The sequence below is a fragment of the Janibacter indicus genome, assembly GCF_900176385.1.
Taxonomy (GTDB): domain Bacteria; phylum Actinomycetota; class Actinomycetes; order Actinomycetales; family Dermatophilaceae; genus Janibacter; species Janibacter indicus.
This window is the reverse complement of sequence record NZ_FWXN01000004.1, coordinates 55580-111143: the sequence shown is the minus strand read 5'-3', so window position 1 is coordinate 111143 and position 55564 is coordinate 55580. Positions and strand designations below refer to the sequence as shown.

General features: G+C 71.5%; 56 protein-coding genes (2 of these 56 cut by a window edge). 21 read left to right on the top strand and 35 right to left on the bottom strand.

Translation table 11 applies throughout. From position 1 onward, the window contains the following. On the bottom strand, window positions 1-1442 hold the 5' portion of the coding sequence (pcrA, locus tag B9B60_RS05775; RefSeq protein ID WP_084450245.1) for a DNA helicase PcrA. The gene continues 991 nt to the left of window position 1, outside the view; only the first 1442 of its 2433 coding nucleotides appear in the window; it begins with the start codon at window positions 1440-1442; its stop codon lies beyond the left edge, outside the window. Between the two features lie 36 nt (window positions 1443-1478). Next, a complete protein-coding gene (locus B9B60_RS05770; protein WP_084450244.1) occupies window positions 1479-2711 on the bottom strand; it encodes a glycosyltransferase in 1233 nt (410 codons plus the stop codon). A gap of 130 nt (window positions 2712-2841) precedes the next feature. On the opposite strand from B9B60_RS05770, the gene B9B60_RS05765 reads away from it, so the two are divergent. Further along, entirely contained in the window at window positions 2842-4110 is a 1269-nt protein-coding gene (locus B9B60_RS05765) for an MFS transporter (protein WP_084450409.1), read from the top strand. A 9-nt stretch (window positions 4111-4119) separates the two neighbouring features. Here B9B60_RS05765 and B9B60_RS05760 read toward each other — a convergent pair whose 3' ends face one another. Continuing rightward, window positions 4120-4530: a rhodanese-like domain-containing protein gene (locus B9B60_RS05760; RefSeq protein ID WP_084450408.1), complete on the bottom strand. Its 411-nt coding sequence runs from the start codon at window positions 4528-4530 to the stop codon at window positions 4120-4122. 5 nt (window positions 4531-4535) lie between these two features. Then, entirely contained in the window at window positions 4536-4709 is a 174-nt protein-coding gene (locus B9B60_RS17465) for a cupin domain-containing protein (RefSeq protein WP_226283319.1), read from the bottom strand. A 413-nt stretch (window positions 4710-5122) separates the two neighbouring features. On the opposite strand from B9B60_RS17465, the gene B9B60_RS05750 reads away from it, so the two are divergent. Further along, window positions 5123-5713, top strand: coding sequence for a GNAT family N-acetyltransferase (locus B9B60_RS05750; protein ID WP_084450243.1), 591 nt, complete (start codon window positions 5123-5125; stop codon window positions 5711-5713). Window positions 5714-5723: 10 nt separating this feature from the next. Next, entirely contained in the window at window positions 5724-6692 is a 969-nt protein-coding gene (ligD, locus tag B9B60_RS05745; RefSeq protein WP_084450242.1) for a non-homologous end-joining DNA ligase, read from the top strand. Window positions 6693-6702: 10 nt separating this feature from the next. On the opposite strand, the gene B9B60_RS05740 is transcribed toward ligD, so the two are convergent. Continuing rightward, a complete protein-coding gene (locus B9B60_RS05740) occupies window positions 6703-7035 on the bottom strand; it encodes a TfoX/Sxy family protein (RefSeq protein WP_143445453.1) in 333 nt (110 codons plus the stop codon). A 232-nt stretch (window positions 7036-7267) separates the two neighbouring features. On the opposite strand from B9B60_RS05740, the gene B9B60_RS05735 reads away from it, so the two are divergent. From B9B60_RS05735 to B9B60_RS05725, 3 genes are all read left to right on the top strand, one after another. Then, complete coding sequence (locus tag B9B60_RS05735) at window positions 7268-8101, top strand: uracil-DNA glycosylase (RefSeq protein WP_084450241.1); 834 nt, start codon at window positions 7268-7270, stop codon at window positions 8099-8101. A gap of 4 nt (window positions 8102-8105) precedes the next feature. After that, window positions 8106-9095, top strand: a complete 990-nt coding sequence (locus tag B9B60_RS05730; RefSeq protein WP_084450240.1) for a quinone oxidoreductase family protein — start codon at window positions 8106-8108, stop codon at window positions 9093-9095. Between the two features lie 162 nt (window positions 9096-9257). Next, window positions 9258-10136: a hypothetical protein gene (locus tag B9B60_RS05725; RefSeq protein WP_084450239.1), complete on the top strand. Its 879-nt coding sequence runs from the start codon at window positions 9258-9260 to the stop codon at window positions 10134-10136. A 62-nt stretch (window positions 10137-10198) separates the two neighbouring features. Here the strand turns inward: B9B60_RS05725 and B9B60_RS05720 are convergent, their stop codons facing one another. The 3 genes from B9B60_RS05720 to B9B60_RS05710 are packed head-to-tail and all read right to left on the bottom strand — an operon-like array spanning window position 10199 to window position 12402. Beyond that, the gene (locus tag B9B60_RS05720) at window positions 10199-10537 is read right to left on the bottom strand and encodes a hypothetical protein (protein ID WP_084450238.1); all 339 of its coding nucleotides are present in this window, start codon (window positions 10535-10537) and stop codon (window positions 10199-10201) included. 33 nt (window positions 10538-10570) lie between these two features. Then, window positions 10571-11242, bottom strand: a complete 672-nt coding sequence (locus B9B60_RS05715; protein ID WP_084450237.1) for an NUDIX hydrolase — start codon at window positions 11240-11242, stop codon at window positions 10571-10573. Next, a complete protein-coding gene (locus B9B60_RS05710; protein WP_084450236.1) occupies window positions 11239-12402 on the bottom strand; it encodes a glycosyltransferase family 4 protein in 1164 nt (387 codons plus the stop codon). Before B9B60_RS05710 ends, B9B60_RS05715 begins: the two co-directional genes overlap by 4 nt. A 42-nt stretch (window positions 12403-12444) precedes the next feature. Between B9B60_RS05710 and B9B60_RS05705 the strand changes: the two genes are divergently transcribed. Then, on the top strand, window positions 12445-13290 hold the full coding sequence (locus B9B60_RS05705; protein WP_084450235.1) for a PIG-L deacetylase family protein: 846 nt from the start codon (window positions 12445-12447) through the stop codon (window positions 13288-13290). Then, window positions 13287-14366, top strand: a complete 1080-nt coding sequence (locus B9B60_RS05700) for a lysylphosphatidylglycerol synthase transmembrane domain-containing protein (protein ID WP_234993763.1) — start codon at window positions 13287-13289, stop codon at window positions 14364-14366. The genes B9B60_RS05705 and B9B60_RS05700 overlap by 4 nt, the downstream gene beginning before the upstream one ends. Before the next feature lie 18 nt (window positions 14367-14384). On the opposite strand, the gene B9B60_RS05695 is transcribed toward B9B60_RS05700, so the two are convergent. The 3 genes from B9B60_RS05695 to B9B60_RS05685 are packed head-to-tail and all read right to left on the bottom strand — an operon-like array spanning window position 14385 to window position 17231. Then, window positions 14385-15185, bottom strand: a complete 801-nt coding sequence (locus tag B9B60_RS05695; protein ID WP_084450234.1) for a type 1 glutamine amidotransferase — start codon at window positions 15183-15185, stop codon at window positions 14385-14387. Beyond that, window positions 15185-16516: a Mur ligase family protein gene (locus tag B9B60_RS05690; RefSeq protein WP_084450233.1), complete on the bottom strand. Its 1332-nt coding sequence runs from the start codon at window positions 16514-16516 to the stop codon at window positions 15185-15187. The genes B9B60_RS05695 and B9B60_RS05690 overlap by 1 nt, the downstream gene beginning before the upstream one ends. 4 nt (window positions 16517-16520) lie before the next feature. Then, window positions 16521-17231, bottom strand: coding sequence for a lysophospholipid acyltransferase family protein (locus B9B60_RS05685; protein WP_143445452.1), 711 nt, complete (start codon window positions 17229-17231; stop codon window positions 16521-16523). 68 nt (window positions 17232-17299) lie between these two features. On the opposite strand from B9B60_RS05685, the gene B9B60_RS05680 reads away from it, so the two are divergent. Beyond that, a complete protein-coding gene (locus tag B9B60_RS05680) occupies window positions 17300-17803 on the top strand; it encodes a hypothetical protein (RefSeq protein ID WP_084450232.1) in 504 nt (167 codons plus the stop codon). Window positions 17804-17812: 9 nt separating this feature from the next. Here the strand turns inward: B9B60_RS05680 and B9B60_RS05675 are convergent, their stop codons facing one another. Continuing rightward, window positions 17813-18667: a hypothetical protein gene (locus B9B60_RS05675; RefSeq protein ID WP_084450231.1), complete on the bottom strand. Its 855-nt coding sequence runs from the start codon at window positions 18665-18667 to the stop codon at window positions 17813-17815. A 55-nt stretch (window positions 18668-18722) separates the two neighbouring features. Beyond that, a complete protein-coding gene (locus tag B9B60_RS05670) occupies window positions 18723-19772 on the bottom strand; it encodes a WXG100 family type VII secretion target (protein WP_223277918.1) in 1050 nt (349 codons plus the stop codon). A 122-nt stretch (window positions 19773-19894) separates the two neighbouring features. Here B9B60_RS05670 and B9B60_RS05665 point away from each other — a divergent pair, with 122 nt between their 5' ends. After that, window positions 19895-20305, top strand: coding sequence for a hypothetical protein (locus B9B60_RS05665; RefSeq protein WP_143445451.1), 411 nt, complete (start codon window positions 19895-19897; stop codon window positions 20303-20305). 21 nt (window positions 20306-20326) lie between these two features. Here the strand turns inward: B9B60_RS05665 and guaA are convergent, their stop codons facing one another. The 6 genes from guaA to B9B60_RS05635 all read right to left on the bottom strand — a co-directional run bounded on the left by guaA (window position 20327) and on the right by B9B60_RS05635 (window position 27955). Continuing rightward, complete coding sequence (gene guaA, locus B9B60_RS05660) at window positions 20327-21904, bottom strand: glutamine-hydrolyzing GMP synthase (RefSeq protein WP_084450228.1); 1578 nt, start codon at window positions 21902-21904, stop codon at window positions 20327-20329. Window positions 21905-21946: 42 nt separating this feature from the next. Next, window positions 21947-22291: a DUF3817 domain-containing protein gene (locus B9B60_RS05655; RefSeq protein WP_084450227.1), complete on the bottom strand. Its 345-nt coding sequence runs from the start codon at window positions 22289-22291 to the stop codon at window positions 21947-21949. Continuing rightward, a complete protein-coding gene (locus B9B60_RS05650) occupies window positions 22288-23040 on the bottom strand; it encodes an SURF1 family protein (RefSeq protein WP_084450226.1) in 753 nt (250 codons plus the stop codon). The genes B9B60_RS05655 and B9B60_RS05650 overlap by 4 nt, the downstream gene beginning before the upstream one ends. A gap of 33 nt (window positions 23041-23073) precedes the next feature. Next, a complete protein-coding gene (locus tag B9B60_RS05645; RefSeq protein ID WP_143445450.1) occupies window positions 23074-24843 on the bottom strand; it encodes an FAD-dependent oxidoreductase in 1770 nt (589 codons plus the stop codon). Between the two features lie 8 nt (window positions 24844-24851). Beyond that, window positions 24852-26444, bottom strand: coding sequence for a succinic semialdehyde dehydrogenase (locus B9B60_RS05640; RefSeq protein ID WP_084450224.1), 1593 nt, complete (start codon window positions 26442-26444; stop codon window positions 24852-24854). A gap of 389 nt (window positions 26445-26833) precedes the next feature. Continuing rightward, a complete protein-coding gene (locus B9B60_RS05635) occupies window positions 26834-27955 on the bottom strand; it encodes a GuaB3 family IMP dehydrogenase-related protein (protein WP_084450223.1) in 1122 nt (373 codons plus the stop codon). 137 nt (window positions 27956-28092) lie between these two features. On the opposite strand from B9B60_RS05635, the gene B9B60_RS05630 reads away from it, so the two are divergent. From B9B60_RS05630 to B9B60_RS17295, 3 genes are all read left to right on the top strand, one after another. Next, entirely contained in the window at window positions 28093-29757 is a 1665-nt protein-coding gene (locus B9B60_RS05630) for a DHA2 family efflux MFS transporter permease subunit (RefSeq protein ID WP_084450222.1), read from the top strand. Between the two features lie 174 nt (window positions 29758-29931). Beyond that, window positions 29932-30633, top strand: a complete 702-nt coding sequence (locus B9B60_RS05625) for a hypothetical protein (RefSeq protein WP_143445449.1) — start codon at window positions 29932-29934, stop codon at window positions 30631-30633. A gap of 119 nt (window positions 30634-30752) precedes the next feature. Further along, a complete protein-coding gene (locus B9B60_RS17295; protein WP_084450220.1) occupies window positions 30753-31034 on the top strand; it encodes an antitoxin in 282 nt (93 codons plus the stop codon). A gap of 1 nt (window position 31035) precedes the next feature. Here the strand turns inward: B9B60_RS17295 and B9B60_RS05615 are convergent, their stop codons facing one another. Next, window positions 31036-32055: a dipeptidase gene (locus tag B9B60_RS05615; RefSeq protein ID WP_084450219.1), complete on the bottom strand. Its 1020-nt coding sequence runs from the start codon at window positions 32053-32055 to the stop codon at window positions 31036-31038. A gap of 38 nt (window positions 32056-32093) precedes the next feature. On the opposite strand from B9B60_RS05615, the gene B9B60_RS05610 reads away from it, so the two are divergent. Further along, a complete protein-coding gene (locus B9B60_RS05610) occupies window positions 32094-33125 on the top strand; it encodes a P1 family peptidase (RefSeq protein ID WP_084450218.1) in 1032 nt (343 codons plus the stop codon). Here the strand turns inward: B9B60_RS05610 and B9B60_RS05605 are convergent. Together B9B60_RS05605 and guaB are read right to left on the bottom strand one after the other, a co-directional pair. Beyond that, window positions 33112-34071: a hypothetical protein gene (locus tag B9B60_RS05605; RefSeq protein WP_084450217.1), complete on the bottom strand. Its 960-nt coding sequence runs from the start codon at window positions 34069-34071 to the stop codon at window positions 33112-33114. The two genes, B9B60_RS05610 and B9B60_RS05605, sit on opposite strands and share 14 nt — an antisense overlap. A gap of 2 nt (window positions 34072-34073) precedes the next feature. Further along, on the bottom strand, window positions 34074-35615 hold the full coding sequence (gene guaB, locus B9B60_RS05600) for an IMP dehydrogenase (RefSeq protein ID WP_084450216.1): 1542 nt from the start codon (window positions 35613-35615) through the stop codon (window positions 34074-34076). 182 nt (window positions 35616-35797) lie between these two features. On the opposite strand from guaB, the gene B9B60_RS05595 reads away from it, so the two are divergent. Together B9B60_RS05595 and B9B60_RS05590 are read left to right on the top strand one after the other, a co-directional pair. After that, window positions 35798-36100, top strand: coding sequence for a WhiB family transcriptional regulator (locus B9B60_RS05595; RefSeq protein ID WP_084450215.1), 303 nt, complete (start codon window positions 35798-35800; stop codon window positions 36098-36100). 57 nt (window positions 36101-36157) lie between these two features. Next, entirely contained in the window at window positions 36158-36403 is a 246-nt protein-coding gene (locus B9B60_RS05590) for an RNA-binding S4 domain-containing protein (RefSeq protein ID WP_084450214.1), read from the top strand. A gap of 42 nt (window positions 36404-36445) precedes the next feature. On the opposite strand, the gene B9B60_RS05585 is transcribed toward B9B60_RS05590, so the two are convergent. Continuing rightward, a complete protein-coding gene (locus B9B60_RS05585) occupies window positions 36446-37141 on the bottom strand; it encodes an aspartate/glutamate racemase family protein (protein ID WP_084450404.1) in 696 nt (231 codons plus the stop codon). Window positions 37142-37250: 109 nt separating this feature from the next. On the opposite strand from B9B60_RS05585, the gene serA reads away from it, so the two are divergent. After that, a complete protein-coding gene (gene serA, locus B9B60_RS05580; protein WP_084450213.1) occupies window positions 37251-38453 on the top strand; it encodes a phosphoglycerate dehydrogenase in 1203 nt (400 codons plus the stop codon). 191 nt (window positions 38454-38644) lie between these two features. On the opposite strand, the gene B9B60_RS05575 is transcribed toward serA, so the two are convergent. The 5 genes from B9B60_RS05575 to B9B60_RS05555 form a co-directional block, all read right to left on the bottom strand. Further along, entirely contained in the window at window positions 38645-40243 is a 1599-nt protein-coding gene (locus B9B60_RS05575) for a class I adenylate-forming enzyme family protein (RefSeq protein WP_084450212.1), read from the bottom strand. Window position 40244: 1 nt separating this feature from the next. Next, window positions 40245-41498, bottom strand: a complete 1254-nt coding sequence (locus B9B60_RS05570) for a xanthine dehydrogenase family Fe-S subunit (protein ID WP_084450211.1) — start codon at window positions 41496-41498, stop codon at window positions 40245-40247. After that, window positions 41498-42388 carry an FAD binding domain-containing protein gene (locus B9B60_RS05565; RefSeq protein ID WP_084450210.1) on the bottom strand — a complete coding sequence of 297 codons (891 nt, stop codon included), beginning with the start codon at window positions 42386-42388 and terminating at the stop codon, window positions 41498-41500. Before B9B60_RS05565 ends, B9B60_RS05570 begins: the two co-directional genes overlap by 1 nt. A gap of 1 nt (window position 42389) precedes the next feature. After that, complete coding sequence (locus B9B60_RS05560) at window positions 42390-43169, bottom strand: enoyl-CoA hydratase/isomerase family protein (protein WP_084450209.1); 780 nt, start codon at window positions 43167-43169, stop codon at window positions 42390-42392. Between the two features lie 64 nt (window positions 43170-43233). Further along, entirely contained in the window at window positions 43234-45618 is a 2385-nt protein-coding gene (locus B9B60_RS05555) for a xanthine dehydrogenase family protein molybdopterin-binding subunit (RefSeq protein ID WP_200811163.1), read from the bottom strand. A gap of 39 nt (window positions 45619-45657) precedes the next feature. Between B9B60_RS05555 and B9B60_RS05550 the strand changes: the two genes are divergently transcribed. Beyond that, complete coding sequence (locus B9B60_RS05550) at window positions 45658-46254, top strand: PadR family transcriptional regulator (RefSeq protein ID WP_327078572.1); 597 nt, start codon at window positions 45658-45660, stop codon at window positions 46252-46254. Window positions 46255-46416: 162 nt separating this feature from the next. On the opposite strand, the gene groL is transcribed toward B9B60_RS05550, so the two are convergent. Both groL and groES read right to left on the bottom strand, forming a co-directional pair. After that, window positions 46417-48018 (bottom strand): chaperonin GroEL, encoded by a 1602-nt coding sequence (gene groL / locus B9B60_RS05545; RefSeq protein ID WP_084450206.1) that lies wholly within the window; start codon window positions 48016-48018, stop codon window positions 46417-46419. A 98-nt stretch (window positions 48019-48116) separates the two neighbouring features. Beyond that, window positions 48117-48413 carry a co-chaperone GroES gene (gene groES / locus B9B60_RS05540; protein WP_072625319.1) on the bottom strand — a complete coding sequence of 99 codons (297 nt, stop codon included), beginning with the start codon at window positions 48411-48413 and terminating at the stop codon, window positions 48117-48119. A gap of 212 nt (window positions 48414-48625) precedes the next feature. Between groES and B9B60_RS05535 the strand changes: the two genes are divergently transcribed. The 3 genes from B9B60_RS05535 to B9B60_RS05525 all read left to right on the top strand — a co-directional run bounded on the left by B9B60_RS05535 (window position 48626) and on the right by B9B60_RS05525 (window position 52325). After that, on the top strand, window positions 48626-49864 hold the full coding sequence (locus B9B60_RS05535) for a class I SAM-dependent methyltransferase (protein WP_084450403.1): 1239 nt from the start codon (window positions 48626-48628) through the stop codon (window positions 49862-49864). Between the two features lie 60 nt (window positions 49865-49924). Beyond that, the gene (locus tag B9B60_RS05530) at window positions 49925-51208 is read left to right on the top strand and encodes a glycoside hydrolase family 3 N-terminal domain-containing protein (protein ID WP_234993761.1); all 1284 of its coding nucleotides are present in this window, start codon (window positions 49925-49927) and stop codon (window positions 51206-51208) included. A gap of 127 nt (window positions 51209-51335) precedes the next feature. Continuing rightward, on the top strand, window positions 51336-52325 hold the full coding sequence (locus B9B60_RS05525; protein WP_159451155.1) for a CPBP family intramembrane glutamic endopeptidase: 990 nt from the start codon (window positions 51336-51338) through the stop codon (window positions 52323-52325). A gap of 201 nt (window positions 52326-52526) precedes the next feature. Here B9B60_RS05525 and tsaD read toward each other — a convergent pair whose 3' ends face one another. The 5 genes in view from tsaD to B9B60_RS05500 are tightly spaced (at most 5 nt apart) and all read right to left on the bottom strand, a layout consistent with a single transcriptional unit that may run on beyond the window. Further along, window positions 52527-53606 carry a tRNA (adenosine(37)-N6)-threonylcarbamoyltransferase complex transferase subunit TsaD gene (gene tsaD, locus B9B60_RS05520; protein ID WP_072625322.1) on the bottom strand — a complete coding sequence of 360 codons (1080 nt, stop codon included), beginning with the start codon at window positions 53604-53606 and terminating at the stop codon, window positions 52527-52529. Beyond that, window positions 53603-54073, bottom strand: a complete 471-nt coding sequence (gene rimI, locus B9B60_RS05515) for a ribosomal protein S18-alanine N-acetyltransferase (RefSeq protein ID WP_223277637.1) — start codon at window positions 54071-54073, stop codon at window positions 53603-53605. Before rimI ends, tsaD begins: the two co-directional genes overlap by 4 nt. Before the next feature lie 5 nt (window positions 54074-54078). Next, complete coding sequence (tsaB, locus tag B9B60_RS05510; RefSeq protein WP_084450204.1) at window positions 54079-54849, bottom strand: tRNA (adenosine(37)-N6)-threonylcarbamoyltransferase complex dimerization subunit type 1 TsaB; 771 nt, start codon at window positions 54847-54849, stop codon at window positions 54079-54081. Beyond that, entirely contained in the window at window positions 54846-55361 is a 516-nt protein-coding gene (tsaE, locus tag B9B60_RS05505) for a tRNA (adenosine(37)-N6)-threonylcarbamoyltransferase complex ATPase subunit type 1 TsaE (protein WP_084450203.1), read from the bottom strand. The genes tsaB and tsaE overlap by 4 nt, the downstream gene beginning before the upstream one ends. Next, window positions 55358-55564: the 3' portion of an alpha/beta fold hydrolase gene (locus B9B60_RS05500; RefSeq protein ID WP_084450202.1), read on the bottom strand. Its footprint extends 960 nt past the window's final position; 207 of the gene's 1167 nt are visible here — the last part of the coding sequence; the start codon falls outside the window, past its right edge; it ends in the stop codon at window positions 55358-55360. Before B9B60_RS05500 ends, tsaE begins: the two co-directional genes overlap by 4 nt.

Genomic DNA, 55564 nt, shown 5'->3' with positions numbered 1-55564 from the left:
CGGCGCAGGTTGACGGTGTCGGCGGGGTTGGCGACGACGCGCAGGTAGGCCAGTGCGTCCTTGACCTCGCGCCGCTCGTAGAAGCGGGTGCCACCGACGACCTTGTAGGGCAGGCCGACGCGGACGAAGACCTCCTCGATGGCGCGCGACTGGGCATTGGTCCGGTAGAAGACCGCGACGTCGCCGGGCCGCACGCCGTGCTCGTCGTGGAGCTCGTCGATGGTCTTGGCGATGAAGGAGGCCTCGTCGTGCTCGTTGTCGCCGACGTAGCCGACGATCGGCTCGCCCTCGCCGGACTGCGTCCAGAGGTTCTTCTTGCGACGGGACTCGTTGCGCTCGATGACGGCATTGGCCGCGGTGAGGATCGTCTGGGTCGAGCGGTAGTTTTGCTCCAGCAGGATCGAGCGCGCGTCCGGGTAGTCCTCCTCGAACTCGATGATGTTGCGGATCGAGGCCCCGCGGAAGGCGTAGATCGACTGGTCGGCGTCACCGACGACGACGAGCTCGCTCGGCTCGACGGCGTGCTCGCCCCGGGTCGCGTCCTTGTCGCCGCCCACGAGCTCCTTGACGAGCATGTACTGCGCGTGGTTGGTGTCCTGGTACTCGTCGACGAGCACGTGGCGGAAGCGGCGACGGTAGTGCTCGGCCACGTCGGGGAAGGCCTGCAGGATGTGCACCGTCGTCATGATGATGTCGTCGAAGTCGAGCGCATTGGCCTGGCGCCGCCGACGCTGGTACTCGGTGTAGACCTGCGACAGCGTCTGGTCCTGCTGCGTGCCTCCCGGCTGCTGCGCGTCCTCGTCGGCCGCGACCCGGCGGGCGTACTCCTCCTCGTCGACGAGCTCGTTCTTGAGGTTGCTGATCCGGTGCCCCATGGCCCTCGGCGGGAAGCGCTTGGGGTCGAGGTCGAGGTCGCGCATGACGAGGGCGATGAGCCGCTGGCTGTCGGCGGCGTCGTAGATCGAGAAGCTGCTCTTCATGCCGACCTTGGTGGCCTCGCGGCGCAGGATGCGCACGCACGCCGAGTGGAAGGTCATCACCCACATCGCCTTGGCCCGGGGACCGACGAGGTCTTCGACCCGCTCGCGCATCTCCGCGGCGGCCTTGTTGGTGAAGGTGATCGCGAGGATCTGCCCCGGCTGGGCACCGCGGGCGGCGAGCAGGTGGGCGATGCGGTGGGTGAGCACCCGGGTCTTGCCCGAGCCGGCGCCCGCGACGATGAGCAGCGGACCGCCCGCGTGCAGGACCGCCTCGCGCTGGGCGGGGTTGAGACCCGCGACGAGCTCCTCGGGATCGCGCTCCGGCGGGCGCTGGTGCGGGCTGTGCGCGGCCCGCGTCGGCCCCTCGGCGGACATGGCCCACGTGGGCACCCCCGCATCGGAGACGTCGGTGGTCCACTCACCGGGGAGGGCATCGGGAAGGTCGTCGAAGAGGCTGCTCATCTCGCCCTCCAGCCTACGTCGGAGCCCCGACACCGATCACCCGGCGAGGGCGGCGATGGCCCGCGAGGCGGCGGCCGGGCCGTCGATCGCAGCGGCCCGGTCCCGGACCTTCCGCGCCGCCTCGCGCAGCCGTGGATCGCGGAGCAGGCGATCGACGATCCCCGGCAGCTCGCCAAGGCGCAGCTGTCGGGCGGTGAAGGGGAGGGCATGACCGGCGAGCTCGCACTGCCGGATGTTCCAGCGCTGCTCCGCCTGCAGCCCGATCCCGGCGAAGGGGGCACCGGAGACGCACGCCGTCTGCACCGTGCCCTCGCCACCGTGGGTCACGGACGCGTCGACGAGCCCGGCCAGTCGGTGTGCCGGGATGAAGTCGGTCATGACCACCGAGCGGGGAAGCCGGCGACGGTCGGCTTCCGTGAGGTACCGGCCGGCCCCGGAGACGATCTCCACGTCGAGGGCCCCGACCGCCTCGAGGACCGCGAGCACGAGGTCGCGGCGTGCCGAGGACCCCATGCCCACGTAGACGACGGGCCGGCCGGTGGCGGTCAGGGCGTGGACCTCCTGCGGCAACTCCCCCGCCGTCCGGGAGTAGACCGGACCGATGACCTCGTCCCTCGGCCCGAGCGGCAGCGGCTCGAGCGCGGGCGGGAGCGAGGCGATGAGGTTGAGATCGCCGTCCAGCGCCTCGAGCGTGGTTGGGGGCAGGCACACACCGTGCTCCGCCGCGACGGCGCGGAAGGCCCCCGGCAGGTAGGTCAGCCTCTGGCCCACCGTCCGGATCGTCCGACCCGCCACCGCGTTGGCCGCCGTCGCGAGGCGCCCCCGCCCGGCAACCACCGGGAAGTCGCTCATGGACGACAGGTGCCCGCGACTCATGGCGTAGGGCTTGACGTAGACGAGGGGGATCCCGGCCGCACGGGCCGAGACGAAGGTGCTCATCGTCGACCCGATGACGACGACGTCGGGTCGCCACTCGTCCATGAGGTCGAGCTCGCTGCGCACTCGCCGGCGCAACATGTCGACGGTGAAGGGGTGCCGCACCGCACGCCCCTGGTCGACGGCGAGGAGACGGTCGGCGTCCGCCTCGCTCAGGCGGGGCTCGAGCAACTCGAGGGGCAGCCCGGCGTCCGTCACGTGACCGCTGAAGCGCGTCGAGTACCCGCAGACGATGACCTCGTGCCCGTCCGCTCGCATGCGGCGCGCGACCTCGACCCCGCGGGAGGTCTCCCCCAGGTTGAAGGTCTCGGGAGCGAAGAGGACGCGCACCATGTCCTCTGCCTACCACGCGCCCCGGGTCTCGAGGGCCTCGCTGGCGCTCGGCCACCTCGACCAACGGGGGTCGAGGTGCGAGCTGGCGAGCCTCGAGACCACTCAGGAGTATCTTGCGCCGGTGAGCCCGATGCGCGAGGACCTGAGTCTGCTGCGCGAGCGACGCTTCGCCTCGCTCTTCGCCGCGCGCACCCTGTCGATGCTCGGGCTCGCCTTCGCACCGGTGGCACTGGCCTTCGGGGTGCTCGACCTGCCCGGGGCCGACGCCGGCACCCTCTCGCTCGTCGTCGCCGCCGAGGCGGTCCCGCACGTGCTCGGCCTGCTCCTCGGTGGCGTGGTCGCCGACCGCTACCCGCGCCGGCTGGTGATGTTCACCGGGGAGTGCCTCTCGCTCGTCGCGTGGCTGGGCATCGGCACCATGCTCCTCGTCGGCTGGGCGCCGATCCCGCTCGTGTGCGCCTTCGCCGTCCTCACCGGCCTGGCGGGCGCGGTCGTCTGGCCGGTCCTGTCGGGGATCATCCCCGAGGTCGCGCCGCGCGACCGGCTCCAGCCGGCCAACGCCCTGCTCGCCGTGGGCGCCAACGCCGCTCGCGTCGGCGGCCTCATCGCCGCGGGCGCGGTGGTCGTCGCCATCGGTCCCGGCTGGGCACTCATCACGGCCGCCGCGATCTACGCCTGCGCGGCCGGCTTCGCGTGGCGCATCGGCACCACCCGCCCCGGACGCGAAGGGGGGACCTCCGTCCTCGCCGAGCTGCGGGAGGGGTGGGTCGAGTTCTCCTCCCGGGAGTGGCTGTGGGTGGTGGTCGCGCAGTTCGCCCTGCTCGTCCTCGCCTGGCAGGGCGCGCACACCGTGCTGGGCCCGGTCGTCGCCAAGGCCGAGCTGGGCGGGGCCGGCGCGTGGTCGGCAATCCTCACCGGTGAGGCCGTCGGCATGCTCGTCGGGGTCCTCGTCGCGATGCGCATCCGCCCCCGCCGGCCGATCCTCGTCGGTGTCCTGCTCACCTCCGCCACGGCCCTGCCCTACCTGCTCCTCGGGCTCGGCGCTCCCCTGCCGGTCATCGTGCTCGGCGGCTTCGTCATGGGGCTGGGCATGGACGCCTTCACCGTGCTCTGGCAGACGACCATGCAGCGGGAGGTACCGCCGGAGGCCCTCTCCCGGGTGGCCTCCTACGACGCCTTCGGCTCGATGGTCTTCGGTCCGGTCGGGGTGCTGCTCGCCGGTCCCGCCGCGGTGCACCTCGGCGCGCACACCGCGCTGCTCGTGTGCGCCGGCGTGATCATCGCCTCGGCCCTGCTCGCGCTGCTCTCCCGTGAGGTGCGCACCCTGCAGGCACCGGAGGTGGCCACCCCGGTGCCCGAGGGCAGCTTCGCGGCGCCGGTCGACCCGGCTGCGCCCTGACCCCCTTCGTCAGGCCGCGCGGAGACGGGCCACCGGCAGCCCGAGGTCACGCCACGCGGCGAAGCCCCCGACGACGTCGGTCGCCCGCCCGATCCCGATGGAGCGCAGGGAGTCCGCCGCCAGCGACGAGGTGTAGCCCTCCTGGCAGATGACGATGACCCGGTCGCCGAGGGCGACGCCGGGCAGCGAGGCCTCCTGCCGCGGGTCGAGCCGCCACTCGAGGACATTGCGCTCGATGACCCAGGGGTCGAGGACGCCGGCGACCTCCCCTTCGGCAGCCCGCTGCGCCGCGGGGCGGATGTCGACCAGGCGCGCGGTGCCCTCGCGCACCTCCCGCCAGGCCTGCGTCGGCGTGATGCGGCTCAGGCGGGAGCGGGCGTCGGCGAGCAGCGCGTCGATGCCGGCGTGGTGGCCGGCCATGCCGCTCACCACGCCGGTCGCTGCTCGACGCCGGAGGGCCGCAGCGCTCCGTCGACGAGGTCGTAGTGGGTCATCTGCGCGAGCGTCGGGCTGTAGGCGTGGACCGAGACGGCGACCTCGCGCCCGAGGTTGGCGACGTCGTGGAGGTGGCTGCCCCCGAAGGCTTGCGGATGAGCCAGACCTGCAGCTGCGGGCTGTCGGCGAGCAGCCGCCAGCTGCGCTCACCGGGGCGTTCGGGGTCGGGACCGAGGGTGTCGGCCAGGGCAGGGTCGCTCGAGAAGAGCTGCGTCAGCCGCAGCAGCTGGACGGGGGTGAAGGCCTCGACGCCGGGGGTCGGCCCGGCGAGGGCAGGGGTGGACGAGGTCGTGTACATGGGCGGGCTCCTGTGCGGTGGTCTGCGGGCTGCGGTCAGGCGCAGCGGCGACAGAGGGCACCGAGGTGGAGCGCGAGGTCCAGGTGCAGACGACGCACCCCGGCGAAGGGGGTCCCGGCGCGCGTCGTGTGGTCCATGCCGAGAGCCCACCACGTGCGCACCCCTCCCGTCAAACTCCTATTCACATGGTGGGAGATTGCTCGGCCTAGGGTGTCCGGCATGACCCAGATCGTGCGACCCGACGCCCGCTACCAGCGCTCCTACCTCGAGGCGCTGGACGAGTTCGACGGGGCGCACCGCGACGGCGACGGCGAGCTGCAGCTGGCGGCCGACCCGACGACGGGCTTCGCCGGCCTGGACTTCACCCGCGAGGGGCTCGAGAACCCCGACGCCTTCCGTCGGCTGGTGCAGGCGCGCCGCGCCGACGAGCTGCCGGAGACCCCGAGGCCGGCCCACTTCGTCCCGTGCACCTACCTGTGGATCGTCGAGGGCGACACCTATCTCGGCTCGATCGCCTTCCGGCACGAGCTGACCGACTTCCTCCTCGAGCAGGGCGGGCACATCGGCTACTCGATCCGGCCCTCGGCGAGGCGGCAGGGGCACGCGAGCGCCGCCCTGCGCCAGGTGCTCGAGCTCGCCGCCGAGATGGGGCACGACCGGGTGCTCGTCACGTGCGACGAGGACAACGCCGCCTCCCGCGCGACGATCGAGGGCGCCGGTGGGGCCTACGAGGACTCGCGGGTCGGCAAGCGGCGCTACTGGGTGCCCACCCTGGTCACGGACCGCCCCGCGGGCGCCCGGCTGGCCTAGTCTCAAGGACATGGCCCGCGGCAAGCACGGCGAGGACGTCCATCTCGACGTCGGGGGGCGCGATGTGCGCATCTCCTCCCCCGACCGGGTCTACTTCCCCGAGCGCGGGGAGACCAAGCTCGACCTCGCGCACTACTACCTGGCCGTCGGCGACGGGATCCTGCGCGCGCTGCGCGAGCGGCCGACGATGCTGCACCGCTTCCCCAAGGGGGTGAGCGGCGCCAAGGTCCACCAGAAGCGCCTGCCCAAGGGGGCGCCCGACTGGGTCGAGACGGTGCGGCTGCACTTCCCCCGCTTCGACCTGCACGCCGACGAGCTGTGCCCGACCGAGCTCGCGCAGATCATCTGGGCGGTGCAGATGAGCACGGTCGAGCTGCACCCGTGGAATGTCCGCCGCGCCGACGTCGACCGACCCGACGAGTGGCGGATCGACCTCGACCCCATGCCGGATGCTCCCTTCGACCGGGTGCGGCGGGTGGCCGGCGTCGTCCACGAGGTGCTCGACGAGCTCGGGGTCGTCGGCTACCCCAAGACGAGCGGCGGGTCCGGCCTGCACGTCTACGTCCGGGTCGAGCCGCGGTGGGAGTTCGGCGAGGTACGAAGGGCGGCGCTCGCCTTCGCCCGTGAGGTCGAGAGACGCGCCCCGCAGGACGTGACGACGACGTGGTGGCGCAAGGACCGCGACCCGGCGGCGGTCTTCGTCGACTACAACCAGAATGCCCGCGACCACACCATCGCGGCCGCCTACTCGGTGCGAGGCAATGCGCGCGGGACGGTGTCGACGCCGGTCACCTGGGACGAGATCGCCGACGTCGAGCCGCAGGACTGCACGATCGCGACCGTACCGGAGCGCTTCGCTGAGGTCGGCGACCTGCACGCGAGCATCGACGACGTCGCGCACGACCTCACGCTGCTCCTCGAGTGGGCCCAGCGTGACGAGGCCGCCGGGCACGAGGGGCCGGCGGACCCGGGCGACTGACCGCGGCCGGCTACTCCCCGCGCCGCAGGCAGGCGTCGAGCCAGTGGGTCAGGCCCGCCTCGTCGTCGACGGCATCGGGGTGGACGTCGAGCCAGCTCGGGCCCATGTCCTTGCCGCCCATGTCGGCGATCTGGGCGTAGAGCGGGCCGGCGTCGGCGAGCAGGTCCGCGCTCTCGACGGGGTCGACGCGCGCGAGCAGCCCTCCCCCGCCGCGGACGCCGACGAGGATCGACCCGCCGACCATGAAGATCAGCGCGCCGAACATCCTCTTCTCCTGCCACTCGATGCCGCGGTCGGCGAGGTCGGTGCGGATGCGAGCGGCGAGGGCTATGTCGATGGCCACCGGACGAGTCTGCCCCACCCGCCGGTCGAGGTGGCCGAGCGCCAGCGAGGCCCTCGAGACCGCGCACCAGGTCTCGAGGCTCGTCGCAAAGCTCCTCACACCTCGACCAACGGGTGTGATGGTCGTGGTGGCCGAGCGCCAGCGAGGCCCTCGAGACCCCGCACCAGGTCTCGAGGCTCGTCGCAAAGCTCCTCACACCTCGACCACCGGGATTGGCCCCTATGTTGGATGGATGAGCGAGCTGCTGCCGCACCCGGTGACGGGCGCTCCCTTCGCCTCACCGGTGGCGCCGGGGACCGGCTGGCCGGACGACCTCGCGAGCGCGGAGACGCCCGTGGCCCGCACGGCTGCTCAGGTGAGACGACTGGCGAAGGGAGCGACGGGCGAGGAGCTCGACGCCCGGATCTCCGTGTGCCGGGCCTGCCCGCGACTCGTCGCCTGGCGCGAGGAGGTCGCGGCCACCAAGCGCGCGGCCTTCGCCGACCAGCCCTACTGGGGGCGGCCGGTGCCGGCGCTCGGACCGCCCGACGCCCCCGTGGTGATCGTCGGGCTGGCGCCGGCGGCGCACGGGGCCAACCGGACCGGGCGCAACTTCACCGGCGACCGGTCGGGCGACTGGCTCTTCGCCGCACTGCACCGGGCGGGGTACGCGGGCCAACCCGAGTCCTGGGCGGCCGGGGACGGACTGACCCTCGACCGCGTACGGATCATGGCCCCGGTGCGGTGCGCGCCCCCGCAGAACAAGCCCACGACCGACGAGAAGCAGACGTGCGCACCGTGGCTCGACGCGGACCTGGCGAGGAGCGCTCCCTTCGTCCGCTCGATCATGTGCCTGGGTGCCATCGCGTGGGACGCGACGATCGCCGGGGTGCGGCACGCCGGGTGGGAGGTGCCCCGACCGAAGCCGAAGTTCGGCCACGGCGCCCGCGCGGGCCTGCGCACACCCGAGGGACGCGAGGTGGAGCTCGTCGGCTGCTACCACGTGAGCCAGCACAACACCCAGACCGGTCGGCTCACCGAGGCCATGCTCGACGAGGTCATCGGCTCGCTGCAGTCCCTAGGGTGAGGGCATGGCCACCACGCGCGCACTCGTCGTCACCCGCCACGGAGGACCCGAGGTCCTCGCCGTCGAGGAGAGGGAGGTGGCGGAGCCGGGCCCCGGGGAGGCGCTCGTCGAGGTGGCGGCCGGAGGCGTCAACTTCATCGACGTCTACCAGCGGGAGGGGATCTACCCGACCGAGCCGCCCTACGTCGCGGGCTTCGAGGCGGCCGGCACCGTCCGCGCCGTGGGTGAGGGCGCGGCCGTCGCCGTGGGAGACCGGGTCGCCTGGTCGATGACCTCGGGCCTGCACGCCGAGCTCGTCCTCGCCGACTCGACGCGGCTGCTGCCCGTCCCCGACGACGTCGACCTCGAGACCGCGTGCGCCGCGACGCTGCAGGGCATGACCGCCCACGCGCTCGTCACCGACTGCGTGCGCGTCGAGGAGGGCACCGTCGCCGTCGTGCACGCCGCGGCCGGTGGCGTCGGGCAGCTGCTGACGCAGATGATCACGAACCGCGGCGGCACCGTCATCGCGACGGCGGGGTCGGACACCAAGCTCGAGATCGCTCGCTCCCGAGGTGCCTCCGAGGTCATCGACTACGGCCAGAGCGAGGACCTCGCCGCCGACATCGCCGCCGCCGCACGCCGGCTGGGGGCCGACGCGGGTGTCGACGTCGTCTACGACGGGGTGGGCAAGGCGACCTTCGACGCGTCGCTCGCGTCGCTGCGCCGGCGCGGGACCCTCGTGCTCTTCGGCGCGGCGTCCGGGCAGGTACCCCCCTTCGACCTGCAGCGGCTGAACTCCGGCGGCTCGCTCTTCGTCACCCGGCCGACGCTGGCCCACTACATCGAGGACCGCGAGGAGCTGCTCATGCGCGGGCGCGAGGTCTTCGAGGACATCGCGGCCGGACGGCTCGACATCGCCATCGGTGGGCGGCACTCCTTCGCCGAGGCGGCTGAGGCCTATCGCGCGCTCGAGGGGCGGCAGACGACGGGCAAGGTCATCCTCGTGCCCTGACCCGGCGCTGCGCCCGCGTGTCGCGCGGCAGTTCGGGCTGCGTCCGACGAGGATCCGGGCCTGTCACCCGGCGCGCCGTGCGAACTGCCGCGTGACATGCCGCCGGGTTGCCGCTGTGGAAACCCCCGCGGCGACTGGAGCGATCCGGGCCACTCTTGGGTGATGTCCGTCCTCCCGCTCCTCATCGCTCAGCACGGCGGCACCGCATCGCGCGCCCAGATCCTTGAGATCACCACGCCCATGGGTCTGCGCGACGCCCTCGCGGCGGGAGAGGTCATGCGGCACCGGCGCGGTGTCTACGGGCTCCCACTCGACGAGCAGGGGGCCATCGCCGTCCGCACCGGAGCGGTGCTCAGCCATCGCAGCGCCGCTCTCCACCACGGACTGCCCGTCCTGCACGCGCCCGAGCCGCCGGAGGCCGTCGTCTCCCGCGCTCGCAGCATCACCGTCCCCGACGAGCTGCGGCTGCGCTTCCGCACCCTCGGGCCCGGAGATGTCGAGGGCCCGGCGACCACACCCCTGCGGACCGTCGTCGACTGCGCTCGTGACCTCCCCCTGCCCGAGGCACTTGCAGTCGCCGACTCGGCGCTGCGGTCAGGTCTGGTCACCCCACGGGAGCTGACGCGTGCGACCCTGCCGCGCACCGGTCGCGCGGCGGCTCGCCGGGTGCTGGACCTCGCGTCTGCCGAGGCCGTCAATCCCTTCGAGTCGGGCCTACGCGCTCTGGCGGTCGAGGCGGACGACCGCGGCTGGGTCGCCCAGGTGCCGATCACCCTGCGGGACGGGAGGACACTGCACGCCGACGTGGGTGACCCGGTGACCCGGATCGCGCTCGAGGCAGACAGCCACGAGTTCCACAAGAAGCGCGAGGCCGTGCGCACGGACTGCTGGCGTGGCAACGAGATGACCCTCGCCTGCTGGGTCGTGCTCCGCTTTGCCTGGGAGCACGTGATGTTCAACCCCGACTGGGTGCGCGAGGTCATCGCGTGGGTCGTGCAGCAACGAGGGGGCGTGTCGCGCGGCAGTTCGCGCTCGGCCTGACGTGGATCCGGGCCCGGTGCCGGGCGTGCCGCGTCAACAGCCGCGGGACACGCCGCAGCTGACTACCAGAGGAAGGCGATGGCGGCGTTGACGACCGCCAGGCCGGCGGCGGCCCAGGCGAGCTTGGGCGCGGCGGCCTCACCGCGCTTGGCCTTGGCGTTGCCGATCTCGGCGCAGGCGAGGACGGCGATCATGATGACGAGCTTGGTGCCGATCTTGGCGTGGTTGACCGGGTCGTCGCCCGCCCCGGCGAGGCCGGTGAGGCCCAGACCGAGCAGGAGCTGGATGCGCGCGCCCCACACCTGGATCAGGTGACCGCGCCCGGCGACGGCGGGGCCGACGACGATCGCGAGCATGGCGATCATGTGGAGGATGTAGAGGATGAGGTGCAGGGCGTCCATGCGCCCAAGCCTAGGCGACCTGCGCCCCGTCTCCTACAGCGGGTAGGAGTCGCTGCCCGGCACCCACGGCCAGGCCAGGCGCACCATCTCGGCGAGCGGCAGGTCCCCGACCTCGGCGAGCGGGACCCACGCGGCAGCACCGGTCGAGCCGTCGACCTCCACGACGTGCGCCGGCGTCGGTCGTGGGCAGGTCGCCCGGTGGATCAGCCGCACCGCGTGGAAGTCCTCGTGCCGCTCCCCGGCTGCCACGTCGCCGACCCAGTGACGTGACTGCACCTGCACGAGCTCGTCGACGACGACCTCCTGCCCGGTCTCCTCGTGCACCTCGCGGACGACGCCGTCGGCCGGGGACTCGCCCGGGTCGACGCCACCGCCGGGCAGGGTCCACAGGCCACCCGCGCCGCCCACCCAGTCGGAGAGCTGCGACATGAGCAGCCGCCCCTCGTCGACGACGAGCGCATAGGCGGCGAGCCGCTGCAGGACCGTCGCGCCGGGCGGGGCAGTCTGCGGCGTCACGGGTGGCACCGGCCCGGGCAGCGGGCTGACCTGCCAGCGGACCTCGACGTCACCACCCGCGAGATCGCTGCCCGTCGGTGCACCCGACCAGCCGTGCGCGGCGAGCAGGTCGGCCGGGTCCTGCCCGTGCGCGAGCGGCCAGCGCCCGACCTCGCCGTCTGGGCCGTCGGCCACGACGACGACGCTCATGCGCCGGCCCGTCGGTACTCGTCGACGGCGAGCGCGACGACGCGGTCCCAGGTCTGGGCCGGCGGCACGCGTCGGTTGTGCGCGGCGATCCGGGTGCGCAGGGTGTCGTCGGCGACGAGCCGCACGAGCGCGTCGGCGAGCCCCGAGTCGTCCGGGGCGAGCAGCCCCGAGACCCCGTCGGTGACGACCTCGCGTACCCCGGAGTCGGCGCGGGCGATCACCGGCAGGCCGGCGGTGCGAGCTTCGAGCGCGGCGATGCCGAAGGCCTCCAGGCGGGTCGGAGAGAGATAGGCGTCGGCCCGGGACCAGGCCGCCGCGAGCTCGGGCCTGCTCACCCGCCCGCGCAGCCGGACGACGTCATGCAGCCCGAGCGCGGCGACCCGGGCCTCGAGCCAGGGCCGCAGCGGTCCTTCGCCGTAGACGTCGAGGACCATGGCACCCGGGCCCAGCCGGCGACGGGCGGCGGCGACCACGGAGAGCAGCGCGCCGACCCGCTTGCGGGGGGCCAGGCGGGTGGCCGTGACGAGGCGGACGGGGGTGGTCTCGAGGCGCGCTGGCGCTCTCCCCGGGTCCTGAGGAGGCGCGCCAGCGCCGTCTCGAACGGCGACCAGCGGCGGTTCCCACAGGCTGGGGTCGATGCCATTGGGCAGCACGGCGACGGGCTCCCCCTTCGCCGCCTGTCGCACACCCTCGGCAGCGAAACCGGAGACGGCCGACAGCACCGCCCCCCGCTCCACCCACCGGCGCACCGCCGGTCCGAGGGGGCGTGCGGCGCGGTCGAGGACGCAGTGCCACGTGAGGGCCGTCGGCAGGCCCAGATGGGTCGCCAGCTCGGCCATGTCCCACGCGAAGGGAGAGACGACGCCCAAGTGCACGTGCGCCACGTCGAAGCCCCCTTCGGCCAGCAGACGTCGCGCCTCCGGCACCGCGAGCGGGTTGACCGGCAGGCCCAGCGCGAGCGGGGTGTCGAGTCGGTGCACGAGGATGCTGGGTCTCGAGGCTCCCTTGCTGCGCAAACTCGCACCTCGACCAGCGGAGGTCGCGGTGAGCACCTCGACCTCGTGGCCGGCCTGCACCAGCTGCACCGCGAGGTCCCCCACCTGCGACTCGATCCCGCCCGTGCGCGGCGGGTAGCAGTCGGAGAGCAGGGCCACCTTCACGCGTCCAAGGGTGCCACGGCGCGGTGTGGGAGGGTTTCACCGATGGACCAGCCAGCCCGCACCCTCGTCGTCTTCCACGCGCACCCCGACGACGAGGCGCTGCTCACCGCCGGCACGATGGCGCGGGCCGCCGCCGCGGGACACCGGGTCGTCCTCGTCGTCGCCACCGACGGCGCGCTCGGCCAGGCCGACGAGTCCACCTTCGGGACGAAGGGGGACGCCCTCGCCGCCACCCGCAGCCGGGAGCTGGCCGCGAGCGCACGCGCGCTGGGCGTCGCCCGCACCGTCGAGCTGGGCCACGCCGACAGCGGCAGCGGCCCCGACGTGTGGCCCGACCCGCCGGGCGGGCGCCGCTTCGTCCGCGTGCCGGTGGACGAGGCAGCCGAGGCGGTGAGCCAGATCCTCGTCGAGGAGCAGGCCGACGTGCTGACCACCTACGACCCCCACGGCGGCTACGGTCACCGTGACCACGTGCACGTCCACGAGGTCGGGGCCCGGGCCGCCGAGCTGGCCCGCGAGCGCGGTGTCGACGTGCGGGTGCTGTGGGCGACGGTCCCCCGCGATCTCATCTGCCGGGCCCTCGACCTCGTGGCCAGGGTCTACCGCTTCCCGCCGGAGTTCGACCGCAGCAGCTTCGACCGGGCCTTCAGCGCCTCGGCCGAGATCACCCACCGCGTCCCGGTGCGGCGCTTCGCCGCGGCCAAGCGCGCGTCGATGCGCGCGCACGCCAGCCAGGCGTCGGCCGCGGGGGGCGACGACCGCACGCTCGGGATGCTCGTGCGCATCCCCCGCCCGCTCTACGACCTCGTCTTCGGCCGGGAGTGGTTCGTCGACCCCGACGCCCCGCCCGGCACGACCGCCACCGACGTCTTCGAGGGGCTGGCATGACGGACGCGCTCACCGAGCCGGACACCTCCGGCTCCACCCCACCGACGCGACGGACCTCCCCCTTCGTCCGGGTGCTGCAGGTGACACTCGGGCTGGGGCTTGCCGTCGCCATGCTGTGGTGGGGCCTGCCGCACTTCGCCAAGACGTCGTGGGCCGAGGTGTGGCACGTCCTGCGCACGGTGCCGGCGTGGAAGGCCGCGCTCTTCATGGGCCTCGTCGTCGCCGGGCTGTACTGCTACACCTTCGTGATGACGGGCGCGATGCAGGGGCTGAGCCATCTGCGCGCCCTCATCCTCAACGTCTGCGGGTCGTCCGTGTCCAACCTGCTGCCCGGTGGCGGCGCCGTGGGGCTCGCGGCGACCTACTCGATCGCCAAGTCCTGGGGCTTCTCCGCCGCCTCCGTCACGACGATGGCCGTGGTGACCGGCGTGTGGAATGTCCTCGCCCGGGTCGCCCTCCCCATCATCGCCGTGCTCGGGCTCGCCTGGGGTGCCACGGACTTGCCGACGGCCATGCGCGAGGCCGCCTGGGCCGCGGTCCTGTCCGGCACGGCGATCGTCGTGGTCTTCGCGCTGGCCGTCGGGACCGATGCGGGAGCCCGCCAGCTCGGCCGGGCCATCGACCGGCTGGTCCGGCTCGTCCGACGCGGCCACGGCGACACCGTCGAGGCGGGCCTGACCGGGCTGCGGTCCCGCACCGCCGAGACCGTGCGCACCGGCTGGCTGTCGATGACCCTGGGGATGGTCGGCTTCTTCGGTCTCTACTACGTGCTCTTCCTGCTGTGCACGCAGACCACCGGCATCGAGCTGCCCTTCGGCCAGCTCTTCGCGGCCTATGCGATCGGCCGGCTGCTCACCGCCGTCGGCGTCACCCCCGGCGGACTGGGCGTCACCGAGACGGGCACGGCCGCGGCGCTCGTCGCCTGGGGTGCCGACCCGGCGTCGGCGATGGCTGGGGTGGTGCTCTTCTCGATCTTCACGCACTTCATGGAGATCCCGCTGGGCGCGCTCGGCTGGATCGCCTGGAGCCTCATGCCCCGGGCCAGCGCCCGGGAGCGGGCCGCGACGGAGGCCTGATCGCCCCGCTCGCCGGGCTCAGCCGACGAGTCGCCGCACCTGCCGGCTCTGGGCCTGCCGCGCCACCTCGTCGTCGAGCTGCTCCGGCGCGAAGTCGCGTCCGGTCGCCAGCTCGGCCGCCCACCCGATGAGGGTGTCGGCGAGGCGCGGGTTGGCCGGGAGGATCGGGCCGTGCAGGTAGGAGCCGATGACGTGGCCGGTGACGGCGCCCTCGGTGCCGTCGGCGCCGTTGTTGCCCATGCCGTGCCGCACCCGACCGAAGGGGGCCTGGCCCGCCCCGAGCGTCGTCGAGCCCGAGTGGTTTTCGTAGCCCACGACGTCACCGTGGTCGGTGGTGAGGACGACCGGTCCGATCATCCTCTTTTCGTTGCCCTGGGTGGTCACGTCGAGGATCCCCAGGCCCGGCAGGCGCTGCCCCTCGACGGTGACGAAGGCATTGCCGAAGAGCTGGTACATGCCGCAGATCATGAGCATCGGCGTGCCGTCGGCGGCCAGCGAGCGCAGCCGGTCGCCGATCCGATCGAGGTCCTCCTCAACCTTGGACTGGCCCGAGTCCTGGCCGCCGCCGCCCACGACGAGGTGGGCCTGCTCGGGGAACTCCTGCCCGGGGTGGTGCTGGTGGACCACGGGCACGTAGCCGTGGCGGCGGATCCGCGCGGCGAGGCAGCGGGTGTTGCCCAGGTCGCCGTAGATGCTCATCTCGCGCGGGTAGAGGTGCACGAGGTGGATCTCGCCCTTGCCCTCGTGGCCGGGGTCGGCCGGCAGTGCGGACCCGGTCGGCTCGCCGAGGATCGGGATGTCGAGGCTGGCGTCACTCATCACTGGGCTCCCTCGGGCGCGTCGACGCCCATCTCCGGCAGGTCGTAGCGCTCACCGAGCATGCGGCGCAGCGCGAGCATCGCCGTGTAGGTGCAGAAGATCCGCTTGGGCTCGTCGCGGTGGTCGGCGAGGAAGCGGTCGAGGGCGGCCGCGAGGTCGACCTCGGTGTCGCCGACGGGCACGTCGTCGTACTGCAGCCGCAGGGCCATGTCCCAGCCACGCACGCCGCTGGTGATGGCAACTCCCTTGTCGCGCAAGGACTCGAAGCTCACGTCGTAGAGCCACGAGACGTCGCGACCGTCGGCGTAGTCGTCGTTGATCGCGACCATCGTGGCGACCGGCGTCGAGCCGTAGGTGCCGAGCGCGACGGTGAAGCCGGCGGGGTTCTTGACCAGGACCAGCTCGAGCGGGGTCCCGTCGGCGTCGACGACCTCACCCCGGCCGAAGGGGGGCGCGACCGTCCGCAACGCCTGCTCGGCGGCGTCGGTGCGGAAGCCGTCGCCGAGGAGGGCGCGGGCGGTGGCCGTCGCGGCCGTGGCGTTGATCATCGCGGCGAGGCCGCGCTGGCGCAGGGAGACGGGGCCGACGCGGCCCCCTTCGCCCTGCTCGCCGAAGAGCACGCTCAGCTCGTGCTCGTCGACCGGCTGCAGGAGCGCGTCTCGCGGGCCGACCGGCGGCGGGGTGTAGGTCTCGTGGCCGCGGGCGTCGTGCTCCTGCAGCTCGCCGAGCCGGTCGGCGATCGAGGCGTCGAGGCCGAACCACGCGATGTCGAGGCCGCTCACCGTCGTCGCGATGCGGTTGACGAAGGGGTCGTCGCGGTTGAGCACGACGCCCTGCGTCGTCATGCCGGCCAGCTGCGTGAGCAGGCCTGCGGTGTGGTCGATCTCGGCGAAGCGGTCGAGCTGGTCACGCGCGACGTTGAGCAGCAGGGCGTGGGTCGGTGCGACGGCCCGGGCAAAGTGCAGTGCGTGCGCCTCATCGAGCTCGAGGACGGCGATGTCGGCCTGGAGTCGGCCGCGGTGGAGTCGCTCGGCGAGCAGGGCGGAGATGACGCCACGCGTGAAGTTGCTGCCGGTGGGGTTGGTGAAGACGGTGCGGCCGTGGGCCCGCAGCAGCGCGACGAGCATCTTGGTCGTCGTCGTCTTGCCGTTGGTGCCGGAGACGACGACGATCCCGCCCGGGACGTCGCCGAGGGCGTGGGCGAGGAAGCCGGGGTCGATCTTCTCGGCCACGAGGCCCGGTAGCGCCGAGCCGCCAGAACCTCCACCGCGGAGGCGGGCGGCACGACGGGCGGTCTTGCCGGCGAAGGCGGCGACTGCGGTCTTGAGCACCGACTCACCCTAACGGCGCGGAGGCCCCCGGCCGTGCAGCGAAGTCGGCGCTGCGCGTCTGACCGGAGCGCTCGGCGATGGCGTCCATCACCTCGTCGGTGATCGCGCGCAGCAGCTTGCCCTTGACGTGCTGGGCCTCGAGGGCCGCGACGTCGACCGGCGGGGCGAAGCGCACGGTCACGCGGTGCGGGCGGATGCCCCGCGCGTCGACGGGCTGGGCCCGGTCGGTGCCGATGAGGGCGCAGGGGACGACCGGTGCGCCGGAGGCCAGCGCCAGCCGGCCGACACCGGTGCGGCCCTTGTGCAGCAGACCGTCGCGGCTGCGGGTGCCCTCCGGGTAGATGCCGAAGGCCCCGCCGGTCGCGAGGTGCTCCTCGGCGAGCTCGAGCGAGCGCGCCGCGGCGCGGGCGTCGGAGCGGTCGACAGGGATCATCCCGCCGAACTCGCCGAACCACAGCCGGCCCAGCCAGCCCTTGATCCCCGTGCCGGTGACGTACTCGGCCTTGCCGAGGAACCCGACCTTGCGGCCGGCGGCGAGCGGGATGACCATCGAGTCGATGAAGCTCAGGTGGTTGCTCGCGATGATCACCGGGCCGGTCGCCGGGACGTGCTCGGCGCCCTCGACCCGCAGTCGCACCCACGCCCGCAGCGGTGGCCCCACGACGACCCGCCGCAGGAGCCACTCCAGGACGCGCATCGCCGGGTTGCTGCTCACCCGGCCAGCGTAGGCCAGCGTCACTTCCCCGATTGGCGCGCGTCCGGCCGATGGGCGAGCATGCGCCCATGACGACGCCGCCTCCCCCGCACCCGCCGCAGCAGCCGCACGGCCACCAGCCCCAGGGCCAGTCGCCGCACGGTCAGCAGGTGATGCCGGTGTCCGGTCCGCAGGCGAGCACGATGCAGCCCCCGCCGGGGCACGGAGCGCTGCTGCTCACCCTGCAGGGCAATGCCTTCACCACCGGCCTGACGCCGACGGTGCACATCGACGGCTACCCGGTGCCGGCCGCCTTCGGGCCGAACTTCTACCCCCTTCGTCCCGGGAGGCACCACGTCCACGTGCACGCGCAGTGGATGCGGCAGTACGGCCAGGCCGACCTGCCCCTTGAGGTCCACGCCGGGCAGACGGTGCCGGGCTTCTACGCGGTGCCGTGGCACCAGTTCACGACCGGCTCGATCGGCCACGACAAGCAGTCGCGCAAGGGTCTGGGCGTGATGATCGCGATCATCGTCGCGACCGTGGCGATCATCTGCCTCTGCGGCCTCGGCAGCGTGCTGGCCTCCGCCTGACGAAGGGGGTCAGCTCCCGTCGTCGTCCGTCTGGGCGACGGTGGCCACCCACTCGTCCCAGTCGGACTCGAGGTCTGCCACGGTGGTCCCCCGGTAGGTCACCCGGCCGCCACCGACGTCACCGGCCACGAGGGACCCGTCGTGCAGGACGTTGATCATTCGCGCCCGGGGCTCACCCGACTCGCGGGAGAGCGTGGTGAGGTTGCCGATGACGTAGGTGTCCTGGAGGAAGTTCAACCCTCCGGTGCCCGCAGCGTCGCTGAGCTCCTGCTCCGTGAAGGATGCGGACACCGCGGGTGCCGTGCGCTCGCGAGCCCCGTCCGGCAGCTGGAGGCGGCTCATGTAGACCGCTCGCTCCTCGGCTCCCAGACGCACGAGGGCGAGGAGGTGGAAGCCCTGCGTGGTGACGGTCTCCCGCAGCCAGATGTCGTCCTCGACGTGACGCAGCAGATACCACGTCTCACCGATCGCCCCCATCACGCGCAGGGACAGCTGGATCGCGTTGCGCCGCAGCGTGATCCCGGCGACGACCGGCGTCTCGAGCGAGACCGTGCCGGTCCCGTCCTCGGCGATCTCGACCGGGACCTCGGCCAGGCCGAGGTCGGCGCCGATCTCACCTCGCACCGCTCGCGCCCGGACCGCCCCGAGCGCCGCCGCCTGCTGCTCGACCTCCTCCAGGCGCCCGAACCAGAGCCCGAAGGGGGCGGCCTCCTCGAGGTCCCGCGTGTAGGCGAAGAGCTCCTCGTCGGTGAGCATGCCCAGGTTGAGCACGTCGTCCCCCGAGGTGCGGTAGTCGTCGACGACGAGACGGACGGCCTCCGCGCCGTCGGCCAGGTCGATCGTGGTGTCGGCAGGTTGGGTCATGAGGACATCCTCGCGTCAGACGGTCGGCAGTGGCGAGCGGGGGTGCGCGCGTCTGTTAGGGCCAGGGCAGTGGGTTGAGGTCGGCCAGCGTGTCGCCGGCGTCCTTGACGGCGTCGACACCGCCCTCGAACAGCTCCTTGGGAGAGGGCCCGGGCAGGTCGAAGTCCTTGTTGGGCAGGAGGTCGGCGAGCCCGAGCGGGTAGATCGGCGCCATGGCCAGGGCCCGCACCGTCGTGATCGAGTTCTCCGGCAGGCCCAGCTTGTTGGCGAGCGCGCGCTCCATCTTCGGCATGTACTCGTGGCGCAGCTGCTCCAGACCGATGCCGGCGGCGATCAGGGTGCCGTAGGGCGGGAAGAAGCCGGCAACCATCGCCGTGGTTCCGAGGATTCCCTTGTTCCAGAAGTCGGCCGGGTTGATCTCGCCGCTCCACCAGTCATGGACGAGATCCTTCATGTCCCAGGCCCAGAAGCCCACACCGAGGCCCGGGATGGCCTTGCCGAAGATCTTGCCGAGCTTGCCGACGAACTTGCCGACGGGGGCGAGCTTCTCGCCCCACTTCAGCAGCTTGGGGAAGGTCTCGTCGAACCACTTGCCGGCCTGACGCAGCAGGTCGTCGGTCACCTGCTTGAACTTGGCCGAGATGTCTCGGACGCTGTCCCAGATGTCCTTGAGGATGAGCGGGATGCCGAGGGGCGTCCAGATGTTGTCCTTGATCCAGTCGACGACGCCCTTGACGCCCTCCCAGACCTTGGAGAGCCCGTCGCCGATCCCCTTGATGATCCGATCGAGCAGGGACTGCCCCTCACCGCTCTTGCCCGGGGGCACGACCGGGCCGCCGGTCCGGCCACCGACGCCGTCGGATGCCTTGTCCTGGTCGTTGGCCTGGCGGACGAGCTCGCGGCCGAAGTCGCGCAGCGCCTGACCCGCGTGGTCGAGCTGCGGCATGGCCCGGTCCCACCCGTCCTCGAACTTCTCGAGGTCGGGTCCGGACCACGCCCCCTCGAGCACACTGATCTGCCCCTCGCCGCTCGCACGCACGTCGTCGATCTTCGTGCTCTGGCTCAGCAGCTGCTGAGCGATTGAACGCACGCGTTCGACGTCCATCCCATCGGTGACGGTCACTGCTCGTCCCCTCGTCTCTCTCGGTCTGCGGCAAGGTGCTGATGACGAACCTACGGGCAATGCCTCACCGAGACGATGGGGAGCACTCCCCTAGGGTGGCCGCCATGACACCGAACGCGAACGCGCCCCAGGGGTGGATCAGGCTGACGATCACGGGCAGCACCACGGGTGCGATCGTCCGTGCCCGGGTCGACGGGCACGGCGTCGACGTCGTCGCACCCACGACCGTCGTCCCGGTCGCCCCGGGACGTCACCGGCTCGAGGTGGAGTCGTCGGTCGGCTTCACGACCTACGGGGAGACCCGCACAGACGTCGACGTGGCGCCGGGTCAGGCGGCCGACCTCTTCTACGCCGTCCCGAAGTCGATGGTGTCCAAGGGTGAGCTCGGGACGACGCCGCAGCCTCGGCGCGCGGGCCTCGACATGCGGCAGGTCGCCGTCTCGATCGGTGGCGGTGTCGGGCTGATCTGCCTCTGCGGTCTCATCGGGGGTGTGTGGAAGCTCGTCTTCGGCTGACGGGTCGAAGGGAGGTCCCGCTCACTCCCACTCGATGGTGCCCGGCGGCTTGCTCGTCACGTCGAGCACGACCCGGTTGACCTCTTCGACCTCGTTGGTGATGCGCGTGGAGATCTGCGCCAGCACGTCACCCGGCACGCGGGTCCAGTCGGCGGTCATCGCGTCCTCGGACGAGACGGGGCGCAGGACGATCGGGTGGCCGTAGGTGCGGCCGTCGCCCTGGACACCCACCGAGCGGACGTCGGCAAGCAGGACGACCGGGCACTGCCAGATCTCCTTGTCGAGGCCGGCGGCGGTCAGCTCCTCGCGGGCGATGGCGTCGGCGCGGCGCAGGATGTCGAGGTTGTGCTCGGTGACCTCACCGATGATGCGGATACCCAGGCCCGGCCCGGGGAAGGGCTGGCGGTCGACGATCGCGTCGGGCACCCCGAGCTCGCGGCCGACCTGACGGACCTCGTCCTTGAAGAGGGCGCGCAGCGGCTCGATGAGCTTGAACTGCAGGTCGTCGGGCAGGCCGCCGACGTTGTGGTGCGACTTGATGTTGGCCGCACCCGTGCCGCCGCCGGACTCGACGACGTCGGGGTAGAGCGTGCCCTGGACGAGCCACTTGACCGGGTGGCCGGACTCGTCGCCCTCGCCGACGACGTCGCGCGCCGCCTGCTCGAAGACGCGGATGAACTCGCGGCCGATGATCTTGCGCTTGTCCTCGGGGTCGGTGACCCCGGCGAGCGCACCGAGGAAGCGCTCCTTGGCATCGACGACGACGAGCTTGACCCCGGTCGCGGCGACGAACTCCTCCTCGACCTGCTCGGCCTCGCCCTGCCGCAGCAGGCCGTGGTCGACGAAGACGCAGGTCAGCTGCTCGCCGACGGCGCGCTGCACGAGCGCCGCAGCGACCGAGGAGTCGACCCCGCCGGAGAGGGCGCAGAGCACGCGGTCCTCACCGACGGTCTCGCGGATGAGCTCGACCTGCTCGTCGATGACATTGTCGGCGGTCCAGTCGGGGCTCAGCCCGGCGCCACGGACGAGGAAGTTCTCGAGGACGGGCTGGCCGAAGGTCGAGTGCAGCACCTCGGGGTGCCACTGCACCCCGTAGAGGCGCCGCTCATCGTCCTCGAAGGCCGCGACCGGAGCGCCGGAGGTGCTCGCGGTGACCCGCATGCCCTCGGGCGCCTCGGTGACCGAGTCGCCGTGGCTCATCCACACCGACTGCTCGGCGGGCTGGCCGTTGAAGAGCGTGGACTCGCGGTCGCTCACCTGCGCGCGGGTCGAGCCGTACTCGCGCAGACCGGTCCGCTCGACGGTGCCGCCGAGCGCCTGGACCATGGCCTGGAAGCCGTAGCACATGCCGAAGACCGGGACCCCGGCCTCGAGCAGCGTCACGTCGAGCGAGGGGGCGTCCTCGGCGTAGACCGACGAGGGGCCGCCGGAGAGGATCACCGCGGCCGGCCCCTTGGCGAGGATCTCGGCCACGGGCATCGTGTGCGGCACGACCTCGCTGTAGATCTTCGCCTCACGCACGCGACGTGCGATGAGCTGGGCGTACTGGGCGCCGTAGTCGACGACGAGGACCGGAGAGGTCTTGAGCGATTCCGTCACCCGCACAGGCTACCGGGGCGAGGGCGCTCCCCCTTCGTCGCCTCAGGTGGTGAGCGGCGTGACCTCGCGGACGACGCGGCGCTCCTCGACGAAGGCGAGGAAGGGGATGCACGCGAGCAGCAGGATGACGATCATCCGGCCCACGGACCAGCCGACCTTGAAGCCGAGGTTGGCCGTCGCGACGGCGAAGACCATGAAGATCAGTCCGTGCACCGGCGACCACCACGAGAGCACGTCGTTGTCCATGCCGTACTTGAGGACCATCTCGACGATGAGGACGAACATCGCCAGACCGGCGACGATCGCCGTCCCGCGGAAGAAGGTCAGGGCCGTCGCGATCGCTCTCGGGTCCGCGGTGGGACCTGCCTTGGTCTCGTGGCTGCTCACGTCGACTCCTCCAACTCCCGGGCGGGTACGTCCGCCTCGTCCTGGCGCGCCGCCTGGCGCACGATCTTCAACCACATCCACACCGCGAAGGCCGCGAAAAGCCACCACTGGAAGGCGTACATCACGTTGCGGAACTGCAGCGAGGTGTCCGGCAGCGGTGGTGGCACCCGCTCCAGACCGTCGGCCCGCGCGACGCCGTCCTCGCTGACGGCGAAGGCGAAGCCGTTGTACATCTCGCCCGACCACTCGTTGACCAGCTGGGCGATGTCGACCGAGGCCAGCTGACCGTCCTCGACGCCACCGGTCTCGTCCGGCGCCTCCGGAGGAGCCAACGACCCGACGAGCTCGGTGGTTCCCTGCGGGGCCGAAGGGGGGTCCTCCCCTTCGGGGACGAAGCCGCGGACGACGGCGAGGTTGGCGCCGGTGCCGTCCACGACGAAGCGGTCGAGGACCCACTCGACGTGCTGCCCCTCGTAGCGCCGGTCCACGACGACGAGGGGGGTACCGACGTAGCGACCGGTCGCGGTCACCCGCTGGCCCGACCCGTCGTCGGGGAAGGACTCGTGCGGGGCCATGACCTCGGCCAGCGGCCGCACCGGCTGCTCCTGCACCTCACGGACCGCGTCGGCCCGGGCCACGTCGTGCGCCACGGACCACTGCCAGCGGCCCGCGATGATGCCGAGGACCACGAGCACCAGGGCCACCACGAGCAGCCCCAGATAGCGGGGGCGAAGGGCGGTCCGGAGCACCCGCTCAGGCTACGTGAGCGCTCTGGGCGCCCCTCACGCCCTCCGCACGGATGGCATGGGCAGCGACACCTTGGAGCTGGTGTGCGTGTACTCGCGGACCGCCGGCGTGCGGGCGGGCACCGGGTCGAGGCGCCGGTAGGCGTCGCCCTGAGCGGGGCGCCCATCGGCGTCACCGGCGTTGGGCCACAGCGAGAAGGCGCGCTCGGCCTGCGCGGTGATCGTCAGTGAGGGGTTGACCCCGAGGTTGGCAGAGACGGCCGAGCCGTCGACGACGCTGATGCCCGGGTGGCCCCACAGACGGTGGTAGGGGTCGATGACGCCGGTGGCCGGGGAGTCGGCGATCGGGGCGCCGCCGAGGAAGTGCGCGGTGAGCGGGATGTCGAAGGCCTCGCTCCACGTGCCGCCGGGGTAGAAGGGGCGCCCGATCCGCTCGGCCAGCTTGGTGGCCAGGACCCGGATGCCCTCGTGCCCGGCCGCGATGTAGGTCGGGTTCTCCTCACCGTGGCCCTGCGTCGAGGTCAACCGCCGGCGCCGACCCGGTCCCGTCGTCAGAGAGGTCGTCAGCGAGTTGTCGAGCGACTGCATGACCAGGCCGATGACCGTGCTGTCGGCGAAGTGCGTGCCCGGCGGGAACCACGCCTTGAGCGCCGGCAGCTGGCGCGGCAGCTCGGCGAGCAGCTTGGCCCAGCGCGGGGCGTGACCGGTGCGCGGGGGCGCGAGCAGAGTCGTGAGCAGACCCATCGCGTCGGAGCCGTGGCCGTAGCGCACGTTTTCGATGTGCGTGTCTGCGTCGGGGTGGAAGGAGGAGGTGATGGCCACGCCCTTCGTCAGGTCGTGCTCTCCCTCCGGCGGGCTGTCGGCGAGCGCCCCGACGAGCGCCTCGGAGTTGGTCCGGGTCAGCTGCCCGAGGAAGTCGCTGATCGCCGGCAGCTCGCCGTCGGCCTTCATCTCGTGGAGGAGGGTCTGCGTGCCCCAGGTGCCGGCCGCGACGACGACCTTGCTGGCCGTCGTGACGCGGGCGCTCTTGTCCCCCAACGCATCGGTCGCCTCGTGGCGCACCCGGTAGACCTCGTCGGGGCCCTCGGTGCCGGGGACCACGCCGACGCGGGTGACGGTCCGCATCGGGACGATCTGCACACCGAGCCCCTCGGCGAGCGCCAGGTAGTTCTTCATCAGGGTGTTCTTGGCGCCGACGCGGCAACCGACCATGCAGTTGCCGCACTCGGTGCACGTCGTGCGCGCGGGGCCGGCCCCACCGAAGTAGGGGTCGCCGACGTCCTTGCCCTGCTGCTCGCGCGAGTCGTCGTCACCGAAGAGCACGCCGACCGGCGTCTTGCGGAAGGTCTCGGCCACGCCCATCTGGGCGGCCGCGTCGCGCATGGCGTCCTCGACGACCCCCTCGCAGGGGTTGGTGACGACGCCGAGCATCGTGCTCGCCATGTCGTAGTGCGGCAGGAGCTCGGCCTGCCAGTCGGTGATGTGCCCCCACTGCCGGTCGCGGAAGAAGACCTCCGGCGGGACGTAGAGGGTGTTGGCGTAGTTGAGCGACCCGCCACCCACACCCGCTCCGGCGAGGATCATCACGTCCTTGAGCATGTGGATGCGCTGGATGCCGTAACAGCCGGCCTTGGGCGCCCACAGGAAGTTCTTCAGGTCCCAGCTGGTCTCGGCGAAGTCCTCGTCGGCGAAGCGGCGCCCGGCCTCGAGGATGGTCACCCGGTAGCCCTTCTCCGCCAGGCGAAGGGCGGCGACCGAGCCTCCGAAGCCGGAGCCGATGACCAGGACGTCGGTGTCGGTGGTCACGTCCGGGGTCACTTCATCCCTGCCATCTTCATCAGCTTCAGGCCAGCGGTGAGGGCCTTGGAGTAGGTCTTGTCGCTCAGCCCGAAGGCGGGTGCGATCGGCACGAGGTACTGGGCGGCGACGGTCTGCGCCTCGGTGTACTTGAGGATGCCCTCGGCCCCGTGGCGGCGGCCCATGCCGGAGTCTTTCATGCCGCCCATCGGGGCCCCCATGGACCCCCAGGCGGCGGCGTAGCACTCGTTGATGTTGACCGTGCCGGACTTGATGCGCGCGGCGATGCGTCGCCCGCGGGCGACGTCGGTGGTCCAGACCGAGGAGTTGAGCCCGTAGCTGGTGTCGTTGGCCAGCCGGACCGCGTCGTCGTCGTCGGCGACCCGGTAGATGGCCACGAGCGGCCCGAAGGTCTCGTCGTCGCGGCACTCCATCCCGGCGCTGACGCCCTCGATGACGGTCGGCTCGTAGACATAGGGCCCGATGTCGGGGCGGTGCTTGCCGCCGGTGAGGACCGTGGCCCCCTTGGCGACGGCGTCCTCGACGTGGCGGGTGACGGTGTCGAGCTGGGCCTGGTTGACCAGCGAGCCCATGTCGTAGCCGTACTCGAGCTCGGTGCCGAGGGTCATCGCGTCGACGGCGGCCACGAAGCGCGGGATGAACTCGTCGGCGATCGCCTCGTGGACGAGGACCCGCTCGGTCGAGATGCACAGCTGGCCCGCGCTGGAGAAGCAGGCGCGCACCGCACCCTCGACCGCGCGACCCAGGTCGGCGTCGTCGGCGATGTAGACGGAGTTCTTGCCGCCGAGCTCGAGGCTGAAGGAGACGAGACGCTCGGCAGCGGACACCGCGACCCGGCGGCCGGTCGGGGTCGAGCCGGTGTAGCAGACGTAGTCGGTGGTGTCGACGACGGCCTGACCTGCCTCGGCCCCCGAGCCGAGGACGACCTGCAGGACACCCTCGGGCAGCCCGGCGTCGCCGAGCAGCTCGACCCCGGCGAGCGCGGTCACCGAGCCCTGCTGGTCGGGGCGCAGCACGACGGCGTTGCCGGCCATGAGTGCGGGCAGCGCGTCGGTGATCGCCAGGCTCAGCGGGTAGTTCCACGGCGAGACGATGCCGACGACGCCCTTGGGGTGGTGCTGCACGCGGGTCTGGGTCAGCACCGGGAAGGCGCCGGCGACCTTGCGCGGGCGCAGGTGGGCCTCGGCGGTCCGGCCGTAGTAGCGCGCGGCAAGAGCCGTGTCGAGGACCTCCTCGAAGGCCTGCTTGCGCACCTTGCCGGACTCGATCTGGACGAGGTCGAGCAGCTCGACCTGCTTGGCCAGGACGAGGTCGTGGAAGCGCAGCAGGACCCGGCGACGCTCCTCGAAGGACGTGGCCGCCCACCGTGGCTGGGCCGCGCGAGCCGCGATCACCGCGCGGTCGACGTCCTGCGCGCTCGACGTCGGGAGCGCCGCGATCGGCCCGCCGGTCAGCGGGGAGGTGCGGGTGAAGGTCGCTGCCGTGGGAGAGGCGACCACCCGGCTGGCCAGACGTCGGGCACGCCCCGGGTCGACCGCATAGGTGGCGGTGGGGTCGAGGTCAGGGTCAGCGATGATCTCCGAGGTCATTACCCCAAGATAACCGTGCAGCCGGGGGCCCGCCAGAGTGCGCGACGTGATGCGCGCGACGCGGCCGACTCTGGCCCCTGAGGAGAGGCTCCGGCCCCTGAGAAGACGGGGAACCCGGCCTTGGCGCTGCGGGTGAGCCGCGGCCGAGCCCGGCCGCATCTGTGTCACACAGGCGGCACCTGTGTGACCGCATGGAGTGACACGGGCGGGCGGACCGTCACACGGAAGGGGGCGTCACCGCGGCGCCGCCCGGCGCGGATGGCCCTGCCTCCCGACCATCAGTGCCTCGAAGGGCGCACGACCTCAAGGACATGTGAACCGAGGCCGCACGCGACTCCCTTCGAGACGCTCGCTGCGCAAGCTCCTCAGGGAGCGTCAGACCACCCCGGTCAGCTCGGCTGGTGGGGCGCGACGACGACCTCGATGCGCTGCAGCTCCTTGACCTCGGTGTAGCCGGTGGTGGCCATGGCCCGGCGCAGGGCGCCGATGAGGTTGGTCGTGCCGTCGGCGACCCGGCTGGGGCCGAAGAGGACCTCCTGGAGCGGGGCGACCGAGCCGACCTCGACCCGCGCGCCACGAGGCAGCTCGGGGTGGTGCGCCTCGGCCCCCCAGTGGAATCCGCGCCCGGGTGCATCGGTGGCTCGGGCGAGGGCGGCACCGAGCATGACCGCGTCGGCACCGCAGGCGATCGCCTTGACGATGTCGCCGCTCGTGCCCAGCCCGCCGTCGGCGATGACGTGGACGTAGCGACCGCCGGACTCGTCGAGGTAGTCACGGCGGGCCGCCGCGACGTCGGCGACCGCACTGGCCATCGGGGCGTGGATGCCGAGCGCCTGCCGGGTCGTGTGCGCCGCTCCCCCGCCGAAGCCGACGAGGACGCCCGCGGCACCGGTGCGCATCAGGTGCAGGGCTGCGGTGTAGCTCGCGGCGCCACCGACGATCACCGGCACGTCGAGCTCGTAGATGAACCGCTTGAGGTTGAGCGGCTCGCTGCGGCTGCTCACGTGCTCTGCGGAGACGGTCGTGCCGCGGATGACGAAGAGGTCGACCCCGGCGTCGACGACGGTCTTCCAGTGCTGCTGGGTGTTCTGCGGGCTGAGGGCACCGGCGACGGCGACCCCCGCGGCGCGCAGCTGGCGCAGCCGCTCGGTGATCAGCTCCGGCTGGATCGGGGCGGCGTAGATCTCCTGCATGCGCGCGGTCGCCAGGGCGGGGTCGAGCGAGGCGATCTCCGCCAGGAGCGGCTCGGGGTCGCTGTAGCGCGTCCACAGCCCCTCGAGGTCGAGCACCGGCAGCCCCCCGGCCTCGCCGAAGGCGATCGCCGTCGTCGGCGACATCACCGAGTCCATCGGCGCGGCGATGACCGGCATCTCGAAGTGGTAGGCATCGATCTGCCAGTCCAGGGAGACCTCCTCGGGGTCGCGCGTACGCCGACTCGGCAGCACCGCGATGTCGTCGAAGGAGTAGGCCCTGCGGCCCCGCTTGCCTCGGCCGATCTCGTTCTCGTTCACCCGCACACCCTAATTGGCTTGGCCCCTCACCCACGAGGGCGCATACTTACTTGGCCGACGCATACATCTATCCGCGTGTGGCCAGGGTGGCGGCGAGGCCGCCGCCTCCCCCCTTCGCACTCTCCCAGGAGACTCCTGTGTCCGTCACCACGCACGACCCCTCACTGCCACCGGAGTACCCGGACAAGATCGACGCCGCCGTGCTCAAGATCGCCGGCGTCGTCGTCCTCGGCTCGATCATGTCGATCCTCGACATCACGGTCGTCAACGTCGCCCTGCCCCACTTCCAGACCGACCTGGCGACCGGCCCCGAGCCGCTGCACTACTCCACCGTCGCGTGGACCGTCACCGCCTACACGCTCGCCCTGGCCACGGTCATCCCGCTCACCGGGTGGGCCGCCGACCGCTTCGGCACCAAGCGCCTGTACCTCATGGCCATCGCCTTCTTCGTCGCCGGCTCGGTCCTGTGCGCCTTCGCCCCGTCGATCGGCATGCTCATCGGCGCCCGCGTCGTCCAGGGCCTGGGTGGCGGCATGCTCATGCCGCTCGGTATGACGATCATGACCCGCGCGGCGGGCCCCGACCGCATCGGTCGCCTCATGGCGATCCTCGGCATCCCGATGCTCCTCGGCCCGATCGGTGGCCCGATCCTCGGCGGCTGGCTCATCGACAACGCGCACTGGCTCGGCCGCCCGAGCTGGACGTGGATCTTCCTGATCAACCTGCCGCTCGGCATCGTCGCGCTCGTCTACGCCGCCATCGCCCTGCCCAAGGACCACACCGAGCCCACTGAGTCGCTCGACGTCGTCGGCCTGCTCCTGATGTCCCCGGGCCTGGCGCTCTTCCTCTACGGCGTCTCCTCGATCCCCGAGGAGGGCACGGTCAACTCGCCCAAGGTCTACGGCACGGCGCTGGCCGGGCTCGTCCTCATCCTCGCCTTCGCCTGGTGGTCGATGCGGCCCAAGCACCCGCTGCTCGACCTGCGCCTGCTCGCCAACCGGCAGTTCTCGGTCGCCGCGCTGACGATGTTCCTCTTCGCGGCAGCCTTCTTCGGCGGCCTGCTCCTCATGCCGACCTACTTCCAGCAGGTGCGCGGCGAGAGCACGACGATGGCCGGCGTGCTGATGATCCCGCAGGGTCTCGGCGCACTCGTCACCATGCCCATCGCCGGCATGCTCGTCGACAAGTACCCCGTCGGCCGGATCGTCCCGGTCGGCATCGCCCTGATCACCGGCGGCATGTTCGCCTTCACCCAGCTGTCGGCGGACTCGAGCTACTGGGGCTTCGTCATCCCGGCGCTCTTCGTCATGGGCCTGGGCATGGGCGCGACGATGATGCCGCTCATGACCAGCTCGCTCAAGGCCCTCACGGCCCACCAGGTCGCCCGTGGCTCGACGCTGCTCAACATCACCCAGCAGGTCGCCAGTTCCTTCGGCGTCGCCATCGCGTCGGTCGTGCTGACCCGCGGCTTCGAGGACCGGCCGCTCATCGGTCAGGCCCAGCAGTTCGGCGAGGAGAGCGCCAAGGCCACCGACCCGGGTGCGATGCAGGAGCTGCTCGCGAAGTTCCCCGAGGTCGCGCAGATCATGGCCCAGTACGCATCAGACCCGCAGGCCGGTGCCGCGGCGCTGATGCAGGCCGTGCGCGTCGACATGGCCGAGGCCTTCGCGGCGACCTACTGGGTCTCCGCCTTCATGTGCCTCGCGACCCTCGTCGTGGCGGCCTTCCTGCCGCGCAAGCGGGAGGAGAGCCACCTGCTCGACGAGGAGCCGGGCGAGAGCGCTCCGGTCCTCGTGCACTGAGGCCCTGCCCACCCCATGGCGAAGGGGGTCGCTCCCGTGACGGGAGCGGCCCCCTTCGTCGTGCTCGGAAGTTTTTTGCAGACCACGCAACCGGCCGCACCCGAGGCACGTCTGGAGAGATGACGCGGGCCACAGGGGGCCGCAGATCATCAGGGGAGATCAGCAATGAAGCACGTGCGCACCACCACCACGACCGCCATCACGCTCGCGCTCGCCGCCACCGGCTTCGCCGGAACGGCGCAGGCCGCCGGCTCGGGCGGGTCCGCGGGCCCCAATGCCTGCGAGGGCAAGGGCAGCGGCTGCGTCATCGTCAGCCGGGCCGACGTCGACGGCGACGGGCGCTCCGACTCCGTCGCGCAGACGCACTGGGGTGCCACCGCCGAGGGCGGGGACAAGATCACCACCCGCGTGCACACCGCCGACGGCGAGCGGCTCCAGGTCGTCACCGACACCCAGCGCAGGATGGGCCGCGATGCCTTCTTCGGGGCCGCGAAGATCGACGGCGAGGCCGGCTACGAGCTCGTCACCAAGACCGACCTCGGCGCCCACACCGCCTACTCGCAGGTCCTCACCTATCGCGACGGACGGCTGACCACGCTCAAGGACCCGCGCTCCCGGTACCGCTGGGTCACCGACGGCTCGGTGTGGTCCTCGGTGGGCTACAAGCGGACGACGACGAGCACCGGCGCGGTCAAGGTCATCGCGTCCGAGGCCGCCCGCCCCGCCAACGGCGGCGCCTTCCGCCAGACCCTCTACTCCGCGCAGTGGAAGAACGGCGACTGGCAGCGGCTGAGCCTGCTCACCCGCACGGTCAGCGCCTCCACGGCCGGCGAGTGGAGCGGCTGGAACATCCCCTACCTGCCGAGCGGCATCTGACCGTCGTCGCGGTCGTCGGGGGACGGCCGGCGAGCACACGACGACCGGGGCCCCGGAATCCACACTGGGCCCCGGTCGTTGGGCACGATGGAGACACCCACGAGGGAAGGAACCCCCGGATGCGCAAGCTCAAGAACGCCGCCGTCATCATCACCGCCGCCGAGGCCGCCCGTCAGTGGGCGCACAACAACCCCGAGCAGGCCGCCAAGTTCATCGACACGGCCACCGGCTTCGTCGACAGCCGCACGAAGGGGAAGTACACCTCCCAGATCGCCGGCTTCTCCTCCATGGCGAAGAAGAACCTCACCGGCACCGACACGGTGCGCGGCTCGACCGTCCACGACCAGGCGCCGCCGAAGCCGCAGGGCTCGAAGCCCACCTTCCCCGACGGCCGACTCTGAGCTACACCTCGGTGGCCTCGAGGACGCGCAGCACGTTGCCGTGCGCGAGGGCCTCGAGGTCGCTGCGGCTCCAGCCCCGCTCCCCCAGCGCAGCGAGCAGGCGCGGATAGCTCGCGACGTCCTCGAGCCCGACGGGCGTCTCGTCGACGCCGTCGTAGTCGGCCCCGATGCCCACGTGCTCGACGCCGACGACCTCCCGCAGGTGCTCGAAGTGCGCGACGACGTGCTCGAGGGTCGCCACCGGGTCGGGCACGACGTCGGTGCGGCCGAGGACCTCGTCGGCGCGGGCCTGGTTGACGAACTTCGGCACGACATTGGCCATGACGATGCCGCCGTTGCCCGGGATGCGCTCGAGCACGTCGTCGGGGACATTGCGCGGGTGGTCGCAGATCGCGCGGGCTCCCGAGTGGCTGAAGAGCACCGGCAGGCGGGTCGCGTCGAGCGCGTCGTGCATCGTCTCGGCGCTCACGTGGGACAGGTCGACCATGACCCCCAGGCGGTTCATCTCCGCCACGACCTCGCGCCCGACGTCGGTCAGCCCACCGTGCACGCGCTCGTCCGTCGCCGAGTCCGCCCACGGCGTGTTGTCGTTGTGGGTGAGCGTCATGTAGCGCGCACCGCGGTCGGCGAAGTTGGCGAGGTGCTGGAGCGAGCCGTTGATGCTGTGCCCACCCTCCATGCCGACGAGCGCCGCGTGCTTGCCCTCCGCCCAGGCGGCGCGGACCTCGGCGACCGTGCGGGCCGGCACCATCTCGTCGTAGCGGCGGCACATCGCCTCGACGAAGTCGATCTGCTGGTGCGTCGCGACGACCGCGTCCTCACCCTCCATCGAGCACGGCACCCACACCGACCACAGCTGGGCGGCCAGACCCCCTTCGCGCATCCGCGGCAGGTCCGTGTGCAGGTGCGGCTGCGGTCGGGCGATGTCGCACGCGTCGAGGTCGTAGCCGGCCACCTCGCGGTGGTGCCAGGGCAGGTCGTTGTGGCCGTCGAGGACCGGGATCGGTGCGCTGGTCGTCATCACCCCAGTCAACCAGTCACCCGGTGCATGCTGGTGCCATGCGCCCCGGAGTCCACAACGCCATCACCGACGTGCCCGGCGTGCGCGTCGGCCACGCCACCCGTGACGAGCCCGGCTGGCTGACCGGCACGACGGTGGTCGTGCCGCCGCTCGGCACCACGGGCGGGGTCGACGTGCGCGGTGGTGGCCCGGGCACCCGCGAGACCGACCTGCTCGACCCTCGCAACCTCGTCGACGCCGTCGACGCCGTCGTCCTCTCCGGCGGCAGCGCCTACGGGCTCTCGTCCGCCGACGGTGTGGTCGCTGCGCTCGCCGACGAGCGGCGCGGCTGGCCGGTCGGTCCCGGGCCGGGAGAGGTCGTGCCGATCGTGCCCGCGGCGATCCTCTTCGACCTCGGGCGGGCCGGCTCCTGGCGCCACCACCCCGGTCCGGCCGAGGGTCGCGCGGCCTACCTCGCGGCGAGCGACGGCCCGGTGGACGAAGGGGGTGTCGGCGCCGGCACCGGAGCCCGTGCCGGGGGCCTGCGCGGCGGCATCGGGTCGGCGAGCCTCGTCCTGTCGTCGGGCGCGACGGTCGGCGCTCTCGTCGCGGTCAACGCCGTCGGCTCACCCCTCTCCCCCGACGGCCGGCTGCTCGCCGAGCGCCTGCTCGCGCCGGGCGAGGTCGACCTGCCCGAGCCGGATCCCGTTGCGGTGCAAGCCCACTGGGAGCGTCAGGAGGCCGAGGCGCAGGCTCTGCGCGCGGGGACCGCCACGACGCTCGCGGTCGTCGCGACAGATGCCCGGCTCGACAAGGCCGGCTGTTCGAAGCTCGCGGGCGTCGCCCACGACGGCTTCGCCCGGGCCCTGTCCCCCGTGCACACGGCCTTCGACGGCGACACGGTCTTCGCGCTGTCGACACCGGGCGGGGTGACGCCGACTCCCTTCGACGTGGTGGAGCTGCAGACCGCGGCAGCCGACTGCGTGAGCCGGGCCATCACCCGGGCGGTGCTGGCTGCCGGATCGGTCGACCGCAGCGAGGACGGTGGGGCCGTGCTGCCGGGCTACCGGGCGACGCTCAGTCGGAGGTGACGAAGGTCAGGTCGACGTCGCCGCTGGGGCCGTCGCCACTCGGGCCGTCGGAGATGTGGTGCCGCGCCTCGTGCCGGATGACCCAGACACACAGGGCGACGAGGGGGAAGCTGATCAGGGCGACACCGATTGCCTCGTCGCGCATGACGAGCCCGGTGATGCCGGTCAGCGTCAGGATCACGATCCCGACGAAGGCTGTGACCATGTGGAACCCCGCGAGGTCGCTGCGGGTCTCGCGGGTGCGCAACCAGCGGTGCCGCAGCAGCCCGGCGGTCCAGGAGAGCAGCCACCCGATCGGCAGCAGGACCAGGGAGAGCATGGCCCACTCGGGGGCGATCGTGTCCTGCAGCTTGCTCAGGACGACGCCGAGCACGACGAGGGCGGGCAACCAGGCGATGAGGCAGATGCCGCCGATCGCGCCCAGCAGGTCGAGGCCCCGGCCGCTGCCACGGGTCGACGTCGGGATCCCCGGCCCGACCTCACGACGACGCAGCGCGGCGGCACGCAGCTCGTCTTCGGTGGGCTCAGGTCGCTGACGGGCCGGTGCGCTGGCGTCACGCCGCCCCGCCTGGCGGGTGCGGGCCCCCTCGTCGGCCGCGACCCGCTCGGCGAATCGCTCCCGCTCGTGCGGCGGTGACCACCGGTCGATCCGCAGCTCGTTGCCGAAGACGTCGACGTGCACGCGCTCGTCCTTGAGCTGTCGCCACGTGTCGCGGACGTAGAAGACGAGCGCCGCACCGCCGAAGAGCACGAACCACGCGAGGAAGGTCGGCACGTGCGCGTCGGGCTCGGTCTGCCCCTCGACGAGCATGCGGGTGAGCATGGTCATGGCGAAGGACAGGACCGCCATGAGCAGGAGCACGACGGGCAGGCCGACGACGATCATCAGCCACCACATCGGCCCCAGGGCCTTGGGCTCGACGTGCTGCTCCCCCCGCGCAGACATGGTCAGCCCAGGCTGTAGTTGGGCGCCTCGACGATGCCCTGGATGTCGTGGGGGTGGCTCTCCTTGAGGGAGGCGGAGGTGATCCGGACGAACTTCCCCTTCGCCTGCAGCTCGGGGACGGTGCCCGCGCCGACGTAGAACATCGACTGCCGCAGGCCACCGACCATCTGGTGGGCGACCTGGGCGAGGGTGCCGCGGTAGGCGACCCGGCCCTCGATGCCCTCGGGCACGAGCTGGTCGTCGCTCGTGACCTCGGCCTGGAAGTAGCGGTCCTTGCTGAAGGACTTCTTGCCGCGGCTGCTCATCGCACCGAGGCTGCCCATGCCGCGGTAGGCCTTGAACTGCTTGCCGTTGACGAAGATCAGCTCGCCCGGGCTCTCCTCGCAGCCGGCGAGGAGCGAGCCGACCATGACGGTGTCGGCCCCGGCGACGATCGCCTTGGCGATGTCACCGGAGTACTGGAGGCCACCGTCGGCGATGACGGGGATGCCGGCGGGCTTGGCCGCGAGCGAGGCGTCGTGGACCGCGGTGATCTGCGGGGCGCCGACGCCGGTGACGATGCGGGTGGTGCAGATCGAGCCCGGCCCGACGCCGACCTTGATCCCGTCGACGCCGGCGTCGATGAAGGCCTGGGCCCCCTCGCGGGTGGCGACGTTGCCGCCGATGACCTGCACGTGCCGGGTGGCGGGATCGGACTTGAGCCGCTCGACCATCTCGAGGAGCAGCTTGACGTGGCCGTGCGCGGTGTCGGCGACGAGCACGTCGACACCGGCGTCGATGAGCGTGGTCGCCCGCTCCCACGCGTCGCCGAAGTAGCCGATGGCGGCACCGACGAGCAGGCGGCCCTGCGCGTCCTTGCTCGCATTGGGGAACTGCTCGCTCTTGACGAAGTCCTTGACGGTGATCAGACCGGCGAGCCGACCCTGCTCGTCGACGATCGGCAGCCGCTCGCGCTTGTGCTGGCGCAGCAGCAGGGTGGCGTCCTCCTGGGAGATGCCGACCGGGGCGGTGATGAGCGGCATCGGCGTCATGACGTCGCGCACGAGGGTCGTGGCCCACTCGGCGACCGGGGTGAAGCGCAGGTCGCGGTTGGTGATGATGCCGATGAGCACGTCGGACTCGTCGACGACGGGAAGCCCGGAGACGCGGTACTCGCCGCAGCGCTGGTCGAGGTCGTCGAGCGTCGCGTCGGGCCCGATGACGACGGGGTTGGTGATCATGCCCGTCTGGGTCCGCTTGACGAGGTCGACCTGGTAGGCCTGGTCCGCGATGGACAGGTTGCGGTGCAGGACACCGATGCCGCCCTGGCGAGCCATGGCGATCGCCATCCGCGACTCGGTGACGGTGTCCATCGCCGCGGAGATGAGCGGCGTCTTGAGGCTGATCTCGCGGGTCAGCCGACTCGTGGTGTCGAGGTCGCCGGGGGCCAGCTCGCTGTAGCCCGGCAGCAGCAGGACGTCGTCGTAGGTCAGGCCCACCTTGGCGAAGGGGTCGGGGGCCGCGCCCCCGGTGTGGTCACGGGCGGTCGGGTCACCGAAATCCATCTCCCTATCCTAAGTCACCCCGAGCGCGCCTCCGGACCTGACCAATCGCTGACCAAATGGCTCAACTTCGGGGCAAACCCATACCTTTTCGTCGACCTCTGTTTGCGCCGATCTTCTTAGGTTGGCAGAGAAATCACGGGGGTGCTCGACCTCCACAGCACCCTGAGCACGGAGGTAGACAGATGGCACAGGCAGACAAGGCGCCCGGTCCGGTCGCGGACCTGTGGGAGTGGCAGTTCGAGGGCGCGTGCCGCGAGACGGGCAGCGAGTCCTTCTACCACCCCGACGGCGAGCGCGGCGCGGCCCGCCGCCTCCGCGACGCGGCCGCCAAGGAGATCTGCACCGGCTGCCCCGTGATGCTCGCCTGCCGCGAGCACGCCCTCGCCATCCGTGAGCCCTTCGGCGTGTGGGGCGGCATGACCGAGGACGAGCGTCAGGTCGCCCTCGCCGAGCGCGACATCGCCGCCGCAGGCATCGCCGGCTGAGCGACGACTCGACGAAGGGGGGCGTCAGGCGCCCCCTTCGCGTCCTAGGCTGGTGGGGTGAGCTCTCCCGCACCGGTCCACATTCGTGACGAGTCCATCCGCCTCGGCCAGCTGCTCAAGCTCGCCGGCCTCGTGGAGGACGGCGCGATGGCTCGCGAGGTCATCGCCGCCGGCGAGGTGAGCGTCGACGGCCAGCCCGAGACGCGCCGCGGCGCGCAGGTCCGGGCGGGCAGCCTCGTGGACTTCGCCGGCCAGCAGGTCGAGGTCGTCACCGGAGAGGCCGAGATCGACGTCCCCTGGTGACGACGGTCCCTGAGGAGGTCGCGCAGCGACCGTCTCGATGGGTCAGCCCTCGGTGAGCATCCAGTCGAGCGCCTGGTCGACGTGGATCGCCGTGGTGTCGTGCAGCGGCACGGGGCAGTCGTCCTCCTCGAGCAGCAGGCCGAGCTCGGTGCCCGCGAGCACGACGCACTCGGCGCCCCGCTCGGCCATCCCCTGCATCACCGAGCGCAGGGCGCGCCGTGAGGTGTCCTTGATGACCCCGTGGACGAGCTCCTCGTAGATGATCCGGTCGACCTCGGGCCGCTCGGCCTCCTCGGGCAGGAGCACCTCGATGCCGCGCTCGACGAAGGGAGCGGTGTAAAAGTCCCCCGACATCGTCGTCAGCGTGGCGATCAGCCCGATCTTGCGCTGCCGCGAGGCCTCGACCCGGCGAGCGGTCGCCTCGGCGATGTGCAGGAAGGGCAGGTCGACCGCCTCGGCGACCTGGTCGGCCACGACGTGCATCGTGTTGGCGGCGAGGATGATGCCCTCCGCTCCCCCGGCCTGCAGGCTCCGGGCCCCCTCGACGAGCAGCCGGGCCATCTCGTCCCAGTCACCGGCATTTTCGGCGTCGTCGACCGGCTGGAAGTCGAGGCTGTGCACGAGGACACGGGCGCTGTGCAACCCGCCCAGGCGCGCGTCGACCCCTTCGTTGAGACGGCGGTAGTACTCCGCCGTCGCCGACCAACCCATTCCGCCGAGGACACCAAGGAGACGCATGGGCACACCCTAGCCAGCAGGCTTGCGCGCGCGGGGCCTTCGTTCCGCCTTGTGGTTCGCATCGCGGGCGGTTGTCCGGCCACATCCGGCCCGGGCATACCCTGCAGGCGTGAAGGTGCTGCTGCTCGAGAACATCCACGACGTCGCCCGTGACGCCCTGACCTCCGCCGGCTTCGAGGTCGAGACCCGCTCCGGGGCCCTCGACGAGACCGAGCTGATCTCCGCCCTCGAGGGCGTCGACCTGCTCGGCGTCCGCTCCAAGACCAAGGTGACCCAGGCGGTCATCCAGGCCCGGCCCGAGCTCAAGGCCGTCGGCGCCTTCTGCATCGGCACCAACCAGATCGACCTCGACGCGGCCGCCCAGGCCGGCACCGTCGTCTTCAATGCCCCCTTCTCCAACACGCGCAGCGTCGTCGAGCTGGCCCTGGGCGAGATCATCGCCCTCGCCCGCCACCTGACGGACAAGAACGCCGCGCTCCACGCCGGTGTCTGGGACAAGTCGGCCAAGGGCGCCCACGAGGTGCGCGGCCGCACGCTCGGCATCGTCGGCTACGGCAACATCGGCGCCCAGCTGTCGGTCGTCGCCGAGGCCTTCGGCATGCACGTGTCCTTCTACGACCTCGAGGACAAGCTGCCGCTGGGCAATGCCACGAAGTGCACCTCGCTCGACGAGCTGCTCGAGACCTGCGAGACGATCACGCTCCACGTCGACGGCCGCGCGGGCAATGCCGGCACCTTCGGCGCCGAGCAGTTCGCCAAGATGCGCCCGCGCAGCCTCTTCCTCAACCTCTCGCGCGGCTTCGTCGTCGACCTCGAGGCCCTGCGCGACAACCTCGTCTCCGGGCACATCGCCGGCGCGGCCGTCGACGTCTTCCCGAGCGAGCCCAAGAAGGCGGGCGACCCCTTCGAGAACTGCCTGCAGGGCATCCCCAACGTCATCCTCACCCCGCACGTCGGTGGCTCCACCGAGGAGGCGCAGTACGACATCGGCCGCTACGTCGCCGGCAAGCTGCGCGACTGGGCCGACACCGGCGCGACCTCGATGTCGGTCAACGTCCCGGCCGTCGCTGCCCCCGTCGCCGTGGGTAGCACCCGCATCCTCCACCTGCACAAGAACGTCCCCGGCGTCCTCGCCCGGGTCAACACGATCCTGTCCGAGGGCGACGTCAACATCGACAGCCAGCAGCTGAGCACCAAGGGCGAGTACGGCTACGCCGTCACCGACCTCGCGAGCGGCCTGCCCGCCGACACCGAGCAGCGTCTGCGCGACCTGCCCGAGACCGTCGAGGTCCGGGTCATCGTCACGGCCTGATCCCCCTTCGCGGGTGGAGGGGGTCACTCCCCGTCGCGCAGCGCAGCCACGTCTGCGGCCCGCACGATCCGGGCTGAAGCGACCCAGGCAGCCGCCGCCGTCCCCCCGGTCATGAGCACCACGACGCCGGCAACGAGCCACCAGTCGACAGCGAAGGGGACCTCGTTGTCCGGGAGAACTGCCGACAGAAGTCAGGCAGTTGTTGGTGGTTCGGTGGGTGGTTCAGTGGGTTGATCAGGAACGGGCCGTGCCGTCGTGGCGGCCTCGGCGTCGATCAGCTTTCGGCGGAGGATCTTCCCCACCGGGCTCTTCGGAATCTCCGGCACGATCTCGACACGCTTGGGTACCTTGTACGGCGACAGACCGGAGTCGTTCTTGGCCCAGTCGAGGATCTGCGCGCTGAGCCCACTCGGGTCGACTCCGTCAACCGGCACGACGAAGCAGGTCACGGACTGCCCCCAGCGTTCGTCCGGAAGGCCAACGACGACCACCTCGCCGATCGCCGGGTGGTGGGACAGGACGTCTTCCACCTCGACCGGGTGGACGTTTTCGCCGCCGGTGATGATCATGTCGTCGACGCGGCCCTCGACCCACAGGTCGCCGTCCTCGTCGACCCGCCCGACGTCCCCGGTGTGGTACCACCCGTGGCGAATCGACTTCGCGTCGGCGTCAGGACGCTGCCAGTAGCCGGCGAAGGCCTCGGGGCAGCGCAGATCGACCACGATTTCGCCCTCGGTTCCCACCGGCAGGGAGTCATGAGTCTCATCCGAGGTGGGGTCCACGACCCGCCAGCGTCCGAACACACCCGGGCGTCCGGCTGCGCCCGGCTTGGCGGCGGCGTCGGCGGCGATGGAGAAGGTGTAGACCTCGCTGGATCCGTAGTGGTTGACGAACACCTCGGGGTGGATCGCCTGCACCAACTGCTCGCAGAGCGCGGAGGTCATTGGTGCCCCGGCGAAGGCCAGCTTGCGGACGCTGCCGGCCACCCTTTCCATGTCGCCACCCTTGTTCACAACGGACCAGAAGGCCGTCGGCACCAGGTAGAGCGCCGTCACGCCCTCCTGTTCGATCAGGTCGACTGCTTCGCCTGGGTTGAACACCGGCTGGACGACGAAGGTGCCGCCCACCACCACCATCGAGAGCAACGAGCGCAGGCCCATCGTGTGGTAGAGCGGCATCGCGCCGAGGGTGATCTCCCCCGGGGCGTAACGGGCCTGCACGACGTGCGCCACCGAAGCGGCATGCTCGTTGCTCTGGGTGCGCGGCACCCCCTTGGGCCGCCCGGTGGTGCCACTGGTGTAGAGCATCACGCTCCAGTCGTCCGGCCCGACCTCGACGCCCGGGTCAGTGGGGTCCGCCCCGGCCACCGCTTGCTCGAAGTCCTGAGCCCCGGCCACCGCATCGGTGTCGACTGACAGCACGATCGGTGAAACCTTCGACGCGCTGAGCACCTCGGCGGCCATCGAGCCGGCGACGTCGTCCACCACGACCACTGTCGGGGTCGAGTCGTCCAGGCAGTGCACCAACTCGACCACGCCGAGTCGGATGTTGTACGGGGTGGACATCACGCCGATCTTCTGCAGCGCCAGGTGGGTGGAGGCCATCTCCTCGCTGTTGGACAGGAGCAACCCGACCCTGTCGCCTCGACGTACGCCGAGGGAGGTCATCAGGTTCGCGATCCGATTTGTCCGCTCGTCGAGCTCGCGGTAGGTCAGTCGGCGCTGGCCTGCGAACGCGAGCCGCTCGGGGTGACGTTCAGCCGCCCAGGTAAGGGTTCTTCCGAGTTCCATGTCAATTCCTTCTGGAGAACAGTCGAACGAGCGCTGCCACACGGGAGCGAATGAGGGCCATCACCATCGACAGTGCGCTGGCCGGGGCGGCCTCGGTGGGCGCCTCACCGCGTGCGGCGGCCTCGATGTTGCTGGCGAACTGCTGGAACATGTCCCGGCTGACGTCGTTGACCAGGCCGCGACCAAACTGCGCGATCCGGCCCGCCATGTGGAGTTCGGCCGTGGCGCGCAGGGCGGTCCGCCCGTCCCCCTGCGGTTCCGCGACCAGGTCGACGACGGCCGCGACGTCGCCGGAGGACGCGTCCGCGGCTTGGCCGATCACCTTGACCCGGTGCGTTTCCTCGTCCCGCTCGACGATCCGCACGTCCCCGAGGAACGCGAGTCGTACCGGGCCGAGGCTGACCCGCATCCGCCCCTTGTACTGGTCGTCGCCGAAGTCCTCGATGATCTCCGCCCCCGGCAGGCAGGCGGCGAGCGTTGAGGTACTTTCGATGATCGACCAGATCCGGTCGATCGGCTCGTCGGCCGCGGTGTCCACCGTGACGACGGCGGTGGGCTCGCCCGAGGGAACGCTGATCTCGGCCCGTCCCCCGGTATTTGCCTGTTCGAGCTCCATCGGCTCACCGGCTCCGCCGAGGGTCGCCCGCGGCAGCCGGGGTTCGGGTTGGGCGCAGTTGCGCGGTCCTGGCACCCCGTCGGGGTACTTCCGGGCGACGTCGGCGACGGCGTCGACGATGTTGCGGTATCCGGTGCACCGGCACAACACACCGGACAGTTGGTCCGGCAGTTCTTCCTCGCTCGGCTGCTCGTCGGTCTTCAGCAGGTCGTAGGCACTCATGATCTGCCCCGGGGTGCAGAACCCGCACTGCAGTGCGTGGTGGCTGCCGAAGGACTCTTGCAGGGGATGCAGGTCGGAGGGAGTGCCCATTCCCTCAACGGTCAGCACCTCGGAGCCGTCGACCTGGCAGGCCAGCATCAAGCAGGCGCGGGCAGCGTCGCCGTCGACCAGCACCGTGCAGAGGCCACAGACGCCGTGCTCGCAGCCCAGGTGGGTCCCGGTCAGGCCGAGATGGTCACGGAGCGCATCCGCCAGTGTCACCCGCGGTGCGACGTGTACGGTCGCGGGTCGACCGTTGATGATGAAATCGACCCTCATCAACTCGTCGGCGGCACAACGCACCCCCGGCGTCTGGTGTCCTCGGCGCCTGCGGTGCCGCCGAAGCGGGGCGAGTGCCCGTTCGCGGAGTTCGGTCATCAGTGGTTCCTCCTCATGCTGCGCTGGGTGGCGGAGATCAACTCGCGGCCACCGAGCACGCGCACCAACCGTCGACGGTAAGCAGCGCTGGCGTGCTTGTCTCCGCCGGTAGTGACCAGTGCGTCGGCTGCCTCCGCCAGTGCGTCGGTCACCCGGCCGGCGTCTGCCCGCTGTACTTCGCCCGACAGCAGTTCGCCCACTGCATCAGTGACGTCGATCAGCTGCGGGCGATCCGCGACCCCGAAGGCGCCGATCCGGGCCCGTCGGACGCGATCGCCGTCCGTCTCCACCATGGCCGTGATCCCGACCAGTGCGAAGTCGCCGTGCCTGCGGGCCGTCTCGGCGAAGCCGAAACCCTGCCCCGGCCGGGCGCGAGGGAAGTCGACGTACTCCAGTACCTCCCCCGGTTCCAGGGCCGTGGTCATCGCTCCGCGGAAAAACTCCGCGGCGGTGAGTTCCTTGGTCCCCTTGGGCCCGTTGACACCAAACCGGGCGCCGAGGGTGAGTGCCACCGCCGGTAGCTCCGAGGCGGGATCCGCGTGTGCCAGTGATCCGCACACGGTCCCCCGGCTCCGGATCTCCCGGTGGCCGATCCAGGGCAGGGCCCGTGACAGCAGCGGAACTCCGAGGTCGCGGTGTCGCTCGACTGTGCGCTGCCGCACCGCGGCCCCGATCCGAACGTGGTCAGCAGTTTCGATCTGCTGCCACCGCTCCACTCGAGTGATGTCGACGAGCGTGGTCGGCCGCCCCAGCCGCATCGCGAGCACTGGCACCAACGACTGGCCACCGGCGATGACCTTCGCCTCGCCATGGGCCTGCGCGGCAGCCAGTTCCGCCACGACGTCCTGCGGAGTCGTCGGACGGACGTACGCGAAGGGAGCGGCCTTCATGTCAGCGGTTCCGGAACTGCGGCTTGCGGTTTTCCCCGAAAGCAGCGACACCCTCGGCGAAGTCCTCGGTGGCGCGCAGCATCGCGTACGACTTGCGCTCCAGCTCGACACCGGTGGCCAGCGGGCCGTCGATGCCACGGTCGAGGACTTCCTTGGCGGTCCGCAGTGCCACGGAGGAGAAGCCGAGCAGGGAGGACACGACGCGCTCGACCTCGTCCTCCATTGCCTTCTTGTCCGCGGAGGCACTGGCCACCAGACCCCAGTCCTGGGCCTGCTGGCCGGTGATCCGTTCGCCGGTGAGGATGTGGTACTTCGCGCGAGACAGCCCGATCAGCCGGGACAGCCGCTGGGTCCCACCCGAACCGGGCATCATCCCGAGCTTCATCTCCGGCAGCGCGAACGAGGACCGCTGAGTGGCCAGCCGAATGTCTGTGGACAGCACGAGCTCCAGGCCGACGCCGAAGCAGTAGCCGTCGATCGCCGCGATCACCGGCTTCGGGGACCGGCTTGCTGCGGTGACGTCGTGGCCGAGATCGGTCAGGTCGAAGGGGGCCACCTCCATGAAGCCGGCGATGTCGCCACCGGAGGTGAAGTTCTCACCCTCACCACGGATGACCACGACCCGAACGTCATCGTCGGCATCGATCTCGGAGAACCGTTCGGCCATCAAGGCCCGCATCTCCATGGTGACGATGTTGAGCCGACCGTGGTCGAGGGTGAGGTTGGCCACGCGGCCGTCATGGCTGCGCTCGAGCCGGATGTCGCCTCCGGTGGTGGGCATGGCATTCCTTTCGATGGGTGTGCTGGGGGATCTTGTGCTGGGGGTTGGGCTGCAGGTGTTGTCGTCAGTCGTTCGGGTACAGCAGGTCGTGCAGCACGCTGGGGTGGACGGGCAGGGAGTTGATCTCCACCCCGTGCTCGCTGACGGCGTCCTCGACAGCATTCGCGAGGGCCACGGGGAAACTCATGCTGGCGCCCTCACCGGCTCCCTTGGCACCCAGCCGGGTGAGCGGGGAGGGGGTCTCGATGTGATCCATCCGGAACGGAAACATCGACTCCGCCGAGGTGGGCACCAGGTAGTCCATGAAGGTGGAGACGGGCTGCCCCGAATCGGAGTAGCTCATCTCTTCGTACATGGCACCGCCGAGGGCCTGGACCATCGCACCGTGCACCTGACCTGTGAACAACTGCTCGTTCAGGATGGTGCCGGCGTCGTGAACGCTGACCACGTCGTCGATGGTGATCTCCAGCGTCTCCGGGTCGATCCGAACACTCACCAGGTCGGCGACGAAGCCGTAGCACAGCGACGAGTTGACCTGGTCGGTGCGCGACGGCGCCTGTGCCTGCGGGGGCGTGAAGGCAACGTTGACCTCGAGCGTGGCCTCTTCGCCTCCCGGCAGGCGGCCCGGATCCCAGTGGATCAGGCCGGCGGCGTGCTTGAACGACACTGACTTCTCCGGGTCGCCCATGACACGGACGGTGCCTTGGTGGAGTTCGAGCAGGTCCGCGGTGGTGTCGAGCATCAGGGCAGCGGCCCTCTTGATCCGCTCACCGATCTCACGGGCACCGTCCACCAGTGCGGAGGTGAGCAGCGGGGAGAATCGTGAGGAGTAGCTGCCGGAGGTGATGGTCCACGCCGTGGTGGCGGTGTCCATCACCACGGTCGGCACCACCTGCTCCTCGGGTAGACCGAGTTCGCGGGCGACCACCTGGCGCGCGACCGTGGCATGCCCCTGGCCCTGCGGGACGGTGCCGAGGGTGATGCCGACGATGCCTTGCGGATCAACGCTGAGGTGTACGTGTTCCGTCGAACCCGACTTGCCACGTCCGGGCGGACGGTTCTCCGCTGGGGTGGCCAGCCCGACGTAGCCGATGTTGGTCCCGGACGGTTCGACGATCAGCGCGACCCCGGTTCCGACCAGTTCGCCGCGCGCCCGGGCTTCGGCCTGGCGGGCCAACAGGGCTTGGTAGTCGGAGTTGTCCTCGAGGTGTTCCACCACCTTCTGGTAGTTGCCCGAGTCGTAGATCCCACCCGTCGGGGTGGCGTACGGGAAGGACTCCGCTCCGATCAGGTTTCGCTTGCGGAACTCCAGCCGATCCAGCCCGACCGCCTTGGCAGCCTTGTCCATGATCCGTTCCAGGGCGAAGTAGAGCTGCTGGCCGCCGAAGCCACGGTTCAGCCCGGTCGGGCACTTGTTCGTGACCACTGCCCGGGACCGGAGTCGGACGTGCTCGATGCCGTACGCCCCGGTCATGTTGCCGAAGCAGCGGTAGAGGGTGGCGGGCTCGGGCGGGCGCAGGTATGCGCCGACGTTCTCCACGAAGTCGATGTCGATGGCCTGGATGATGCCGGCCGCGTCGATGGCGGTCCGGACCTTCATGTGTCGGTCCGACCCGGCTGAGCTGGCGAGCAGGTGCTCGGAGCGATCCTCCGACCAGCGCACCGGTCGACCGGCGTGCCGAGAGGCCAGCGCCATCAGCGCGATGTAGGGGTAGATGCCCGCCTTGATACCGAATGATCCGCCGTTGTCGGCCGGGACGTGCAGGCGCAACTGAGAGGTGGTCAGCCCCATTGCCCCACAGAGCACCGGGACCATCGAGAAGGGCCCGTGGAAGTTCGACCAGACCGTCACCTCGGGGTGTTGGGGACCGTCGACCCAGTTGGCCACCACGTTGTAGCACTCCATCGGGGTGGAGGAGTAACGCGGGAAGTAGTACTCCCCCTCGACCACGTGGGCGGCATCGGCGAAGGCCTCGTCCACCTCGCCGAAGTTGAAGGTGCGATCGCTGGCGACGTTGGTCTTGCTGCGCTCGTGCAGCAGCGGGGAGTCCGGGGTGAGGGCCTTCATCGCATCCACGACGACGGGTTCGAGCTCGTAGCTGATGTCCACCAGGTCGCCGGCGTCCTCCGCGGTGTATCGATCGGTGGCGACGACCACGGCAACCGGCTCCCCGACGTAGCGGACCTTGTCGGTCCCGGTCGGGTAGTAGTCCATCGGTGCCCGCAGCGAAAGGGGGAAGGGCTTCAAGGCTGCAAGGACTTCCTCGGGCCCGATCACCGCGGCCACGCCGGGATGATTCCGAGCGCGTTGCAGGTCGACGGACGTGATCTTGGCGTGTGCGTTCGGGCTCCGGACGATGGCGGCGACGAGGGTGCCCGGAATGGGGTCGAGATCGTCGAGGAAGGAGCCCTTGCCGGTGACAAGGTTGGCGTCCTCGAGTCTGGACATCGCCCTTGAAGTCATCCTCCACACCTTTCACCGTGTGACATGCACCGTCCATTTCGGACCGTCTTGACTGCACCATATGTTTACCATGTGGGCATGTCAAGGGACCGCCTCACTGTCACCTCGTTCCTGGTGCTCGGGCTGATTGCTCTCCGCGGACCCTCCACCTCGTACGACTTGAAGCGGGCCTCCGGCCACTCGATCGGCTACTTCTGGCCGTTCCCGCACGCCCAGCTCTACTCGGAGCCGCGCAAGCTCGCCGACGCCGGGCTGCTCACGGTCGAGGAGGAGATGAACGGGCGCCGCCGCCAGACCTTCTCGATCACCGAGGAGGGGCGTGAGGCACTGGTGGCGTGGCTCGACCAACCGATCACCGATCCGATGCAGATCCGCGACGTCGCGGAGCTGAAACTCTTCTTCAGCGAGTTGATGGGACCCGACACGGAGCGACGGTTGGCCGCCGGCCAGATCAAGCAGCACACGGCCCGACTGGCCGAGTACCACTCCATCCAGGAGCGGTTCGCCGACCGTGCCGATGTGGCCTCGCGGATGATCCCCCTCGAGCTGGGAATCGCGATGACCGAGGCAGCGCTGGCCTTCTGGGTGGACTTGGCCGAGCGGCTCGATCCCGAGGACTGACCCTCAGCGCCACCGGCTGCGGCCCGCGGCAGCCTCGCTGGGGCGGTCTTTCACAGCGATCAGGGTCGGTCGGTGGCTCCTAGGTCGCATCTACACCACGGAGCATGACGAATGGGGTGGCGCACCAACCGGTGCGCCACCCCATTCGATCAGGTCGGGACGTCAGTGCGAGTGGCCGTGACCCTCGTCCTCGTCCTCCTTCTTGTCCACGACGAGCGTGTCGGTGGTGAGGACCATCGACGCGATCGAGGCGGCGTTGACGAGCGCGGAGCGGGTGACCTTGACCGGGTCGATGACGCCCTGGCCGATGAGGTCGCCGTACTCGCCGGTCGCGGCGTTGAGGCCCTGACCCGGGGTCAGCTCCTGCACCTTGGCGACGGCGACGTAGCCCTCGAGGCCCGCGTTCTCGGCGATCCAGCGCAGCGGCTCGACACCGGCGGTGCGCACGATGTTGGCGCCGACCTGCTCGTCACCCTCGAGCTGCACGGCGTCGAGCGCGGAGACGGCGTGGGCCAGGGCGGAGCCACCGCCCGCGACGATGCCCTCCTCGATGGCCGCGCGGGTCGCGGAGATCGCGTCCTCGATGCGGTGCTTCTTCTCCTTGAGCTCGACCTCGGTGTGGGCACCCACCTGGATGACGCACACGCCACCGGCAAGCTTGGCGAGGCGCTCCTGAAGCTTCTCGCGGTCCCAGTCGGAGTCGGTGCGCTCGATCTCGGACTTGATCTGGTTGACCCGACCAGTCACGTCGTCGGCAGCACCCTGGCCGTCGATGATCGTCGTGGTGTCCTTGGTGACGACGATGCGACGGGCCTGCCCAAGGTCCTCGAGGGTGACCTGGTCGAGCTTGAGGCCGACCTCCTCGGCGATGACCTGACCGCCGGTGAGGATCGCTATGTCCTGGAGCATCGCCTTGCGGCGGTCGCCGAAGCCGGGAGCCTTGACGGCCGCGACGTTGAAGACGCCCTTGAGCTTGTTGACGACGAGCGTCGAGAGGGCCTCGCCGTCGATGTCCTCGGCGATGACGAGCAGCGGCTTGCCGGACTGCACGACCTTCTCCAGCACCGGGAGGATCTCCTGGATGTTGGAGATCTTGCCCTGGTTGATCAGGACGTAGGCGTCCTCGAGGACACCCTCCATACGCTCCGGGTCGGTGACGAAGTAGGGGCTGATGTAGCCCTTGTCGAACTGCATGCCCTCGGTGAAGTCGAGCGCGGTCTCGGCGGTCGAGGACTCCTCGACGGTGATGACGCCGTCCTTGCCGACCTTGTCGAAGGCGTCGGCGATGATCCCGCCGATGCCCTGGTCCTGGGCGGACAGCGACGCGACCTGGGCGATCTCGTCCTTGCCCTCGACCTCACGGGCGGTCTCGAGCAGGCGGGCCGAGACGGCCTCGACGGCCTTGTCGATGCCGCGCTTGAGGCCGGACGGGGCGGCTCCCGCGGCGACATTGCGCAGGCCCTCCTTGACCATGGCCTGGGCGAGGACGGTCGCGGTCGTCGTGCCGTCACCGGCGACGTCGTTGGTCTTGGTGGCGACCTCCTTGGCGAGCTGGGCGCCGAGGTTCTCGTAGGGGTCCTCGAGCTCGATCTCGCGGGCGATCGTCACGCCGTCGTTGGTGATCGTGGGGGCGCCCCACTGCTTGTCGATGACGACATTGCGGCCCTTGGGGCCGAGGGTCACCTTGACGGCGTTGGCGAGCTGGTCGACGCCGCGCTGGAGGGCGTCACGGGCGGAGTCGTTGAACTCCAGTTCCTTGGCCATGTCTGTCCTTTGGTTCTAACGAAGGGGGAAGAGGTGACGCCCCGGAGGGCCCGGGAGGGGCCGCACCCGGGGCGTCAGCTCAGTACTGGGAAGGATCGTCAGCCGACGATCGCGAGCACGTCGCGCGCGGAGAGGATGAGGTACTCCTGGCCGCCGTGCTTGACCTCGGTGCCGCCGTACTTGGAGTAGATGACGCGGTCGCCGACGGAGATGTCCATCGGGATGCGCTCGTCACCGTCCTCGTTGAACCGGCCGGGGCCGACGGCGACGACCTCGCCCTCCTGGGGCTTCTCCTTGGCGGTGTCCGGGATGACGAGGCCGGAGGCGGTGGTCTGCTCCGCCTCGATGCCCTGGACGACGATCCGGTCCTCGAGCGGCTTGATGGAAACCGACACGGTGACTCCTTCTGTGGGGACGTGTGTGTGAACGTGGGGCGAAGCCTGGCCGGGCGCCGTCGCGGGGGTCGTCCAACCGTGGCATCTGGCACTCGCCGGAGGTGAGTGCCAAGAGCAAATCTAGGCACCCGATTGGCACTCGGTCAACCCGAGTGCCAATCCCCGTCGCGACCGGGCCGCTGGGCGGCCCGGGATGCGTGACAATGGCGCACGTGGATCCGACGACCGTGCGCTGGCTGGCCTCCCCCGAGGGGCACGAGTCCCTGCACGGCCTGCCCGAGTACCGCGAGGCGGACGCGGTCGGTCTGGCCTCTCGGCTGCGGGCGGGGGGTCACTCCGCCGAGCGCGTCGCCGCCCTCCTGACGCAGAAGCGCCTGCAGGCGCGCGCGCAGGAGAAGTTCGGCGAGTTCGCCGACGGCATGCTCTTCACCCCCGATGGTCTCGAGCAGGCCAGCCGGCTCGAGGTGGCGGCGACGCACGCCGGCCGCTACGCGACGGCCAGCCTGGCGACCGTCCACGACCTCGGCTGCGGCATCGGCTCGGACGCGATGGCGATGAGCGCCCTCGGTGTCACCGTCCACGGCGTCGATGCCGACCCGCTCACGGCGGCCATCGCCGACGTCAACCTGCGGCCGTGGCCCGACAGCCGGGCCCGCACCGGTGTGGCCGAGGACTTCGAGGCACCGCTCGACCCGCTGCACTCGCGCACCGGAGTCTGGCTCGACCCCGCCCGCCGCACCCCCGGAGTCACCGACCGCTCCGGCCGCACCCGGCGCGTCTTCCGGCTCGACGAGGTCTCCCCGTCGTGGGACTTCGTGCTCTCCGTCGCCCGTGACGTCCCCGCGACCGGGGCCAAGCTCTCCCCTTCGCTCCCCCACGACATCCCGCCGCTCGGCACCGAGGCCCAGTGGACCTCGTGGCAGGGCACCGTCCTCGAGTGCACGGTCTGGTGGGGCCCGCTCGTCAAGGAGGCCGGCCGCAGCGCCCGGGTCCTGCGCAAGGGCGCGCCGCCGGTCGAGGTCGACCAGCGCAGCTGCGAGGACGACCCGGCCGCCGCCCTCTCGCTCGCCGACACCGGCCGCTGGCTCTACGAGGCCGACCGCGCGGTCACCCGGGCAGGCCTCATCGGCACCGTCACCGGCGCCGTCTCCGGCATGGAGCTCGAGGCCGGGCTCGGCTACGTCACCAGCGACGACGCGGTCGACCTCGGCCACGCCCGACGCTACGAGGTGCTCGAGGCGATGCCCTTCTCCGTCAAGGGTCTGCGCGGGTGGCTCCGCGAGCGCGGGGTCACCGGCCTCACGGTCAAGAAGCGCGGGATCCGGCTCGACGAGGACCAGCTGCGCAAGCAGCTGAAGATCGGCCGCGGGGCCGGCGACGGCGACAGTGCCACCGTCGTGCTCACCCGCGTCGGCGGCGAGCATGCCGTGCTCGTCGTCGAGGCCTCCTGAGCGCGGCATCACCGGCGCGAGCGCCGTCGACGCCCATGCGGCGCAGGTAGCCTGCCCCCCATGCCGACCCGAGCCAGTCACCTGACCCGCGCCGCTGCAGGCCTCGCCGTCCTCGCCCTCGTCGGGTGCGCCTCCGACGACCCGGGAGCAGACGGCACGAGCTCCTCCTCGCCGTCGTCCTCGACCTCGACCTCGACCTCGACCGAGGACACGACCTCCGCGACGTCGTCCTCGGCGGCGACGTCCTCCCCTTCGTCCTCGTCGCGGTCCACCACGGCGACCGCCGACGGCCCCGAGGCCAGCGCCTGCGTCGAGCAGGTGCGTGACGCGATGACGCCGACCCAGCAGGCCGGTCAGCTGCTCATGGCGGCCATGCAGCCGGGGCCGGCCACCTCCCTCGACGGGCCGATCGGGGCGCAGGGCCTGGGCTCGATGCTCTACCTTGGCGGCTGGCAGGAGAGTGCGACCGTCGCGGCCGCCAGCACGCACCTGCAGGACGTCTCCCCCACCGTCGACGGGACCAAGGTGGGCATGCTCGTCGCGGCCGACCAGGAGGGCGGCGAGGTCCAGCAGCTCACCGGGTCCGGGTTCACCTCGATGCCCTCCGGCCTCGAGCAGGCGCAGGACCCCGACCTGCGGGCCTCGGCCAAGGCCTGGGGTGCCGAGCTCAAGCAGGCGGGGGTCAACGTCAATCTCGCCCCGACCGCTGACACCGTCCCCAGCGAGATCGGCACGGCCAACGAACCCATCGGCAAGTGGGGCCGCCAGTACGGCTCGACCCCGCAGGCCGCGAGCAAGGGCGCGGTCGCCTTCGGTCAGGGCATGCAGGACGCGGGCGTCGAGCCGACGGTCAAGCACTTCCCCGGGCTGGGGCGGATCACCGGCAACACCGACCTGCGTGACACCGGCATCACCGACTCGACGATGACCCGCGACGACGCGCACCTGACCCCCTTCGCCGACAGCATCGAGGCCGGGACCAAGATCGTCATGGTCGGCTCCGCGCACTACTCCAAGATCGACGGCGAGACCCCGGCCCTCTTCTCTCGCACGATCGTCGACGGCATGCTCCGGGACGACCTCGGCTTCGACGGGGTCGTCATCACGGATGACGTCGGCGCGGCCAAGGCGGTCGCGGCCACGCCGGTCGGCGAGCGCGCGACGCGCTTCATCTCCGCCGGCGGCGACATCGTCCTCACGGCCGAGCCGGCCCAGGTCCCCACGATGGTGTCCGCCATCGAGGCCAAGGCGAAGGGGGACCCGGCCTTCGCGAAGCAGGTCACCGCCTCGGTCACCCGGGTGCTGACGCTCAAGGAGGACATGGGTCTGCTGCGCTGCGGCTGAGCCAACCGGCGACCGGCGCGTAGACCTCTGGCTCGGGTGAGGGCAACCCCCGCCGCGACCAAAGGCGTACGGGGCTCGAGACCACGGGCCGATGCCCGCGACGCGGTGCCGGCGCGAGTCTTGCCGCATGAGCACCTCGACGACGGGCCCGCATACGCCCCAGACCCCCTTCGCCCCTCCGACGACCCTGCTGCCGGCCCCGAGCATCGAGCCGGCGGCCCCGCAACCCACCCAGGCGCGCAGCTACGTCCACCAGATGCGCGGGCCCAGCCACCGTTGGTGGCGGCCCCTCCTCGCGCTCCTCGTCGCCTCGATCGCGGCCCTCGTCGGGATGGGCGTGATCACCGGCGCCTTCATCGCCACGGGTCTGGTCACGAGCGAGGAGCAGATGTTCGACGTGCTCGACCCCACGGCGTCGCTGCTCGGCAACCTCCTCATCGCCGTGCTCATCCCCGCCACCCTGCTGGGCCTGCGGGTCGGCTTCGGTCCGGGCGCGGGGCGGGTGCTGTCCGTGGCCGGAAGGATGCGCTGGGCCTGGCTGGCCCGCTGCGGTGCCGTGCTGGCGCCGATCTGGGCGGCCTACCTCGCCATCGCCTGGCTCGCCGACGGCGCAGAGGTGCTCGGGCGTCCGGAGCACTGGGTCGGACTGCTCGTCGTGTCGCTGCTGACGACGCCGCTGCAGGCCGCCGCCGAGGAGATCTTCATGCGCGGTGGGCTCGTTCAGGGCCTGGGTGCCTGGGTGCGCTCCCCCGTCGTCGCGCTCGGCGTGACGACCCTGCTGTCGGCGGCGCTCTTCGCCCTGGCGCACGGGTCGATGGACATCTGGATCCTCATCGACCTCGGGTGGATGGCCGCGGTCGGGTGCTGGCTCACCTGGCGCACGGGCGGGCTCGAGGCGATCATCGCGCTCCACGTGGTCAACAACCTGCTCGTCATCACCTTGGGCCTGCTGGCCGGTGGCCTCGAGCAGAGCTACGTCGACACCGGTGCGACGAGCACACCGCTCGCCGCCGGGGCAAGCGTGGCCGCCACGACGCTCGTCGCCGCGGTCCTGCTGCATCTCGCTCGGCGGCACGGCATCGCCCCGCAGGGCTGGCGCGAGCCGGCGCTCGGCTGAGCTCGCGCCCGGCCCGGGGGCCCGGGGGCCGAGGGTCCGGCGGTCCGGGCGGTGCCTACGCCACTGCTCCGTACGACGGGTCACGGCTCCCGATCCAGCACACCCCCGGACCGGACTACGCCGCCCCACTGCCCCGCCCAGCCCCGCCCACAGCACGGAGCAGCGACGACCTCGGCCGGCTCGGCCGAGCCGGCCGCAGCCTCAGTGCGCGTGGTCGTGGTCGACGTGCACGGGCAGGCCGGTGCGCACGTCGGTCACCGGCAGCGAGCTGTCGGCTGGCAGCGACAGGTCGCTGGCCGGCCGGCCCTTGAGCATCATCTGGGCGCCGAGGCTGGCGACCATCGCGCCGTTGTCGGTGCACAGCCCCGGCCGCGGGACGCGCAGCTGGATGCCCGCGTTGTCGCACCGCTGCTGGGCCATCGCCCGCAAGCGCGAGTTGGCGGCCACCCCGCCACCGACCTGGAGCGCAGCGACGTCGTGCTCGGTGCAGGCGAGGACCGCCTTGCGGGTGAGGATGTCGACGACGGCTTCCTGGAAGGACGCAGCGACGTCGGCCACCGGCACGTCGCGCCCGGCGGCCTGCTCGGCCTGGACCCACCGGGTCACCGCCGTCTTGAGGCCGGAGAAGGAGAAGTCGAAGCGGTGACGCTCCATGTCCTTGCGGGTGGAGAGCCCACGCGGGAAGTCGATGGTGATCTGCCCGTCGCTCGCCGCCCGGTCGATGTGCGGCCCCCCGGGGAAGGGCAGGCCGAGCACGCGGGCCACCTTGTCGAAGGCCTCCCCCGCAGCGTCGTCGATCGTCGAGCCGAGACTGCGGATGTCGTGCGTGACGTCGGGGACGAGCAGCAGCGAGGAGTGCCCGCCGCTCACGAGCATCGCCATCGTCGGCTCGGGCAGCGGACCGTGCTCGACGATGTCGACGGCGACGTGGCTCGCCAGGTGGTTGACCCCGTAGATCGGCAGGCCCAGCGCCACCGCCAGCGCCTTGGCCGATGCGACGCCGACCATCAGCGGCCCGGCGAGCCCCGGACCGGAGGTCACGGCGATGCCGTCGAGGTCGGTCAGGGCGACCCCGGCCTCGCGGCAGGCCCGCTCGATCGTCGGGACCATCGCCTCGAGGTGCGCTCGGGAGGCCACCTCGGGCACGACGCCGCCGAAGCGGGCGTGCTCGTCGACGCTCGACGCGATGGCGTCGAAGAGCAGCTCGGTGCCGTGGACGATGCCGACACCGGTCTCGTCGCACGAGGTCTCGATGCCGAGGACCAGGGGTGCGTCCGTCATGCCTGCGCCTCCTGCGTCAGGTCGAGGGCGAGGACGAGCGCGTCGACCCCACCCGGGTAGTAGCCGCGCCGGGTCTGCAGCAGCCGGAAGCCGGCCGAGTCGTAGAGCCCGCGCGCCGCGGTGTTGTCCGCTCGCACCTCGAGCAGCAGTCGCTCGGCGCCCGCGGCCCGCGAGCGCGCCACGAGCTCCTCGAGCAGACGGCGCCCGAGCCCGCGCCCGCGGACCCGCGGCAGGGTCGCGATGGTCATGACGTCGCTCGTGTCGCCCGCGTGGTCGAGCCCGGCGTAGCCGGCGATCCCGTCGCCGTCCTCCGCGACGAGGTACTCGCGCCGCGGCCGACCGGCGAGCTCGCCCCACCACGACGCGAGGCTCCACGCCTCGGTGCCGAAGAGCTCCTGCTCCAGGTCCGCCAGTCGCTCCAGGTCCTGCCAGCGCACCTCCCTCATGACGAAGGGGGGAGCCGTCACCGCGGTCACTGGCTCGCCTCGGCACCGCGGCCGGCCCGCTCGCCCTGCCGCAGGTCGCGCTGCTGCTGACGGGGTGAGGGCTTCAGCGCGGACATCGGCGCCGTGGACGCGGGCGCGACCGCGTCGGGGCGGCGCAGGTAGAGCGGTTCGACGGGCATCTTCTCGCCCGCGGCGATGCGCCGGGCGGCGAGGGCGGCGAGCACCCCGGCGTCGACGTCGAGCAGGGCGGCGTCGGCCCCCTCACCCGCCAGGTCGAGCGGGTGAGCCAGCAGGTCGGAGTAGAGCAGCGGACCCCGGCCGACGGTGGGCAGCGCGCGCACGTCGTCCGGCAGGTCGGCGGGCCGGGTCACGGCAGGCTCGTCGAGCGGCGTGATCCCACCCGCAGCGCAGCGGTAGCGGGCCCAGTAGACCTCCTTGCGCCGGGCGTCGCTCGCCACGAGCAGCTCGCCCTCGTGCCCGCCGGCGGCAGCCGCGGCGGCGAGCGCGTCGAGCGAGCACACCCCGTGCACGGTGATGCCCCGCGCGTGGGCGAGGGTCTGCGCGGTGACGAGACCGACCCGCAGGCCGGTGAAGGGCCCGGGGCCCGTCCCGACGGCGACGTGGGTCAGCTCGTCGACGGCGGTCGCTGCCCTCGCGAGCGTCTCGACGACCAGCGGCGCGAGCAGCTCGGTGTGCCGGCGCGCGTCGACGACGGAGCGGCTGGCGAGCACCCGCTCGCCGTCGTGGACGGCGACCGAGATCGCCGAAGTGGCCGTGTCCAGCGCGAGCAGCCTCACGGCACTCCCCCTTCGTCGGCGGACGTGCGGGTCGTCGCGCCCACGGTCTCCTGCAGGTGGGACTCGACGTCGACGCCTGCCCAGCGTGCGCCGACACCGGTGACGGTGAGCGTCCGTGCCTCGGTCGCCGGGTCGGCGACGAGGGTGATCTCGAGCCGCTCGTCGGCCAGTCCCTCGGCGAGGCCGGCACCCCACTCGACGACGGTCACGGCCTCGTCGAGCTCGGAGTCGAGGTCCAGGTCGTCGAGCTCGGCGGAGCCACCGAGGCGGTAGGCGTCGACGTGGACGAGCTCAGGGCCCCCCACGAGCGAGGGGTGGACGCGCACGATGACGAAGGTCGGGGAGGTCACCGCGCCCCGCACCCCGAGCCCTTCGCCGAGGCCACGGGTCAGGGTCGTCTTGCCGGCGCCCAGGCCCCCGGTGAGCACGACGAGGTCGCCGGCCCCCAGCAGGTCGGCCAGTCGGCGACCGGCGGCGACGGTCGTGTCCGCGTCGGGCAGCAGCAGACTCATGCGGTGCGCTCCGTCGCGGGTTCCGCGGTCCCTTCGCTGACGGCAGCCTTGGCCCGCTCGGCGTCGCGCTCGGCGTCCTCGCCGCGGCTGCGCTCGAGCAGACCGAGGATGCCGTCGGTGACCGGCCCCGGCCTCTCGAGCTGGAGCAGGTGGCCCACGCCGGGTACGACGACGTGCTCGGCCGCCGGCAGGGCGTCGGCGAG

What these genes read in the sequence shown, in the direction of transcription:
- B9B60_RS05730 (WP_084450240.1), top strand. Translation starts at nt 8,106, where the DNA reads ATGGCCACCACGCGCGCACTCGTCGTCACCCGCCACGGAGGACCCGAG.
- B9B60_RS05575 (WP_084450212.1), bottom strand. Translation starts at nt 40,243, where the DNA reads ATGGAACTCGGAAGAACCCTTACCTGGGCGGCTGAACGTCACCCCGAG.
- B9B60_RS05560 (WP_084450209.1), bottom strand. Translation starts at nt 43,169, where the DNA reads ATGCCCACCACCGGAGGCGACATCCGGCTCGAGCGCAGCCATGACGGC.
- B9B60_RS05715 (WP_084450237.1), bottom strand. Translation starts at nt 11,242, where the DNA reads ATGAGCGTCGTCGTCGTGGCCGACGGCCCAGACGGCGAGGTCGGGCGC.
- B9B60_RS05550 (WP_327078572.1), top strand. Translation starts at nt 45,658, where the DNA reads ATGCACCGTCCATTTCGGACCGTCTTGACTGCACCATATGTTTACCAT.
- B9B60_RS05555 (WP_200811163.1), bottom strand. Translation starts at nt 45,618, where the DNA reads ATGTCCAGACTCGAGGACGCCAACCTTGTCACCGGCAAGGGCTCCTTC.
- B9B60_RS05570 (WP_084450211.1), bottom strand. Translation starts at nt 41,498, where the DNA reads ATGACCGAACTCCGCGAACGGGCACTCGCCCCGCTTCGGCGGCACCGC.
- B9B60_RS05565 (WP_084450210.1), bottom strand. Translation starts at nt 42,388, where the DNA reads ATGAAGGCCGCTCCCTTCGCGTACGTCCGTCCGACGACTCCGCAGGAC.
- B9B60_RS17295 (WP_084450220.1), top strand. Translation starts at nt 30,753, where the DNA reads ATGCGCAAGCTCAAGAACGCCGCCGTCATCATCACCGCCGCCGAGGCC.
- B9B60_RS05750 (WP_084450243.1), top strand. Translation starts at nt 5,123, where the DNA reads ATGACCCAGATCGTGCGACCCGACGCCCGCTACCAGCGCTCCTACCTC.
- B9B60_RS05665 (WP_143445451.1), top strand. Translation starts at nt 19,895, where the DNA reads ATGACACCGAACGCGAACGCGCCCCAGGGGTGGATCAGGCTGACGATC.
- B9B60_RS05760 (WP_084450408.1), bottom strand. Translation starts at nt 4,530, where the DNA reads ATGGCCGGCCACCACGCCGGCATCGACGCGCTGCTCGCCGACGCCCGC.
- ligD (WP_084450242.1), top strand. Translation starts at nt 5,724, where the DNA reads ATGGCCCGCGGCAAGCACGGCGAGGACGTCCATCTCGACGTCGGGGGG.
- guaB (WP_084450216.1), bottom strand. Translation starts at nt 35,615, where the DNA reads ATGGATTTCGGTGACCCGACCGCCCGTGACCACACCGGGGGCGCGGCC.
- B9B60_RS05725 (WP_084450239.1), top strand. Translation starts at nt 9,258, where the DNA reads ATGTCCGTCCTCCCGCTCCTCATCGCTCAGCACGGCGGCACCGCATCG.
- groL (WP_084450206.1), bottom strand. Translation starts at nt 48,018, where the DNA reads ATGGCCAAGGAACTGGAGTTCAACGACTCCGCCCGTGACGCCCTCCAG.
- B9B60_RS05640 (WP_084450224.1), bottom strand. Translation starts at nt 26,444, where the DNA reads ATGACCTCGGAGATCATCGCTGACCCTGACCTCGACCCCACCGCCACC.
- tsaD (WP_072625322.1), bottom strand. Translation starts at nt 53,606, where the DNA reads ATGACGGACGCACCCCTGGTCCTCGGCATCGAGACCTCGTGCGACGAG.
- B9B60_RS05735 (WP_084450241.1), top strand. Translation starts at nt 7,268, where the DNA reads ATGAGCGAGCTGCTGCCGCACCCGGTGACGGGCGCTCCCTTCGCCTCA.
- B9B60_RS05530 (WP_234993761.1), top strand. Translation starts at nt 49,925, where the DNA reads ATGCCGACCCGAGCCAGTCACCTGACCCGCGCCGCTGCAGGCCTCGCC.
- tsaE (WP_084450203.1), bottom strand. Translation starts at nt 55,361, where the DNA reads ATGAGTCTGCTGCTGCCCGACGCGGACACGACCGTCGCCGCCGGTCGC.
- B9B60_RS05770 (WP_084450244.1), bottom strand. Translation starts at nt 2,711, where the DNA reads ATGGTGCGCGTCCTCTTCGCTCCCGAGACCTTCAACCTGGGGGAGACC.
- B9B60_RS05525 (WP_159451155.1), top strand. Translation starts at nt 51,336, where the DNA reads ATGAGCACCTCGACGACGGGCCCGCATACGCCCCAGACCCCCTTCGCC.
- B9B60_RS05720 (WP_084450238.1), bottom strand. Translation starts at nt 10,537, where the DNA reads ATGGACGCCCTGCACCTCATCCTCTACATCCTCCACATGATCGCCATG.
- B9B60_RS05675 (WP_084450231.1), bottom strand. Translation starts at nt 18,667, where the DNA reads ATGACCCAACCTGCCGACACCACGATCGACCTGGCCGACGGCGCGGAG.
- B9B60_RS05765 (WP_084450409.1), top strand. Translation starts at nt 2,842, where the DNA reads ATGCGCGAGGACCTGAGTCTGCTGCGCGAGCGACGCTTCGCCTCGCTC.
- B9B60_RS05605 (WP_084450217.1), bottom strand. Translation starts at nt 34,071, where the DNA reads ATGTCTGCGCGGGGGGAGCAGCACGTCGAGCCCAAGGCCCTGGGGCCG.
- B9B60_RS05595 (WP_084450215.1), top strand. Translation starts at nt 35,798, where the DNA reads ATGGCACAGGCAGACAAGGCGCCCGGTCCGGTCGCGGACCTGTGGGAG.
- B9B60_RS05700 (WP_234993763.1), top strand. Translation starts at nt 13,287, where the DNA reads ATGACGGACGCGCTCACCGAGCCGGACACCTCCGGCTCCACCCCACCG.
- B9B60_RS05695 (WP_084450234.1), bottom strand. Translation starts at nt 15,185, where the DNA reads ATGAGTGACGCCAGCCTCGACATCCCGATCCTCGGCGAGCCGACCGGG.
- B9B60_RS05680 (WP_084450232.1), top strand. Translation starts at nt 17,300, where the DNA reads ATGACGACGCCGCCTCCCCCGCACCCGCCGCAGCAGCCGCACGGCCAC.
- B9B60_RS05610 (WP_084450218.1), top strand. Translation starts at nt 32,094, where the DNA reads ATGCGCCCCGGAGTCCACAACGCCATCACCGACGTGCCCGGCGTGCGC.
- B9B60_RS05615 (WP_084450219.1), bottom strand. Translation starts at nt 32,055, where the DNA reads ATGACGACCAGCGCACCGATCCCGGTCCTCGACGGCCACAACGACCTG.
- B9B60_RS05585 (WP_084450404.1), bottom strand. Translation starts at nt 37,141, where the DNA reads ATGCGTCTCCTTGGTGTCCTCGGCGGAATGGGTTGGTCGGCGACGGCG.
- B9B60_RS05670 (WP_223277918.1), bottom strand. Translation starts at nt 19,772, where the DNA reads ATGGACGTCGAACGCGTGCGTTCAATCGCTCAGCAGCTGCTGAGCCAG.
- B9B60_RS05705 (WP_084450235.1), top strand. Translation starts at nt 12,445, where the DNA reads ATGGACCAGCCAGCCCGCACCCTCGTCGTCTTCCACGCGCACCCCGAC.